Below are 57671 nucleotides of genomic sequence, written 5' to 3' on the forward strand. Positions count from 1 at the left end.
GCAGGGACACAAAAAAATCCGGCCTTCAACAGGTGAAGGCCGGATTCTTGGGACGCCTTGGCTACGATGCAATGCTTAAGTGAACAGCATTACGCTGTTATCCGGGGTTTACGTCGATGCGGGGATACTTGTTCGGCTGCACGTGATGACCAAGAGGCTTGCGGCCGGAGGCCGTGCGTCAGGTGAGCGGACACGACTCGCGCTGGACGGCGCCGGCTGCAAGCCTCTTGGCCAATGCGTTCGCGACCTATTTTCCGGCGCCCGGTTTATCCCGCGTCACGAGCCGGTGGAGGCTTTGGCCTCTTTCTCCGACGGTGCCGATGCCATCGTCCGATAGTCGCGCGGAGTCATGCCGACCGTAGCCTTGAATTGCCGGGCGAACGCGCTCTGGTCGACGAAGCCGCAGGAAAGCCCGATGGAGGCGACGGTGTCGCTCCCCTGCAGCGCGCGCATCGCGGCTTCGATGCGGATTTTGGTGAGCACCTGCTGCGGGGTCAGTTGGAATACACGTCGAAAGTGACGCTCCAGCTGCGCGATCGACAGCGCGGCCAGTCCGGCCAGCGCCTGCACGCGAAGGCTTTCGGCGTAGTGCTCGTTCATGTAATTGAGCACGCGACGCAGGCGATCGTAGGTAGGGTGTCGACCGTCAGGCTGGCCCAGGTCGCGCGAGATGCCGATGACGCCGCGAATTTCATCGCGCACGATCAGCGGTCGCTTGCAGGTAAGGCACCAGCCCGGCGCGCGGTTGTTGAAAATATGCACTTCCAGCTGGTTTTCGATGATTTCGCCGGTGAGCACGCGCCGATCCTGAGCGGCGTAGGAGCCGCCCATGGTGGACGGGAACAGCTCGGTGACGCTTTTGCCGATGACCTGATGGCGCTGTTTCAAACCCAGCCGCCGCACCAGGGTCAGGTTGGCATGCGTATAACGCCCCGCGGTGTCCTTGACGAAGAACACCGCGTCGGGCAGCGCATCGAACAGCGCCTCTATTTCATCGGCAGAAATCTTCATACGAGTCGACGGCTCCACAACCTTGCCAGAACGGATGCGACGAAGGGTTGGCTCTCGGCACACCTAATCATAGACGGCGTTGACACCTGGGCGGCAAGCTTTTCCATCCGGTTCCCGAAAAGAACCGCCCGCGACCACTGTGCCGAATTCCGCACTCAATGCCCGCAAGGCTTTCTAGACGCGCCGGGCCGGCGAAGGCGAGCATGAGTGCATGCAGACTATCGACTTTATCGATTCACATACCGGCGGCGAACCCACGCGTGTGGTGCTGGCCGGCTTTCCCGATCTGGGCAACGGCACGCTGGCCGAGCGGCGCAACCTGTTTCGCAGCCATTACGACCTGTGGCGCCAGGCGATTGCATGTGAACCGCGCGGTTCGGACACCATGGTGGGCGCCCTGCTCCTGCCGCCACAGGACCCCACCGCCTGCGCGGGGGTGATCTTCTTCAACAACGTCGGTTATCTGGGCATGTGCGGTCACGGTACGATCGGCCTGATCACCACGCTGCTGCATCTGGGTCGCATTGCGCCGGGCAAGCATCGGCTGGAAACCCCGGTGGGCATGGTCGGCGTGGAGCTGCATGCCGACGGCCGCGTGGCCGTCGACAACGTCGAAAGCTATCGCCATGCCAAAAATATCGAACTGGACGTGCCGGGCTACGGCAAGATCCATGGCGATGTCGCGTGGGGTGGCAACTGGTTTTTCATCACCAACGATACGCCACTGCCGCTGACGCTGGCGAACCAGCGCGGTTTGACCACGTATACCGAGGCGGTTCGCGCGGCGCTGGCGGCCGCCGGCATCACCGGCGCGCAGGATGCCGAGATCGACCATATCGAGATCAATGCCGGGTCGACCCAGGACGACGCCGACGCGTGCAATTTCGTACTGTGCCCGGGCATGGCCTACGACCGTTCGCCGTGCGGCACCGGCACCAGTGCCAAGGTGGCTTGTCTGGCGGCGGATGGCAAGCTGGAGCCGGGACGCGTCTGGCGCCAGGCCGGTATTCTGGGCAGCGTCTTCGAAGCGCAGTATCGGTCCGGCGCGCACGGCGTTCTGCCGCGCATCACCGGTACCGCCCACGTGACGGCACAAGGCCAGCTGTTGCTCGACGAGCGCGATCCGCTGGTCTGGGGCATCGGCGCCTCGTGAAAAGTTATGACCTGGTCGTAGTGGGCGCAGGCATCGTCGGTGCCGCTTGCGCCGACTATGCCAGCGCCCAGGGTCTGCGCGTGGCCATGGTCGAACCGGGCCCCGTCGGCGGCGTGGCCACCGCGGCGGCGATGGGTCATCTGGTGGCGATGGACGACGATCCGGCCGAACTGGCGCTGGCGCACTACTCGCTGGGCCTATGGGACGAGTTCGTCGATCTGCCGCAGGCCGAATTCAGCCGCTGCGGCACCTTGTGGGTAGCCAGCAACGCCGATGAATATGCCTCGATCCCGGCCAAGCTGGCGCGACTCGCGGCAGTGGGCGTCGTGGCCGAGCAAGTCGACGCCGAGCAGCTCTATCGACTGGAACCCGCGCTCGCCCCCGGTCTGGCGGGAGGCATGCGGGTACCGAACGAGGCCGTCGTGTATCCGCCCGGCGTGGCGCGCTATCTGGTGGATCGTGCGATCGCGCGCGGCGCCGCCTGGTATCCACAGCGTGCGCATCAGTTGACCGGCAGCGGCGTGCGCTTGAACGACGGCACCAAGCTCGACGGCAACGTGCTGATCGCCACCGGCTGCGCTCTGCCGCAGCTGCTTCCCGAATTGCCGGTGCGCGGTCGCAAGGGGCATCTGGTCATCACCGATCGTCACCCCGGCCTGGTCCATCACCAGCTGCTTGAGCTGGGTTACGCCGACAGTGCACACGGCGATGCCGACAGCAGCGTCGCCTTCAACGTGCAGCCGCGGCCGACCGGACAGATTCTGATCGGGTCGTCGCGCGAATACGGCAGCCAGACCTCGGATATCTCCATGGCGATGGTGCGCCGGATGCTGGCACGTACGCTGCAGTTTCTTCCTGGCTTGAACGGGCTCGACGCCCTGCGTATCTGGACCGGCTTTCGCCCGGTCAGCGTGGATGGACTGCCGTACCTGGGAAAAGTGCCGCAACGCGCCAATCTGTGGGTCGCCGCCGGTCACGAAGGCCTGGGCGTCACTACGGCGCTGGGCAGCGCGCGGGTGGTGATCGATCAAATGCTCGGAAACGTTCCGGCGATCGATCCGCGTCCCTACGATCCGATGCGGGTGGCGGCATGAAGCCGGCGCTGATCCGCTTGCAGATCAACCATCGCACGGTCGAAGTCGTCGCCGGCAGCAGCGTGGCGGCCGCGATCGCGGCCGCTCAATCACCGGCGGTGTTTCGCCGATCGACCACAGGACAACCGCGCGCGGCTTTCTGCGGTATGGGCGCGTGTTTCGAATGCCGCGTGCGTATCGATGGCACGGGCCAGCAGCGTGCCTGCATGGTGCCGGTGCGCGAAGGCATGCAGGTGATCTGCGATGAATGATCGCTACGACGTGCTGATCGTCGGCGCAGGACCTGCCGGACTGGCAGCCGCTCATGCCGCCGCCAGCCACGGCGCACGCGTGGGCCTGATCGATCAACAGGCGACGGCCGGTGGTCAGGTCTGGCGTCACGATGTGCGGCGTGCCTTGCCTGCACTGGCAAGGCAAAGCATGCGCAATGCGTTGGATCATGCGACGGTCGATTGGCTGGCGCAAACGCGCGTGGTCGCCGGCGAAGACGGCGGCTTGCTGGTGGAAGACCCGAAAAGCGCCCGCCTACTGCACTACCGCGCGCTCGTGCTCGCCACCGGCGCGCGCGAACTGCTGCTGCCGTTTCCCGGCTGGACCTTGCCCGGCGTCACCGGCGCCGGCGGACTGCAGGCGTTGGCCAAGCAGGGCTGGCCGCTGGCCGGGCGTCGGGTCGTCATTGCCGGCAGCGGTCCGCTGTTGCTGGCCGCGGCAGCCACCGCTCGCGCTCACGGTGCCCATGTCGCGGCTATTTACGAGCAATCCTCCCGCGAACAGATGCAGCATTTTGCGACCGGGCTCTGGCGCTGGCCGGGCAAGGCGCTGCAGGCGGCCGCACTGAAGGCGAAGCTGCTCGGCGTGCCGTATCGCTGTGGCAGCGTCGTGCGCCGCGCCACCGGCGAACATCAGCTTCAGTCCATCGAGGTGGACGGACCGGGCGGCCTCGAACGCATCGACTGCGATGTGCTGGCGGTGGGCTACGGCCTGCTCGCCAACGTAGAGCTCGCCCAACTGCTCGGCTGCACGCTGCGATACCAGGGCGCACACGCCGTCGTCGAGACCGATCGTTACCAGCAGACCAGCGTGGCCCACGTCTACGCCGCCGGAGAACTCTGCGGCATCGGCGGACGCGACACTGCACGTGTCGAGGGTGCCATCGCCGGCCACGCCGCTTGCGGCGAAGGCGCCGCGGCCGACCGCCTGCTGCCCGCGCGTCGGCGCGCGCGACATTTTTCCGACGCGCTGGATCGCTGCTTCGCGCTCGATGCGCGCGTGCATGCGCTGGCCCAGCCGGACACCTTGATCTGTCGCTGCGAGGATGTACCGCTTGCCGCTTTGGACAGCCATACCGATGCACGCAGCGCCAAGCTCGCCACGCGTTGCGGCATGGGCGCCTGTCAGGGCCGGATCTGCGGCAGCGCGCTGGCCGAGATCGGTCGTTTTCCTCGCAGCGGTGCACGCCCGCCGCTTTTTCCGACCCGGCTTTCCACCCTCGCCGGCGTCGAGCTTTCTCACCTTCATGAACCCTGAGGATTTACCCATGAGCCATTCCCTCTGGCACGGCGTGCTGCCGGCCATCACCACACCCTTCCACGCCGACGGCAGCGTCGACCATGCGTTTCTTGCCGCCCACGCCAGGCAACTGATCGACGCCGGCTGCAAGGGCATCGTGCCGCTCGGCTCGCTGGGTGAAGCGGCGACGCTGAGCTTCGAAGAAAAGCTGGCCGTCCTGAAAACTCTGGTCAAGGTGCTCGGCGACAGTGCGCCGGTGATTCCGGGTATTGCCTCGCTGTCGACCGATGAAGCGGTCAGGCTCGCCCGCGAAGCCAAGTCGATCGGCTGCCGTGGCCTGATGGTGCTGCCGCCGTACGTGTATTCGACGGACTGGCGCGAGATGGGTGCGCACGTCAAGGCAGTGATCGCCGCCACCGACCTGCCCTGCATGCTTTACAACAACCCGGTCGCGTACAAGACCGACTTCACGCCGTCGCAGATGGCCGAGCTGGCTGCCGAATTTCCGAACCTGCAGGCGGTCAAGGAATCGTCCGGCGACGTTCGCCGTTTTGCCGCGATTCGCGCGCTGCTCGGCGATCGCCTGCAGCTGCTGGTCGGCATGGACGACGCGATCGTCGAAGGCGTGAGCATGGGCGCGGTCGGCTGGGTCGCGGGCCTGGTCAACGCATATCCATTCGAATCGGTGAAGCTGTTCGAACTGGCCAAGAGCGGCGGCGCCAAGGCGGCCGAATCGCTGTACGCGTGGTTCTTGCCGCTGCTGCGTCTGGATACCGTGCCGACCTTCGTACAGCTGATCAAGCTGGTGCAGGAAAAAACCGGCACCGGCAGCGAAACGGTGCGCGCGCCGCGACTGCCCGTGGCCGGCGCCGAACGCGAGGCCGCACTCAAGGTCATCGAGCACGCCATCGCCACCAAGCCGAGCTTTTGAAATGACCGCGTCGGAACCCGTATTGGTCGGCGGCCAGTGGCGTGAACCGGTGAATCGGCTGGGGCGTTTTCAGGCCGAAGATCCCACGCGCGGTGCGCCGATCGGGCCGCTCTTTCCGATCAGCGGCGCGGCGGATATCGAATCGGCCGTTAGCGCTGCCGTGGCGGTCGCCGACGAACTGGCCGCCACGCCGGCGGCTCGCATCGCCGATTTTCTCGATGCCTACGCGGCGGCCATCGAGGCGGACGCCGATACGCTGGTGGCGCTAGCGCACGCCGAAACGGCATTGCCGGTCGAACCGCGGCTGCGCTCGGTCGAACTGCCTCGTGCCAGCGGCCAGCTGCGGCAGGCGGCCAGGGCCGCACGTCAGTATGGATGGACCGATCCGATCATCGATACGCAGACCGGACTGCGCGCGCACCGTGCGCCGCTCGGCAAGCCGGTGCTGGTATTCGGGCCGAACAATTTTCCGTTCGCCTTCAACGCCATCGCCGGCAGCGATTTCGCCTCGGCTATCGCTGCGCGCAATCCGGTCATTGCCAAGGCGCATCCATCGCATCCGGCGACAAGCCAGCGGCTAGCGCAGCTGGCGCATCAGGCGTTGCTCGATACCGGCTTGCCGGCCGCCACCGTACAGATGCTTTATCACTTCGACAACGCGCTCGGCCTGGCGCTGGCCGGCGATGCGCGATTGGGCGCGATCGGCTTTACCGGCAGCCGCGCCGGCGGCCTGGCATTGAAGGCAGCGGCGGACAAAACCGGCGTACCGATCTACGCCGAGCTGTCGAGCATCAATCCGGTGTTCCTGCTGCCCGGCGCGCTGGCCGAACGGGGCGAGGCGTTAGCGCAGGAATTTTTCGCTTCATGCGTGATGGGCAGCGGCCAGTTCTGCACCAACCCCGGCGTGGTGGTGGTACCGGCGCAACACGATGGCGATGCGTTCATCGACGCTGCGGTGGCGCACTTCGCCGGAGCGACGCCCAAGCCGCTGTTCTCGCGCGGCGTCCAGGATTCGTTGCGCAGTGCGATCGCTGTGCTTATGACGGCCGGTGCCGAGTTGCTCGCCGGAGGAAACGCCGGCGAGGGCGAAGGCTACCGCCATCAGCCGACCCTGCTTTGCGTCGACGCCCAAGCCTTTCTCGCGAACGCCGACGCGCTGCAGACGGAAGCCTTCGGACCGGTCAGCCTGCTGGTGCGCGCTGCCGACGCCTGCGCGATGGCGCAGATCGCCGCGGTGCTGGAAGGCAATCTCACCGGCACGATCTACCGTGCGGGCAATGGCCGCGACGACGACGCCTGGTCGGCTATCGCCCCCATCCTGCGCCACAAGGTGGGCCGCCTGATTGCCGACAAGATGCCCACCGGCGTGGCCGTCAGCCCGGCGATGAATCACGGCGGGCCGTATCCGAGCACGGGCCATCCGGGCTTTACGTCGGTAGGCATGCCGGCCGCGATCCATCGCTTCACCGCCCTGCACAGTTACGACAACGTTCCCGATGCACTGCTGCCGATCGAGCTGCGCGACCGTAACGTGGCGGGTATCCAGCGGCGCGTGGACGGGCACTGGACTGAGCGCGATGTCGGTGACGGCGCATGAGCGGCCAGATCGGCGGTCTCTCCTTCGAGCAAGCAGAGGCTGCCCTCACACCGTGGAAAGAGCGGGCAGCGCCGATCGGCACCGAGGAATATCAGCATCGGCTGGAGCAAGCGCGACGGCTGATGCGCGAGCGCGGCGATGAAGCTCTGCTGATCACCGCCGGCGCATCCTTGCGTTATTTCACCGGCATCTCGTGGGGTGCCAGCGAGCGACTGGTTGCGATGCTGCTGACGCTGGAAGGCGATCCGTTCGTGCTCTGCCCCGCTTTCGAAGAGGGCTCGCTGCAGCATGCGCTGAAGATTTCTGCGATAACACGGCTGTGGGAAGAACACGAAGATCCGCAGCAGCAGGTCGCCGATCTCGTGGCGGCCCATCGCGTTCGTCGACTGGCGCTCGACCCGGCGGCCACGTTCCTGATTTACGAGCGCCTGCGCACGGTGCTCGGTGCCTGCGAACTGGCGGACGGCAGTCCGATCGTGGACGGCTGTCGTATGCAGAAATCGGCAGCCGAACTGGCGCTGATGCGTCAGGCCACGGCGATGACCTTGCAGGTGCATCGCCTGGCCGCCGGGTTGATGCATGAAGGGATCGGCACCGGCGAGGTGCGCCGCTTTATCGATCGCGCTCACCGCGCCCTCGGGGCCGACGGCGGCTCGACATTTTGCATCGTGCAATTCGGCCACGCGACGGCCTACCCGCACGGCATTCCCGGCGAACAGCAGCTGCGACCGAACGAGCTGGTGCTGATCGACACAGGGTGCAGCGTCGAAGGCTACCAGTCGGACATCACACGCACGTACGTCTTTGGCGAGCCCAGCGTCGTGCAGGCGCGGATCTGGTCGCTGGAACAGGCGGCGCAGCGCGCGGCGTTCGATACCGTAAGGCCTGGCGTCGCGTGCGCCGAGGTCGACGCCGCCGCGCGTCGGATACTCGAAGCCGCGGGCCTGGGCCCGGACTACCGGCTGCCCGGGCTGCCGCATCGCACTGGCCACGGCTGCGGGCTGAGTATCCACGAAACGCCGTATCTGGTCCGCAGCAACGAGACGGCGCTGGCGCCGGGCATGTGCTGCAGCGATGAGCCGATGATCGTCGTGCCGGGAGAATTCGGTATCCGGCTGGAGGACCACTTCCACGTCACCGAGGACGGCGCGCAATGGTTTACCGAGCCGTCGCCGGCCATCGACATGCCTTTCGCAAGCGCTTGATAACGGCATCGCCACCGCTTTTCAGCTGCGTCGCGACTGTGCCCAATTCCGCACGGTGCAGGCACAATGCTTTCTATACACCGTGTCGGCCAGCGATGAGTATGAGGGTCTTACCCGATGAGGCGAACCCGCTGCCCGTCGCCACGTCATGACTGCCGGGGTGTCCTGATGCCGTTGAAACGGATGTGTTGCAGCCTCGGTCTGCCTTGGCTGATTGCCAGCGGCATACTCATGGCCTCGATGGCGCACGCATCGCCCCTGCCGATGAGTGCGCTCGCCGATACCGCTGGCGCAACCGGCCACGCCGATACCGCGGACAAGCGCTTCCACGACCTGTATACGCGCGAGTGGCACTGGCGTCAGCTGCAGTTTGCCGGTGCCGACGACGAGAATGGCCCGGCGCAGGATGCCGGCCATCTGCCCAAGGTCGATGCCGCCACACAGGCGATGCGCGAGGCCTACTGGGCCGATGTGCTGATGACGCTCGACGCGATTCCACGCGCCCAGCTCTCGGGCGAGGATCAGGTCGACTACGACGTCTACAGGCAGCAGGTTCAGGTGCTGCTGAGCGATCAACGCTTCAAGACCTGGCAGATGCCGTTCAACAGCGACTCGGGCTTCTGGAGCGATCTGGGTTTTACCGCTCGAGCCACTTACGCCGACAGCAAAAGCTATCGCGATTACCTGGGCAAACTGCGCGACATACCGCGCTACTTTGCCGAGCAGACCGCCAATATGCGGCTCGGTCTGGCGCGCGGCTTCAGCCAGCCGAAAATCATTCCGCAAGGCCGCACGCCGTCGATCGGCGAAATCATCGCCGCGACCGGCGAAAAGAATCTTTTCTACACGCCATTCCTGCGGATGCCCACCACCATTCCCGCCACCGAACAGGCCGCGCTGCGCGCCGAGGCGCTGGCGACAATCGACGGTCAGGTAATTCCCGCCTATGCCCAGTTGCTGAGCTTCATGCAGAAGGAGTACATCCCGCAGGCACGCAGCGATATCGCGGCCGAGGATCTGCCGGACGGCAAGGCGTTCTATCGGGCGCAGATTCTCGAATACACCACGCTGGACATGAGCCCCGACGCGATTCACGCACTGGGCCTGCAGCAGATGGCCGTCATCCACCGGCAGATGCTGGACACGATCAAGCAGACCGGCTTCAAGGGCAGTTTCGCGGACTTCCTGCAGTTTCTGCGCATCGACCCGCAGTTCTATGCCAAGACGCCGGACGAACTGCTCAAGGATGCGGCGTGGATCGCCAAGCAGGTCGACGGCAAGGTCGGCGACTATATCGGCCGCCTGCCGCGACGACGCTTCGCGATCGAATCGGTTCCCGCCGACCTCGCGCCGATCTATACCGGCGGCCGCGGTGGCCCGGGTATCTATCTGGTCAACACCTACAACCTGCCCGCCCGCCCGCTGTATTCGCTGCCGGCGCTGACCCTGCACGAGTCGTCGCCGGGTCACGCGCTGCAGATGCCGCTGGCGGCCGAAACCACCGGCCTGCCCGACTTTCGCCGCTACAGCTATATCTCGGCCTACGGCGAAGGATGGGCGCTTTACTGCGAATACCTCGGGCAGGAGATGGGCATCTATCACACGCCCTACGAGCAGTTCGGTTATCTCAGTTATCAGGCCTGGCGGGCGGCGCGGCTGGTCGTCGATACCGGCCTGCATCACCTGCACTGGACGCGCCAGCAGGCGCGCGATTATCTACGCGAGAACACCGCGCTGGCCGAGCACGAGATCGATACCGAAGTGGATCGCTATATTGCGTGGCCGGCGCAGGCGCTGTCCTATTACCTGGGCGAAATGGCCATACGCGACGACCGCGCACGGGCCGAAAAAGCGTTGGGCGAGAAGTTCGACATCCGCGCGTTCCACGACGCCGTGCTGTCGACCGGTTCGGTACCGCTGCCGGTGCTCAACGCACGCATCGATCAGTTCATCGCCAGCGGTGGCCAGTCGCCCTACGCCACGCCTTCGCCGTAAGGGTGGCATCGACCAATCCGGAGGTCCCATGGCGCACCAGGGAAAATTTCAGAAGCAGCTGAGCCTGGTCGACCTGACCATGATCGGCCTGGGCGCCATCTTCGGATCGGGCTGGCTGTTTTCGGCCAGCCACGTCGCGGCCATCGCCGGGCCGGCCGGGATCCTGTCGTGGCTGATCGGCGGTGCGGCGGTGCTGCTGCTGGGCCTGGTCTACTGCGAACTCGGCGCCGCCCTGCCGCGTGCCGGCGGCGTGGTGCGTTATCCCGGCTACTCGCACGGTGCGCTGCTCGGATCGCTGATGGGTTTCATCACGCTGATCGCTTTTTCCAGCCTGATCGCGATCGAAACGGTGGCCTGCCGCCAGTACGCCGCCGCGTGGTTTCCGTCGCTCAGCAAAAGCGGCAGCGGCGATCCGACGGCGCTGGGCTGGATCGTCCAGCTGCTGCTGTTGACGGTGTTTTTTCTGCTGAACTATTTCAGCGTGAAGACCTTCGCCAAGGCCAACAACATCATCAGCATCTTCAAATTCGTCGTGCCGCTGCTGGTGATCGTGGTGCTGTTGACGCATTTTCAGCCGCACAATATGCAGGTGCAAGGCTTTGCGCCGTTCGGCTTTGCCGGTGTGGAAGGCGCGGTGTCGGCCGGCGGCATCATCTTCGCCTACCTCGGGCTGACGCCGATCATCTCGGTGGCCAGCGAAGTGCGCGATCCGCAGCGCACAATTCCCATCGCGCTGATTCTATCGGTGCTGCTCTCCACGGTGATCTATCTGCTGCTGCAGATCGCGTTCCTCGGCAGCATCCCGGCCGCCATGCTCAGCCACGGCTGGACGGCCATCGGCACAGAGTTTTCGCTGCCGTATCACGATATCGCGCTGGCCCTGGGCGTCGGCTGGCTGGCGGTGCTGGTAGTGTCGGACGCGATGATCTCGCCCAGCGGCACCGGCAATATCTACATGAATGCCACGCCGCGCATCGTCTACGGCTGGGCGCGCAGCGGTGCGTTTTTCAAGGTGTTTACTCGCATCGACGATAAGTCCGGCATACCCAGACCGGCGCTGTGGCTGACCTTTGCGCTATCGGTTTTCTGGACGCTGCCGTTCCCCTCGTGGGAGGCCATGATCGGCGTGGTATCCGCCGCACTGGTGCTCAGCTATGCGGTCGCACCGATCACGGTCGCGGCATTGCGCCGAAGCGCGCCGCAGCTGGCGCGGCCTTTTTACGTGCATGGCTTCGCCGTGCTCGGGCCGCTGTCTTTTATCGTCGCCGCACTGATCGTCTACTGGTCGGGATGGACGACCGTGTCGTGGCTGCTCGGCCTGCAGATCGCGATGTTCGTTATCTACGTAGCCTACAAACTCGGCACACGTGCGAACCGTGCGGTACTACGGACAGAAGTGTTTTCGTCGACGTGGCTCATCGGCTTTTACGCGCTGATGATGGCCGCCTCCTATCTGGGGACCTTCGGCGGAAAGCGCCTTATCCCGCACCCGTGGGATTCGGTGACCGTCTGCCTCATCGCCCTGCTGATCTACTACTTGGGCAGCTACACCGGCCTGCCGGCGTCGCAGCTCGATATGGGCAGTGAAGACGACGATTGATCTGTGCATGAATCCGCATGCGCGATGAACGAATTCGACAAGATGTCGTACCTCGCGCATCGCATGATGAATACTAGGCCTGCGTATTTTCGCGCCTGCGCCCTTCCCTCCGCGAGGCGCGACTCCCCGATACGCGGGCCTCTTTCTGCCACCACCGAATGATCCCGCCCGTTTCGGGGGAGTATGGAATCCATGCATCGTCGACGCTTTCTTCAAGGCCTGGCAACGACTGGCGCCGCCGTCGGACTTTACGCGGCGGGAAGCGATCCGGTCGCCGCGGCGTCGACGTCATTCACGGCAACGCCAAAGACCACAGCGCCACCGGTGCGAGTAGCGCTTTCAAAAATATCCACTCAGGGCCATCAACTGCTCGGCTCGTTCAAACAGGCCACGCTTGACTGGCAGGTGTTCGAAGATCTCACCCAGCCCGACGGCGAACTGATCCTGGTCAGCGGCGGTGTCGCCTGCGTACTGAGCAAGCGCACCGAGCCCTCGTTCGCCGCCGACGGCGCGCCCTACTTCGGCATGCAGCTGGCCGACATCGCTCTTGCCGAAGCGGACCTGCTGGCCGATTACCTGCTTGCGCACGGCGAACCCGACGAGGCGCAGGTGCGCCTGGCCGCACCGCCCGTCGCGTCGCAGCTCAATCCCGAAAACTACTACGGCCGGCTGCCGTGGACGACCTTCGTCGGCACGCGCCAGTGCGCCGATACCATGCCGGTATATACCTCGGGCAGCACCCGCACCTATCACTCCGATCAGATCTTCGCCGAGCTGCACGATCCAAAGCGCGTGGCGCGTCGGCGCGAGGGCCTGCTGGGCGGATGGATGCCGGCCGTGCACAAGGTCGTACCGATCGACGACGACCGCTGGTACGACGTGCTGGTGTTTGCCGACGTCGATGCCACCGATCGATTCGTGGTGCAGACCTGGCATCGCACCGCGCTGATCGAGCATGGCAGCATCAGCAAGGTGGCGTATGGCCACAGCTATCCCAGCTATCCGCCGCGACGGCTGCCGCCGGAACCGGCCGCGTTCTATGCCGCCCTGCTGCGCTTTCATGATGACTGGCAGGCCGAACTGAGCGGCATCAGCGTGGCGTCGATTCCCGCACCGGGCTGGAGCGACATGGCGCGCTATGCGTTCGCCCGCGAACTGGTGGTGCGTCCCGACGGCACCTATCCGAAATACGGCGCGGTGGATCGCGATTACTACGGCAACGAATACGACGGCTTCCAGGACACCTTCACCAGCTCGCTGTACGCCAACCTCGAATGGGGCCGCTTCGCTCAGGCGGCCGCGGTACTGGACGAATACTTCACTGATTTCGTGCAGGACAACGGCCTGATCAACATGCGCGGCGCCGAAACTGCGCAGTTCGGTCTGACGCTCTCGCTGCTGGCGCGCTATGCCGTCTATGCCGGCGATCTTGCTCTGCTGCGCAAACATCGGCCCAAGATCGAAGCCACCGCGCAGGTGCTGCTGGAACTGCACGACGAGAGCCTGAAGCTGGCCAGCTCCGATCCCGGCTACGGTCTGATCCACGGCTGGAACGAATCGGACGCCTGCCTGTTTCCCGATCCCACGCTGTGGTGGAAACCGTATTACGCCAATAGCGCCATGGCGGCTCGTGGGCTCTATGACCTCGCCGCTGTCTGGCCGAACATCGCGCCGGGTGACACCGCGCGCTCACACGACTGGCGTAGGCGCGCCGACATGCTGCGCGAGCAAACCGTGCGCACGCTGCGCGCCAATATCCGACATGATCTAAAGCCGCCCTATATCGGCCCGCTGCCGGGCGCGAAGCTCACCTTCCGCGAGTCGCTGGCCAAAGAGACACCCAGCGAGCAACAGTGGCCGCACCGCGCCTACGCCGAGCTGTTGCAGGCCGACATACTGCCCGACGAACTGGCCCATCTGGTGATCGACTGCATGCGCGGGCACGGCGCGACCAGCATCGGCGTGGTTGCCAATATCGGTCCGGTCAGCAAGGACGGCCGCGATATCCTCGGTTTCATTTCCTACGGCTACGCGCAGCAGCTGCTGCGCCTGGGACGCATCGACGAGTACCTGCTGTTTCTCTACGCCCACCGCCATCACGCGCACACGCCGGGCAGTTGGACCGCCGGTGAAGTGTCCGATATCAGCGGCGGCATGCCGCTGTTCTGCATCCCGGCACAGATGACGATACCGCTGCTGCTGCGCTGGGCGCTGGTATTCGACGACAGCGCGGGCGAAACGCTTTACATGGGACGCGCGATTCCCCGCGCATGGATGGCCAGCGGTCAACCGGTAGGCATCGAACGCGCGCCGACGCGTTGGGGATACGTGAGCTTCCGCTTGCAAACAAGCAGCAACGGCGATGTCGAAGGCGAGCTGACCTTGCCCGATCGCGGCAGCCCCAAGGACACGTGGCTGAGCCTACGCGCGCCGACCGGCAAACGTTTGGCCGAGGCGCGGCTGGATGGCGTGGCGATCGATGCCGCCGATCGGCGCGACGACGCCGTTCGCGTTCGGGGCAAGTCGGGGCAGCGTATTGAGGTTGCCGCACGATTCATTTGAAAACCCGCCATTGAGGTCATCGCATGCGTCTGATCACTGCCGTTATTTTCAGCGCCGCGCTGTTATTCGGCGCACGGGCATTCGCCGCAACGCCGGTCGCCGCCACCCCGCCGATGGGCTGGAACAGCTGGAATTTTTTCGCCGACAAGGTCAGCGATGCGGACGTGCGCGCCGCGGCCGACGCGCTGGTATCCAGCGGCATGCGCGATGCCGGCTACGTCTACGTCAATATCGACGATGGCTGGCAGGGCGTGCGCGATGCGAACGGAGTGATCCAGCCCAACGCACATTTTCCGGACATGAAGGCGCTGGCCGACTACATCCATGCGCGCGGTCTCAAGCTCGGGCTTTATTCTTCGCCCGGCAGCAAGACCTGCGGTGGTTATACCGGCTCGCTTGGCCACGAGACACAGGACGCACACCGCTATGCCGATTGGGGCGTCGACTATCTCAAATACGATTTGTGCAGCTATATCCAGGACGTGATGCAGGCGCAGGCGCCGCGCGATCCCGATCGGCAGATGCAGCTGATGATCGGTGCCTATCGGCGCATGCATGCAGCGCTGAAGGCGACCGACCGACCCATCGTTTTTTCGCTGTGCCAGTATGGCTGGGACGCGCCTTGGGAGTGGGCTACCGGCACGGATATCGGCGGCAACCTGTGGCGCACGACCGGCGACATCACGCCGGAATGGGATCGCATTTATGCCATCGCCACGCAGCAGGCCGGACTCGCCGCTTATGCCGGCCCCGGCCACTGGAACGATCCGGACATGCTGGAAGTGGGCAACGGCAAGCTGACGCCTGCGGAAAATCGTGCCCACTTCAGCTGGTGGGCGATGCTTGCCGCGCCGCTGCTGGCGGGCAACGATCTGGCGCATATGACGCCGGCGACCAGGGCCATCCTCACGCAGCGCGTGGTGATCGCCATCGATCAGGATCCGCTCGGTCAACAGGCCACGCGTGCGTATGCCGATGGAGAAATCGAAGTGTGGACTAGACCGTTGCAGGGCGGCGCGCTGGCGCTGGCGATATTCAACGTAGGCAGCGATCGTCACGCCGGAAGCCATCCGATGCATCTGTCGCTGTCGCGCCTGGGGTTGAAAAGTGGACAACCCGCGCATGATCTGTGGAGCAACCAAGTTGTCACTCTCGTGGAAGGAATGCCCATCGCCATGCAGCGGCATGACGTGATGCTGCTGCGTATCGATGCACCCGTCGCTGCATTGCCACCTCGGTAATTTGCCCGCCAACGTATCAACGACGCGGTCCTGCACACGATCACCACGTGCGACGTATCTCGCACGCACGGGACGTTACATACGGCCTTGCAGCGATACACGCAGCGGATCGCTAGGCGCGCTGCGTCTGCGCGAAAAGAACAACGCGACGCATAAAACTATGCCGTATTCCGCATGCAATAGCCGCAAATGACACAAGACGACAGGTCTATGTGACGGCACGATGAAAGCGAAGGTGGAACTATCAGCGCATCTCGCCAAAGGCGCGATGCATATACGGGGATCGGGATGCACAGCGGCGACGTCCATCGCAGACGGTTCATCAAAGGCGCAGCCGCTCTGCTCGCCTCCGCTGCCGTGACGCCCGCCGTGCGCGCATTCGCTCCCGACGTTGCCGATCCGAAGGCCGCGGTTTCCGACGCCACGCTGATCGATGCGGCATCGCGCGAAAAGCCGGTGCAAAGCATGCATGCGTTCGCGCTGAATCAGGTCCGCTTGCTGGACAGCGATTTTGCGACCGGCGCAGCGATCAACCGTCGCTATCTGCAGAGCATTCCGGTCGATCGGCTGGCACGAAGTTTTCGCGTGCAGGCTGGCCTCGCATCGAGTGCAGCCCCCCTGGGAGGCTGGGAAAAGCCCGATTGCGAATTGCGCGGCCATTTCAGCGGAGGGCACTATCTGTCGGCGGCGGCGTTCGCGTATGCCAGCCAGGGCGATGAAATACTCAAGGCGCGTGCCGACGAACTGGTGACGCAGCTGGCAGCGTGCCAGCAGCCCAACGGTTATCTGAGCGCCTTTCCGGAAAGCTTCTTCGATCGCCTGAGCAGCGGCCAGAAAGTGTGGGCGCCGTTCTACACGATCCACAAGATTCAGGCCGGCATGCTCGATATGTACCGGTATGCCGGCAATCGACAGGCTCTGACGGTTGCCACCGGCATCGGCAACTGGACGGTGCGCTGGCTCAACGGTTTCTCCGATGCCCAACTCGCGCACATTCTGAAGACCGAATACGGCGGCATGAACGAGTCGATGTACGAGCTGTATGCCACCACCGGCAACGGTCGCTACATGGACGCCGCACACCGCTTCGATCAGGTGTCCCTGTTCGATCCGCTCGCTGCGCATCGCGACGAGTTGCAGGGCTTGCACAGCAATACCCAGATTCCCAAGATCATCGGTGCGGCGCGACGCTACGAACTGACCGGCGATCCGCGCTATCGGCGCATTGCCGAGTTTTTCTGGGAAACCGTGACCACCGAGCGCACCTACGCGACCGGCGGCTCCAGCAACGGCGAGTTCTGGAACACCGGGCCTGGCGATCTGAAAGGCCAACTGGGTCTTTACGCCGCCGAGTGCTGCGTGGCCTACAACCTGCTCAAACTCACCAGACACATTTACGCCTGGAACGGCGATCCCCGCGCATTCGACTACTACGAGCGCACGCTCTACAACGCGCGGCTGGGTACGCAAGATGCCAACGGCCTGAAGCTCTACTACTACCCGCTGCAGCCGGGCGGCAACAAGTTCTACAACTCGCCCACCGATTCCTTCTGGTGCTGCACCGGCTCCGGCGCCGAAGAGTTTGCCCGCTTCAACGACAGCATCTATTTCCGCGAAGGCAAAGACCTCTACGTCAACCTGTTTATTCCCTCCGAATTGAGCTGGCCGGAAGAGCAGCTGACGCTGCGTCAGGAGACGGCGTTCCCGCGCGAGCCGCTGACGCGTCTGGTGCTCGGTCTCAAGGCACCGGAACATCGCGCCATCCATTTGCGTATTCCGCAGTGGATAGGTCCGGATGCCGCCGTACGCGTGAACGGTGAAACGCTGGACGTATTTGCCTCGCCCGGCAGCTATCTGACTCTGCGCCGCGAGTGGCGTGACGGCGACCGCATCGAGCTGGATTTGCCGATGCAGCTGTATACCGAAGCCCTGCCCGGCGATGACGAGCAGCGTGCCGTGCTTTACGGACCGCTGGTGCTTGCGGCGCGACTGGGCAGTGCGGGACTGACGCAGTCCATGCAGTACTGCGGTTACGACGCCGCGCCCAACCCCGAACCCAAGCCGCAGCCATCGCCGACGATTCTCGCCAACGCCGCGCAGGACGTCAGCAGCTGGATGCGCGTCCACCTGGCATCCGAACTGAGTTTCGAAGCGACAACTCGACAAGGCAAGATCGCCGTTGCGCCGCTGAATCAAATTCATGCCGAGCGCTATGCGGTTTACTGGAAATCCGACGTCACGTCGGAAAATAGCTAGAACGTTTTCGCCGTAAAGACGTCTAAATAAAAATTTGTCGGATCGCTCACAAGCGCTTCGCATCGCACCACACATATCGCTTCGCAGCGCTGGCGTAGGGTCGCCGCGTCTGACGAAAAATTTAGAGAGCGTTTGCCCCGCCGTTCCGGAGCTTCCGGAGCGCAACGGCGAGGCGCGCATGGATGCCAGACCGTTAGTGCCAATCCACCACCCAGGCATGCGTCCCCAAGCCGCATCCACCGTCAGCCTATTCAAGCGAGGACATCATGCTCAATCTATCTCAGGTTCTATCCGACCATCCGCCCTGTCGACGTCATCCGCTTCTCACGCATGCGGTGAGGGTTGCCCTCGCCGTCGGTTTGCTGGGTAGCGTCGTTGTGCATGCCCAGGACGCGAATACCGGCACGGACACCAACACGCCGGCGAAAGGCACCAAGAATCTCGACGCCGTGACGGTGACCGGTTCGCTGATACGCCGCGTCGATACCGAAACGTCCAACCCGGTGGTCACCATCGACAGCGCGCAAATCGCCGCCAGCGGCAAGCCGACCGTCGGCGATCTGATCCAGCAGCTGCCGGCGATCGCCGGCAATGCCACCAATCCCGGCATCGACAACGGCGGCGGCACGGGCGCGTCGACGGTATCGTTGCGCGGTCTCGGCTCCAACCGTACGCTGATCCTGGTCAACGGCCACCGCCTGGCCTACGACGATGTCAACATCATTCCCTCGTACATGATCGAGCGCATCGAGGTGCTCAGCGATGGCGCTTCGTCCGTGTACGGCTCCGACGCCATCGGCGGCGTCGTCAATTTTATTCTGAAGGACCGCTACACGGGCGTGCAGCTGACCAGCGACTACGGCATCAGCTCGCACGGCGACGGCAACCGGCGCAACTTCAGCGCGATGGGCGGCATCTCCGGCGATCGGTGGAACCTGCTTGTCGGCGCCAGCCAGCAGAGTCAGAACGCTATTTCATCCAGCCAGCGCAGCTTTGCGGAGTATGCGCTGGCCTTGAAAAACGGCAGCGTGGTTCGTCTGGGTTCGTCGGCCACGCCGACCGGCTTGGTCGAGAACGCCGACGGTACCTATGTCACGCTCAACAAGGGCGTCGCCGGTACGACGACACTCGCGGATTACCACACATATACCTCGGCCGATTCATACAACTACCAACCCTACAACCTGGTGGAGACTCCGCAGGAGCGCACCAACCTGTCGCTGGTCGGCGATTTCAAGATCACGCCCAACGTCGACGCCTACGCCAACCTGTTCTACAACAAGACCTCGTCGTCCTCGATCATCGCGCCGGTGCCGATCTTCGCCAACTCCGACGACTTCTTCATTTCCAAGAACAGCTACTACAACCCGTTCGGCGTCAATTTCGGCACCGACCGCAGCACCGGCCAAAGCTACAACGACTTCAATACCCGCCTGACCTCGCTGGGCAACCGCGACTTTGCCAGCCAGACCTACAACCTGCAGTTCACGCCTGGAATCAAAGGGAATTTCGGCGACAGCAGCTGGCAGTGGAATGCGGACATCAACTACGCCAAGGTCAAGCAGAAAACCGAGAACGAGGGCTTCATCAACTATTCGGGTCTCGAGGAAGCGCTGGGTGCGTCGTTCAAGGACACCGACGGTGTGGTCAAGTGCGGCTCGGCCGGCAACGTCATCGCCGGCTGCACGCCGATCAACATTTTCAATGTCAATGATCCCACCACGATCGCCGCGCTGAAAAAGCTGATCGTCAATCCGGTAACCGAATACACCTACACCATGAAGCAGGCCGAGGTCAGCGCCAACGGTGAGTTGTTCGATCTGCCCGCCGGTCCGGTCAGCCTGGCGGCCGGCCTGTCGTACCGCAAGGAATCGCAATCCGACACCACCGACACGCCGATCGCCACCGCCATCAGCGACGGTGACTACGCCGGCCTGTGCGGCGTGGTGGAAGATTGCGGCACCGTGCTCAGCGGCAGCTACAACGTGAAAGAGGCCTATGTCGAAACGCTGATTCCACTGCTGTCGCAGAAGCCGTTGTTCTATTCCCTGAACCTGGATATCGGTTCGCGCTACTCCGACTACAGCGCATCCGGCTCGACCACCAACAGCAAGGTCGCGCTCGAGTGGCGTCCGATTGCCGACCTGCTGCTGCGCGGCACGGTTTCGCAGGTGTTCCGCGCGCCGAACATCAGCGAGCTGTACGCCGGCACATCGGGCGGTGCGTATGCCGCCACCGACATTTGCGATGGCTACACGGGCGGTCACGCGGCGGCATGCGTCAACGTGCCTACCGACGGCAGCTTTCAGCAGAACAACGCGCAGCTCGGGGTCAAGAGCTCCGGCTCGGTCGCCGCCGGCTACGATCTGCGGCCCGAGTACGGCAAGTCCTTCGACTTCGGCCTGGTCTACGATCCGCATTGGCTCCCCGGGCTGTCGTTCAGCGCGGACGTGTGGCGCATCAATCTCAACGACACCATCGTCGACGGCCTCGATCCCAGCACGATCCTCAACGAGTGCTACTACAGCGAAAAACTGTGCAGCCTGATTCATCGTTCGGGCAACGGACAGATCAGCTATATCAGCCTGCCGACGGTGAATCTGGGGCAGACCGCCGCCAAGGGCGTGGACTCCACCGTTCAATACACGTTCGCCACCGACACTTACGGCAAGTTTGCGGTCAGCCTCAACGGCACCTATACCGCGCGCTACGAAGTCGATACCGCCCCGGGCGATGCCAGCGTGCCGGTCACGCACTGCGCCGGCTCGTACTGCTCGGTCTACGGCGAGTTTCCGCGCTGGCGCGGCCTGGGCACGCTGAACTGGAAACTCGGCAACTGGGGCGCCAGCTGGACGATGCGCTATATCGGCCGCACCCGCGTAGGCAGCGACGTGCTTTCCGAAGGCTATTCGGCCGATGAAAGCATTCCCGGTGTCGAGCACAAGATCGGCGCGTATACCTACAACAACGTGTCGGCGAGCTACGACTTCGCCAAATATCACACCACCGTGTCGCTCGGCATCGACAATATCGCCGACAAGACACCGCCGCTGTTCTACCAGTGGGGCAGCAATTCCAATACGGATGCCTATACGTACGACCAGATCGGACGTTACTACTGGGTGCGAGCCACCGTCACGTTCTGACTTTGCAAAAGATGGCCGGCGCTCGCGCCGGCCATCGAGGACTGTCCATGTTTTCTCTTGCGCGTTTTCGCTACCGGTTATGGGCAGGATGCCTGTGCGCCTTGTTTGCATCGCCATCGTTCGCTGCCGAGCTGCCCAGGCTGGTGCAACAACACGGGCGCTTTGCGCTGTTCGTGGATGGCGCACCCTATACGGTGATGGCCGCACAGCTGCACAACTCCAGCGCATGGCCCGACACCCTACCCGACACCTGGCGCAGCGTGGAAGCACTGCACGCCAACACCGTGGAAGCGCCGGTCTACTGGGAGCAGTTCGAGCCCGAGCCCGGTCACTTGGACACCACCAATATCGATGCGTTGATCGATCAGTCGCGCCAGCACGGCGTGCACCTGATCCTGCTCTGGTTCGGCAGCTGGAAAAACGGCCAGATGCATTACGCCCCCGGCTGGATCAAGAGCGATCCCGCGCATTACCCGCGCGCACTCGACGCACACGGCGAGCCGGTCGAGGATCTGTCCCCGTATGCCGCCAGCAACCTGCAGGCCGACGAAAAAGCCTTTGCCGCCCTGATGCGTTACCTCAAGCAGAAAGACGGCGAGCAGCACACCGTGATCATGGTTCAGGTGGAAAACGAGCCCGGCATGATCGGCGGCATCCGCGATCACAGCACTGCCGCCAACGCGGCTTTCCATAGCAGGCTGCCATCGTCGCTCGCCGCCGCCCTGCATCGACCCGACGGCAGCTGGAGCGACGTCTTCGGCAACGATGCCGACGAGATGTTCAACGCCTATGGCATATCCCGCTATATCGATCAGGTAGCGGCCGCCGGCAAGGCGGTGTACCCGCTGCCGATGTACGTCAACACCTGGCTGCGCTACAAGGGCAAACACCTGCCCGGCGACGATTACCCCAGCGGCGGCGCCACCTGGAACGTGCTGGATCTGTGGAAAGCCAGCGCGCCGCACATCGACCTGATCGGCACGGATCTGTACACCACCGACTACGGCGAATTTACCAAGGTGGTCGACCAGTATGCGCGCCCGGACAATCCCGCGTGGATTTCCGAGACGGGCGACGAAGCGGGCAATGCGCCGTATTTTTTCTACGTGCTGGCGAAGGGCGGCATCGGCTTCTCGATCTTCGGTGTCGACAACGCAGACGACACGCCGGCGCTGCAGGCTGCTACCGCCGCGCATGCGCGCAACTTCCAGCTGGTCGGTGCCATGCAACGTCAGGTGGCGAAGGCCGCCTTCGATGGCCGGCTGCTGGCGGCGATAGAGCTGCGCGGCCAGCCGAAGAAGACGCTCGATCTTGGCCGCTGGCAGGCCAAGGTGTCCTTCGGTGCGCCGATGTGGGGCGACGCGCCAGCCGAGCTTCCGGGCAATCCCTCGGCCGACGGCCACCTGCTGATCGTCCGGCAAAACGACACCGAGTTTCTGGTGTCCGGCGTCGATGCGCGGGTGGAATTCGAGAGACACAACGACGATCACCGTCATGGCCAGCTGCTGCGTGTCGAACAAGGCAGCTTCATCGACGGCCAATGGCACATGCAGCGCCTGTGGAACGGCGACGAAACCGATTACGGGCTCAATTTCGGCAGCAGGCCGACGCTGCTTCGCGTCACCGTCGGCAGTTATTGACCGACCCGATTGGCCGGGACGGTAACGATAACCCCGGCCCTCATGCGGGCATCGCATGCGTATCTCTTGGTGCTCGGAACATTCGCGATCCGGTTATTCGTATCGCTCGCTTGGCATCGATACGTCGGAGTGAATTTCACATGCGCTTGGGGTTCTGCACAGTCGGCCAAGCTCACGATCGTAGCGCCCCTCTGACTTGTCACCTGAATACATATAAACGATAATTGTTCTCATTAAAGGTAGCCAGCCCACGCCAGCAGCCTCATCGCCTTGCTTGTGTGGCCGTCCCGTCGGTCCGACGAGCAACTTCGCTGACCTGACTGGGACTTCCTTTCGTGAAAAACGCTTTGCCTAAGCGGCGCGTTGCGCCGTTCGTTTGCTCCAGCCCTTCCCGCCTAATCTTCCCCGTGCCGCTTCATGGACTGCGCAAGCGTACGTGGGCGACAGCCTTGGCCGTGGCCATCGCGGCATCGTCCAGCTATGCCGGCGATGCGACGTCACAGACGGGTGGCGATGCAGTGCCCATGGAAACAAAAACCAGCCCGAGTACGCACGCAAAGACGCTTTCCAAAGTCACGGTGACCGCGCAAGGCGCCACGGGGTACGTCGCCAGCGATGGCAGCGCGGCGACAAAAACCGATACGCCGATCACCGAAACACCCCAGTCCATCTCGATCGTCACCCGGCAGCAGATCGACGATCAGCAGCCGCAAAGTCTCAATGAAGCGCTGCGCTATTCCCCCGGCGTCGTGCCTGAAACGGAAGGCACCGCGTCCAATTTCTGGGGTGCCAACAGCCTGCAGCTGCGCGGCTTTACGCCGGGCGTGTTTCTGGACGGTCTGCAGGACGACAGCTCGGCCAACGACATGGTCGATCCGTATTTTTATCAGCGCATCGAAGTGCTCAGCGGACCGCCGTCGGTGTTGTATGGGCAAGCAAGTCCCGGCGGTATCGTCGATGTCGTCAGCAAACAGCCCACCGCCACGCCCCTGCACGAAATCACCTTTGGCCTGGGCAACTATGATCGTTATCAGGCCGGCTTCGACTTCAGCGGTCCGCTCGACCAGGACGGTCATTGGCTGTACCGATTGACCGGCGTCGGGCTGACGCAGAGCACCCAAACGTCGTGGATCAAGCACAAGCGTTACGGCATTGCGCCGGCGCTCACGTGGCACCCCGACGAAAACACCTCGCTGACCGTGCTGTCGAACTTCACCTACAGCCCCGACATGGGCGATTACTCCAACGTTCCCGCCGTCGGATCGGTACTGCCCAGCCCGCTGGGCAAAGTCTCCGCCGACTTCAACCCGGGCGATCCGAGTTTCAACAAGGCCGAACAGCGCCTGGCCATGATCGGCTATCAGTTCGAACATCACTTCAACGACATCTGGACGTTTCAGCAGAACGCGCGTTTCACCGACAACCGCAATGAAGCGAACATGATCTGGCCTTCCGGTTTGGAAGCCGATGGCGAAACACTGGATCGCTACGCGTTCGTGCGCCATATGAGTGCCAGGTCCTTCCTGATCGATAACCGTCTGACGGCGCAGTTCGATCTGGGCGCCATCAAAAATACGATGCTCCTTGGCGCATCGTATTCGCGCCTCCATGAAAACTGGAATTACGGCTCCAACTTCGACGTACCGCCGATCAATATTTTCGCCCCGGTCTACGGCGTATCGGTACACGGCCCCGATCCGGCTTCGCTCAGTGCCTACGTCGACCACAGCCGTCAGACCGGTGTGTATTGGCAAGATCAGCTGAGCCTGGATCATTGGCGCTTGCTGCTCGGCGTTCGCCAGGATTGGATCAAGACGGATCAGACCAGCAACGATGCCAGTCTGGCCATCCCCAACCAGTCGGACAACAAGTTCACCTGGCGGACGGGTCTGGTTTATGTGTTCGACAACGGACTGGCGCCGTACGTGAGCTACGCCACGTCGTTTCAACCGCAGTTCGGATCCATCACGACGAGCGGTAAACCGGCATTGCCGACCACCGGCCAGCAATACGAAGCGGGACTGAAGTTTCAGCCGGCCGGAAGCAACAGCCTGCTGACGGCGGCCATCTACAACCTGACCGAGCAGAACGTGCCCGAGGCCGCCCCCCTCGATCCCGGCTTCGTGACCCAGGTGGGAGAGATTCGCTCGCGCGGAGTGGAACTGTCCGATCGTACCGCGCTCGGCAACGACCTGAACCTGATTGCAAGCTACGCGTATACCGATTCGCGCTACACCCGAACACCGACGATCGACACCGGCTACGACGGTGTTGCCGCGCCAGTGCAGGGACATTACCAATACGCGGTGCCCAGGCAGACCGCCTCGCTATGGCTCGATTACACCGCGCACGGGTCGCTGCTGCAGGGCCTGGGCATGTCCGCAGGCCTGCGCTATGTGGGATCGTCCTACGGCGACGATGTGAATTCGTTCAAGGTGCCCGCTTTCACGTTGCTCGATGCGGCCCTTCGCTACGACATGGGCACCGTCGACCCAGCGCTGCAGGGACTCAAGCTGCAGCTCAACCTCTCCAATCTGCTCGACAAAACGTATGTCTCGGCCTGCACAAGCAGCGCTACCTGCAACTTTGGCGTACGTCGCACCATCTACGCCAGCGCCACCTACGACTGGTAAGCCGCCATGCTCGCCAAGCATTCGCTCAAACGCTGGTATCTCATCCACAAGTGGAGCAGCCTGATTTGCACGGCGTTCCTGTTGCTGATCTGCCTCACCGGCCTGCCCTTGATCTTTCGCGACGAGATCGATGGCTGGCTGCAGCCCCATCACTATGTCCGCCTGCCTGCCGACACCCCGGCAGTCAGCCTGGATAGCCTGGCGACAGCGAGTCACCGGCTATATCCCGACGAGGTCATCGCCTCGATGTTCGCCGACGATGACGAACCGCAGATCTATGTCTGGATGGCGCCTTCGTTCACGCAGATGCGCGCGCAACCCAAGAGCATGCATTTTATTCGTTTCGACGCACGCACCGGCGAGGTTCTGGAGACATCGAAGTCCGCTGCTGAGCAGCCCAGGACCTTCATCGACATCATGCTGGCGCTGCACACCGATCTGTTCGCCGGCTTGCCGGGTGAACTTTTTCTCGGCGCGATGGCGCTGATGTTTGTCCTGGCGATCGTGTCCGGCATCGTGCTGTATGCCCCTTTCATGAAGAAGCTGGCATTCGGTACGGTACGAGCAGACCGTTCGTCGCGTCTAAAGTGGCTGGATCTGCACAACATGCTTGGCATCACCGTCATGGCATGGACACTGGTCGTTGGCGCGACGGGTGCGATGAACGAACTCTCCACGCCGTTGTTCGCTCTATGGCAGCAGACCGATGTGAAAAATTTGCTCGGGTCGTATCAAGGTACGGCCGTACCGCCGCAGCTCGCCTTGCCATCCGTACAGACGGCAAAGGAAACCGCCAGTCGCGCTGTGCCGGGCATGACGGTAACCGCCATGGTTTATCCGGGCAACCCTTATGGCAGCCCCTATCACTATCTGTTTTGGGCCAAGGGGAGCAGCACGCTCACGTCGCGTCTGCTTACTCCGATCCTGGTGGATGCCCGCTCGGGCAAACTCAGTGCGGTTGTTGGGATGCCTTGGTATCTGCGCGCCCTGGAGGTGTCGCGGCCACTGCATTTCGGCGACTACGGCGGGCTACCGCTGAAGATTATCTGGGCTTTGCTCGATCTGATCGCCATCGGCATCCTTATCAGCGGGCTGTATCTATGGATCACTCGACGCAACACGCGATCGACCCGACTGGACCGCATCGTCGCCAAACATCTCGGCGACGCGACCGGGTCTGCGCAGCATTTGCCATGAGCCGCGCATCGTCCAGCCCACGCCACGGGCGCACCTGGTCCGCTCCTGTCCTGCTTGCGCTGACCACGGCGGCAGGACTGCTCTGCGCTTTGCTGGGCGAGCAAAGCGGCTGGAAGGCGCTCGCGTGGTTCGCCTTGTCGGCGCCCGTGATCACGGCGATCCGGTTTACTTGGTTTCCAAAATCGTAAGGAGAGGCCGGCAGGGTTCGCCTCGCGATCGACTCGGAGCATGCTTCGACGTGGAGGAAAGGATAGCCACCGCTAGCGGACCGTCACGCTTGACCCACAACACGTTCGGGCAATGCCGCAACAACCGTCGACCCGCTGCCGTTACCGGTGAGGCGCTGCATGAGCGGCACGGAGTCCAGCAGCATGATGGTGGTCTGGTCGGGCAAGTCGACGATCTCGCGCAGATCCTGGCGCAACTCGGTGTCGAGCTGGTTCGCGACCATAGCGGGAACGCGCAGCTTTTCGGCGCGTTCGATATTCACAATGTTCTGCACGGCATCCACCACAAGGCCGTACTTGTACCCGCCATGTTCGACAATGAGGATCTTGCTCGCAGCAAGGTCCTCTGCCTCTTTCATACTGTAAAGACTGCGCAGGTCGATAACCGTGATCAGCGTCTGCCGCAAGTTGAGCACGCCGCGCACATGGGACGGTGCGCCAGGCGGTCGAACCAGCGTGGGGTCGTAGTCGATCACTTCGCATAGCTGTTCGATTCGCAGGCCCATCAGTCGATCGAGATGGAACGTCACCCATGTCTCGCGTGCTCGCTGGCGAGTGGTTTCCACGTCGCGTAGCTCATCATCGGCCACCAAATACAGATCGTGATGGCCTTTCGCCAGCTCTGCCATATAGGGTTCGGCCAGCAGTGCGGGCGCGCTGACCAAGATCAGGTCGTGGGCACCGGTGTCACAGCGGCTGATGCAGCCAGCGAACAAGCCTGCCTGGCCGCGGATAGCCGGCATCGGAAGCAACTGCGCACCGAGGTAGGCGACTATGCTGTCGACCTCGTCCACCAGCAGCCCGAGGTAGGAGTCGTCCCGCCGCAGCACCATCACGCGGCGCAGGTCTTCGCTGTCCGAGCCATCGGCTGCTTCCGTACTGCAGCTCTCCAGTCCAAGGAAACTGGCGAAATCGACTACCGGTACGGGGCGACCGCGCAACTGCAGCCAACCGCGGCAGCTAGAGTCGGCGAGCACCGAATGCTCCAGTACGGGGAACCGGACGATTTCATGTATGGCTTCCATCGGCAGTGCCATGGGTCGTCCCCCCACCTGGAACGATATCGCCTGATGGCGGCTCCCCTGGGCCATGCGACGCTGGCTCGCCTGCTGTGCAAGGTCCGGATTGAGTATATGAGGCAGGCCCGGCAGGCGCGACAGTACGTCGGCCGAGAGCACCTGCAGAATACGCTGACCGAGATGGAATGCGCTTTCGATCAAACCGAGCGATTCGCTGCCGTGACGCAATGGCACGATCTGGCCAGTCGACACTCGCAGGATCTCACCGGTGCGATCAAACAAAACGCCCAGGCGCATGTCGCCGGAGGCGATCACCGCGATCCGGGCTTCGCTGTGATCAGTGCCATTGGGCAGGCCGAGGAAGCTGCCCAGGTGCACGATCGGAATCAGCAGGCCGCGCAGAATGAACATTCCCAGCAGGTGCGCCGGTGCCAGCGGCATCTTGGCGATCGCATCGGGGAAGGTCACCACCTCCTGCAGCGCATCGATCGGCAGTGCCAGCTCGAATTCGCCCAGATGGAATGAACCGTATAGCTGCACGGGGTTCTGAGCGGCAGGTGCAGCAGGGGAAGACGGACGATCCATAGGGCGGTCCTTTAGTTGATGCGTTCGAAGGTACGCACGACATACTGTCGTGTTTCGCAATGGATGCTCAGCTGGCGGCCACTCGTGCCGCCGATATCCGTGTGCACCACGCGAATACCCGCCTCGGCCAGCAGTCGTTGAGCCATTCGAGTGTTCAGTTCGCCGATCATCCCGTAGAGGGCCGGTCGGAGGTGATGCATCATGTAAGCGCCTCCCGCGATGACCGCCTCGAGCTGGTGATAATGCGAAGGCTCCGCACCGATCAATCGCAGTAGCGAAGGAATAGCGTCGGTGACGTACTTGGCCGATAGTTGTTCGGCACGCACGGCCGATTCCGGCAATAGGCAGTGTGCCAAAGCGCACAGGTCACGCTCACGCCATAAAAGGCCAATACCGACGCACGAGCCAAGCGTGCTGCGCAAGACTTGCGGTGCGCTGCCGGATCTCACCTCGCACATCTTCACGTGGACATCTTCCCCGATCATGCCGCTGCGTCCGCATTTCGGTAAATGAGCGGCTGCTGATAGGTGAAACCGGTGCGGATGCGGTTGAGCGACTCGGATTCGCCGACTAGCAGTACGGCCTTCGATGCCATCGATTGCCGGACATTTTCCAGTACCGTTTCCTGTCCGGCCTCGTCGAAGTAGATGAGCACGTTGCGCAGCATCACCAGGTCGAAGCGAGTGGGATCCTTGAGGCGCTGATACAGGTTGTGTGTGCGGAAGGTGACATGGGCGCGCAACGACGGTGCAACGGCGTGCGTTACCCCATCGGGTTGGAAGTACTTTTCCAACATCGCCGGTCGTGCCTTTTGCAAGCCCTCGACGTTGCGGCCGAAGTATGTTCCGACGCCGCCGACGTCGAGCACGCGCTGTGCGATGTCGGTGCCGAGGATGCGGTAGTTAAAATCCGTATGCTTCTGGTGGAACTCTTCGAACAGCATCGCTGCCGAGTAGGCCTCCTCGCCGGTAGATGCGGCGGCCGACCACATCTGCAGCGTGCTGCCCGCGTTGCCCGCATACCACGCGGGTAGAAAATCGTTCCAGAGGTAATCCCAGATCCGCGGCGTACGGAAGAACGAGGTCTCATTCGTGGTGACCATGTCGATGAAATGCCCCACCTCCACCGTCGAACTGTCCAGCACGGCGAGGTAATCGCCGTAGCTGGACAGGGACAAGGCCTGCAATCGTCGCCGCAAGCGCCCATGCAGCAGGGTCCACTTGCGATCCGCCATATCGATGCCAGTGTGCCGGCGTACTCGAGCAAACAACGCCTTCCGGGTGGCTTGGTCCACGATAGCTTCGGCATCGAACATGGATGACTCCGTCAGACCGCGAAGTTTTTGACGGTAGCACTCAGTTCACCGGCACCCTCCATCAGATCGCCACAGGCGCGAGCGATGTTGTCGCAGGTAGCGGCCGTCTTCTCCGTTTCCTCGGCAATGTGCTGCACGGCCGTGGCCACTTCGCGCGCCGCCACCGCCTGCTCTTCGGCGCCGCATGAGATTTCCGACATCGCCTGGGTGGTACGAGCCACGCCGAAGACGATCTTGTCGAAAGCCTCCGACGCCTCCTTGGAGATATCGCTGCCCTGCGCGATGCGCTTGGTCGACTCATTGATCAGCTTGGAGATCTCCTTGGCGGCCTGCGACGAGCGCTCCGCCAGCTTGCGCACTTCATCGGCGACCACCGAGAAGCCCAAGCCATGCTCACCGGCGCGAGCCGCCTCGATAGCGGCGTTGAAGGCAAGCAGGTTGGTCTGGCTGGCGATCTCGCCGATCACCTTGCTGATCTCGCCGATATCCTCCGAGGACTTGTTGATCAGGTCCATCGCTTCGATCGATTTGTCGAGCGCCTTGGCGCCGCGCTCAGCCTCCTGTTGCGTGTCCTTGGCCAGCTTGTCTGCACCTTGCGCATTGCTGGCTATGGAGTTGATCGAGGCAGTGAGCTCTTCGATAGTGGCGTTCATCTCCTCCACCGTGGCCCCCAACAGCTGCGCGCCGCTGGCCATGGAATTGGACTGCTCGGCAATCTGCGTGGAGGCGAGAGAGAAGTGCTCGGCACGACGTTTGACCAGTTCCTCGAGCTCTCCCTGCGACGTGATGTCGGAGGCGAACTTGACGATCTTCTGCAGACGTCCATTGCCGTCGTAAATCGGGTTGTAGCTGGCTTGCAGCCAAATCGTACGGCCGCCTTTAGCGACGCGGCGATAGCGGCCGGAGTCGAACTCGCCTCTGCGCAACCTTTCCCAGAACGCTGCGTACTCCGGGCTCGCCGTATATGCTTCCTCGCACAGCACGCGATGATGCTTGCCGGCAATTTCGTCCAGGCTGTAACCGACGACCGCAAGGAAGTTGGCGTTGGCTGTCAGCACACAGCCATCGAGGTCGAATTCGATCACCGCCTGCGATTTTTCCAGTGCCGTCATCTTGCCTTGCAACTCGGCTCCTTGGTTACGCGAGGAGGTGATGTCGGTGGCAAACTTGATGATCTTGTAGGGCTTGCCCTCGCTATCGAGGACCGGGTTGTAGGAAGCGTTGAGCCACACCTCGCGTTTGTCTGCACCGATACGCTTGAATTCGCCCGTCTCGAACTTGCCGCTGGCCAGCCGCTCCCAGAATTTCTCGTAGTCGGGACTGGCTACATGGGCGGGGTCGCAGAATATACGGTGATGCTGCCCGATCACCTGCTCGAGCTTGTAGCCGAGCAAGCCGAGAAAATTCTCGTTAGCACCGAGAACCTTTCCCTTCAGGTCGAATTCGATGATGGCTTGAACGCGGTTCAGTGCGCTGCTCATCCCCTGCAGTTCTTGGAGGTTGGTTATTTGCAGGTTGGTTGCTTCGTTACCCATGGTTTTGCCCCTTGGTCAGTATGCGAGGGAACGGCCAAACCTGGCAGAGAGCTTGCCGATGAGAGACTCTTGGGAAAGGGTCTTTCGCACAGTCAAGGGAACCAATACCTGTTCGTCCGCTTTCAATAAACGGGGCCAAGCGGACAGGCTATAGCCAGTCAGCTTTTTTGCTGCTTTGGCATCTCCGCTAGCATCCTGCCGCGCATTGCCCGCGCGCTGAGCCTAGGGATTTATCGACGCGGCCCGAAAAAACTTTAGCTGCCATGTGGAATTGTGATGTATGCCTGTGCGCGGCTTTCAACTTTGCGGTATGCACATGCGAACCCCCGAGGAATTCACAGCGAACTGCTGCAAGGGTCGGATCAACCAGCTCCGATTTGATTGAATGGATTTGCCGCCGCAGCGAGTGGCCTTCCGTGCCGGCGACACGAGAGCCAGCCAAACCGGCGACACCGGTTCGGTCTATCCTGGAATACCGTACGGCAGCCCGTGTATGGCTTCCAAGATCGCAAGAAGATGCCGGTGACGTTCAAGCCTCGGCCGACTCGGAGCATGCTCCGATGTGGAAGACGCGTCATCCATCTGCCGCTCGCCGAGCATTCAAGCTGGATCGGCGACAGGTGCTGGCAGAATCCCCACCACCTGCAAACCACCGCCTGGCAGATTGTCGGCCTGCAGCGATATCGTATCCGCATCAATAGTCGGCAGGCGTCAACTTGAGCATCGAGTGCGCCGCCCAGGTCTTCGGCAACCACTGCAGAGTGCGAGTCATCCAGGCGGTCTGCCATGGGAAAGGAGCGTCCAGCGTCTCCCGCTCCATGGCTTTGACGATATGACGTGCGCAGACCTGCGCCGATATTTCGAACGGTGCGGGAATGCCGTCGTTGGCGGTGCGCTCGGTCGCGATGAAACCGGGATAGATCGAGGTAAATCGCACGTTGTGACTTTTCAGCTCCGCTCGGCAGGTATCGAGCAGGAGCCGGCATGCGGATTTCGCGGCCGAATACGGCCCCTGCATCGGCACGCCCAAAAACCCCGCCAGAGAATTGGTGTGGGCGATCAAGCCGCCTCCCGAGTTCTTCATGTGGGCGATCAGAGGAACAAGATAATTGACGGTGACATCGTAGTTGATGCGCATGCAGCTCTTGATGGCCGCGGCAGAAGCGGTGGCCATGTTGCAGGCTGGCCCTTCACCGATGTTCAGCAGAGCGGCGTCGATCTTGCCGAACTCGGCGATGGCGCGCCTGACGGCTTCCTGTGCCGCCTTTTCGTCGAGTGCATCGGCAGCGACGACCAGGCAGCGGCTGCCCAGCGACCTGACCTCGTCAGCCACCTGCTCCAGCTCAACGAGTCGCCGCGCGGTAATGACAAGTTTCGTGTCGGCCGTAGCCAGCAGTTCCGCCACGCAGCGCCCGATACCCGCGGATGCGCCAGTGATGAAAATGGTCTTGCCTCGCAGCTTCATGGCGATGGCCTTGCTAGCGAACCAGCGCCTTGACGACGAAGTCGGCCAATTTCCCGTAAGGCGGCTTGATGCGGTCGCTGATCGGCCACGCGGCCTGTGTAAGAACCGGCATGGCCTTGCTGAAGGTTTTGAATCCTTCCAACCCGTGATAATGCCCTATGCCGCTTGCACCCACGCCACCGAAGGGAAGATCGCTAACCACGTTGTGCAACAGCGTTTCATTGACGCTTACCCCACCGGCCACGATATTTTCCAGCACGCGCTCTATTTCCGCTTTGTCGCGGCTGAAGATATACAGCGCCAGAGGACGATCGTGCCGGTTGATGTAGTCGATCGCCTGCTCGATGTCTCGATAGGTTTTGATGGCGAGAATCGGACCGAAGATTTCCTCTCGCATGATCAGCGCATCGTCGTCGGGGTCGAGTACCAGCGTCGGCGGCAACACGCGATCGCGGGCCGCCCGATCAGAATCACACGGTTCGACCAGCGTCCGAACCGTCAAACCCCTTTGCCTTGCATCGGCCAGATAGCCGCACAAACGCTCGAACTGGCCGGCATTGATCACCCGCGTGTAGTCGACATTGTCATCGATGACGCGATAGCGCTTTGCGACTTCGTCCGCGATCGCTTCCAGCAAATCATCGCGCCTGCTCTCATGCACCAGCACGTAATCTGGCGCGACGCAGGTCTGTCCGGCGTTGTAGAACTTGCCGGTCACCAGCCGGCTGGCGGCCCTGGACACATCCACGTCGCGGCCGACGATGACCGGAGATTTTCCACCGAGTTCGAGGGTCACCGGGGTAAGATTCGCCGCCGCAGCCAGCATCACCTTGCGTCCCACCGCCGTCGACCCGGTAAACAGCAGATGGTCGAAGGGCAGCTTGGCAAAGGCGTTTCCGACCTCCGCCCCGCCCAACGCCAGCGCCACGCGATCGGCAGGAAAAACGGCAGTGAGCAGTTCGCGAAGAAAATCGCTGGCGTGCGGCGTATGTTCGGACGGCTTGAGAAAGACATGGTTGCCCGCGGCGATGGCAGTGGCCAGCGGAATCAGCGCAAGACTGATCGGATAGTTCCACGGTGCGATAACGCCGACCACGCCGAGCGCCACGTAGCGCACCTGCGCTCTGGCCGGCCACAGCCGCCAGCCCACCGATCGACGCTGCGGGCGCATCCAGCGACCAAGGTGCGCCAGCATGTGATCGATCTCGGCCAGCACGGTCATGCCTTCGCCAAGCAAGGTCTCGTGACGCGAGCGATGGCCGAAGTCCGCCGACACCGCCTGGGCCATCGATTCGAGTCGTGCCTTGAGAGCCGATCGCAGTCGGTTCAAATCGACTCTTCGTTGCTCATGCGAAGGACGATGAGCCATCCATGCGCGACGCAACGACTGAAAGGTCTGGTCCAGCGCCAGGGCGTCCGTATCTGCTCGAAGGTTCATTGACGTTCCATGAAAAACGACGAGGCGGCCACGTTCAAAAGCTGTAGCTCGCCTCGACACCGAACATGCGTGGCGGCGTGATCGAAGCGAACGGCGTTCCCAGCGTGGTTGCCGTGAGGTTGTTGATCTGGCTCACGTAGCGCTTGTCGAAAATATTCGTCGCGAAAGCGGCAAAAGCCCACGGCTGCTTCGGCGCCGACCAGGCCACCCGCACGTCGGTGCGGTTCTGCGCGGTACCTAACTTGAACGCCGGCGTGACCAGACACTGCGCCTGCGCCACCGAGTCGCTGTTGCAGCGGGTTTTTCCGCGATAGGCATCCTGCACGGTAGCCACGACATTGCCGCCGTAGATGTCGTGCCAGGTGTAGTCGAAGCCACCGGCCACCGTCCACAGCGGTTCGCCCGTGGGCTGGTTGGAAATATTGGTGCCATCGGGTGCGATGTAGTGCTGGTAAGTCGAGTCGATATACGCCGACGTGAAATTGAGCTGCAGCGCGTCCGTGGCCTGCCAGTGCACCTCGGCATCCAGGCCGGTCGCCACCTGATTGCTCGTGGTCACCACATAGAGCGGCAGCGCGCCGTTGCCGTTCGCCTCCAGTGTCAACGACTGCAGGTTGTCGTAGCGGTAGTGGTACACCGACGCATCCAACAGCAGGCGCGACGCCGGGAAATACGCTTTGATGCCGGTCTCGTAGTTCCACACTGTTTCCGGCTCATAGTGGGATGCGGGCAGCTGACCGTTGTAACCACCGGCCTCGTAACCCTTGGAGACGGACCCGTAGACCATGATGTCGGGGCTGATCTTGTAATCGAGCAGCACACGCGGGCTGGTATCGGTCCAGCTGTTGCTCACTCTCAGCGGCGCCTGCGTCGCGGCGGGACTGTTGAATTCGAGGTTCTGCTGGAAGGTCGACAAGGGCACGCCCACCGCGTTGAGAAATGCGGCAACAGCCGGCTCGTTGAGCGTGGCATCGAGCGCGGTCGCCGTGCGCGTGGGGTTGTACCAGCTGAAGTCTTTCTGGTCCCGCGTGAAGCGCACGCCGGTGGTGAGGTTGAGCGTATCGGTGAGGTGCCAGATGACGTCGCCGTAGGCCGCTCGAGCGGTCGACGTGCCCTTGTTGTACATGGTCTCCTGCCACGGGTCGCCGAGAAAGTTGGCGGGTATGCCGAAGGCCGGAAGCACCTGGCTCAGAAAACCGTACAGCGATCCGTCCGGCGAACCCTGCACCGGCGATACGTGCTTGATCAGCGTGTCGATGCTGGTGGTGGTGAAGTCCAGTGGCGTCGCCTGGCTGGCGTTGTCGTGGTAGTAGCTGATCCCCGCCACCCAGTCGGCCACACTGGTTTGACCGGAGAGTTTCAGCTCCTGCTCCCAGCTGGTGTTCTTCTCGATATTGACGTCGTCGACGTAGAGCTCCGGCTGATTGGTGCCGTCACCATCCTCGCGGTTGAACGTGGAGAAATGCCGATAAGCCGTGATGGCACTGAGCGAACCGAACGCAAAATCGTGATTCACGAAAAGGCTGGTGCCGTCGAAGCTGCGCTTCTCCAGCGCGCCGCCGACGACGTCGTTGTACAAGGGTGTCTTGCGCGGATCGAGGTAGGTATTCGGGTCCGGCGGAAACGTCGGCAGCCCGGGCGATGCGGGTATCGGCACAATGCCGATGGCCGGTCGCGCCGGCTGATTCAATTTTTCGTGCTCGTAGACCAGCCGCACTTCGGTGCCGTCGGGCACGTTCCAGCGCAGCTGCCCGCGTATGCCCCAGTCGTCGTTCTTTTCATAGTGCTGACCGGTCGCCGCGTCGCGCAGCCAGCCGTTGCTCTGGTTATCGACGAAGGTGATTCGACCGGCCACATCCTTGGAGATCGGCAGGTTCAAAAAGCCGTCGGTGTAGTGCAGCCCGTCACTGCCCAAGCGCTCGCGTATCTGGCCGCCGAAGGTATCGGTGGGTTCGTTGGTCACCACGGAAATGGCGCCAGCGGCGCTGTTGCGACCTAGCAGTGTGCCTTGTGGCCCCTTCAGCACTTCGACGCGTTGCACATCGTTGAAGACCAGCAGAGCGCCACCGGTTTTACCGGTGTAGACGCCGTCCTCGTAAATGCCGATGGGTGAATCCGTGCCGATGCCGACGTCGGTCACGGCGATGCCGCGCAGCGAATATTCCGGCTGTGTGGGCTGCTCGGCATTGATGTACAGCCCGGGAATATAGCCGTTCATCTTGCTCAGATCGGTCGCCTCGATCGCGTTGATCTGCTTGCTGGTGACGATCTGCATCGCGATCGGCACGTCCTGTACTTCCTGCGTACGGCTTTGCGCCGTGACAGTGACGTTGCCCAGCGATTTCGCGTCCGCGACCTTGGGCACCGGCGATGCCTTGGCATTTGGCGGGCTATCCGACGCGGTTTCAACGGGCGTCGTCTGCGCCAATGCGCATGTGCCGATGGCGCCGTAAAGAACGACGCCACCACTCAGTGCAAAACGAAGGCATGCAGCAAGACGATTATTAGACTCTGACATTAGTTCGATCCCCATCGAATGAAGCGCCAACGCCGATGGCACAACTCCCCAATCCTTCGTTGTACATTCGGCCCATCCACATCCACCGCCATAGACTGACGCGAAGCGCTGTTCTATGGTGGGGACTAATTCGGCCAATACGGATTCGAAGATGCCGCGCAGAAAGCTGGAAGTTCGGCAGCTTGTCCCTGAAATATCGCCTTACACGCTGGTTGCACTGATGGGCCTCGTGGCCACGCTGGGCGTCGAGCCCGAGCGACTGTGCGAAGGCATGCCCTTCAACAGCCACGACCTCACGATGGGCATGCTGGCCTCCAATCGGCAGGCATGGCGAATGATACGCCGCGCCATACGCCTCACCGGGCGGCCGGACCTTGGACTGGAACTGGGACAGTCGCAAAAGCTCAGCGACTTCGGTCTGACCGGGGTGGCCATACCCGTCCAGCGTACCTTTGGCGAGGCGGCTGCGCTGGCCATGCTCGATCAAAACCAGAACGGCAGTCTGGTCACGCAGCATCTGGTCTTGAACAACAAGGACGGTTTCGCCGTGCTGATCGGCGAGCCGCGCATTCTGGATGCCAGTCTGCAGCCGTTTCTGGTGGAAGAAATGTTTGCCAGCGCCCTGATGGTGGCGCGTGCACTGCTGGGCGCGGATTTTTCCGTGGCCCGCATCGAGTTCGCCTACCCGCCTCCCGCTTACGTCGAGCGCTATCAGGCGCTGTTCGCCTGCCCGATGTCCTTCAACTGCCGACAGAACCGCGTATTCATCGACCGACGGTGGCTCGATGCGACGCTTCCAGGCGCCTCCTCGGTGATGGCCGCCGAACTGGCGGATTTGATCAAGCGACGTGCCGACGCCGACGCCGTCCCTGCCGACATTGCCAAAACCGTGGAGGCGCTGCTGATCCGGGAGGATCGTGTCGCCTTCAGCATCACCAAGACAGCCCAGGTGCTGGACCTGAGCGTGCGGACTCTGCGACGTCGCCTGGAAGAAGCAGGCACATCGTTTCGCGAGCTGAGCGATCGCGCGCGCGCGCGCGTGGCGCTGGAATTGTTGAACTCGCAAACCTTGTCCGTGGCGGCCATCAGCCAGCGGCTGGGCTTCAGCGACGCGCGCGCCTTTCGCCGCGCATTCAAGCGCTGGCAGGGTCAGGTTCCAGGCATGCTGCGCCACCGCGCCGGCACTACGCGTTAGAGCCTGTTCACGCTCTCTCCGCGCCCCGCGCCGGGAGCTGTTTGCGCGCAGGCCAGGGAAGAACGAGTGAGTTGACGTCGGTCCACGACCGAGTGATGACGCAGGAATGCGGGCAAACAGACCCGGCCCGCAGGGTTGCGAGGTACGGGGAGAGCGTGAACAGGCTCTTAGATTTGGCCTCGCCGGACCCTATGCCTGATCCGCGCCGACGGTGAGACTAAAGCCAACGTCGAGGCTCGGGAATAAGGCTCTTGTTGACTACCATCAAAACATCGGCGCGGGACACGCGAAGCCTCGGGACGCCGTGGAAAAACTGGTCGGGCTCGCAGGTCGCGCATCCATCGCTGCGCGCGATGCCGTCGTCGGAAGCCGAACTCTCGCTGCTCGTGCAGCAGCAGGCTCGTGTCCGTGTGGTCGGTGCGGGCCACTCCTTTACACCGCTGGCCGCCACCGACGACTGCATGATCTCGCTGGACCGGTTGTCCGGACTGGTGGCGCACGACACGGTATCGCACCAGGCCAAACTGTGGGCCGGCACGCGGCTGTTCGACTGTGGTCCGCTGCTGCAGTCCGTCGGTCAGGCGTTGCCCAACATGGGCGATATCGATCGACAAAGCCTTGGTGGCGTGATCTCCACGGCGACGCACGGAACGGGAATGGGCCTGCCCTGCATTGCCGCGGGTGTCACCGAACTGCGTCTTGTGACTGCCGATGGAAGCGTGCTCAGCACGAGTCCGCAGCGCGACGCCGACGTGTTTCATGCGGCAGCCGTATCGCTCGGCGCGCTGGGCGTGATCTCGCAAGTTACCCTGCAGAACGTCGCGCCCTTTCGTCTGCGCGAGCGCGTGGACGTGGTGCCGCTCGATACCGTTCTTGGCGATCTGCAACGCTGGAAGCATGAACATCGCAGCTTTGAACTCTGGGCTTTTCCGTATAGCCGTCAAGCCATCGTCAAGACGCTCGACATCACCGACGAGCCGCCGCAGATGCAAAAAAAAGGCGGCGATGCTGCCGATGGACTGCTGCGCCTGTGCAGCGAGCTGACGCGCATGTGGCCATCGCTGACGGCACCGCTGCAGAAGCTGGTCGGCCGATTCGTCAGTCCGACCTTGCGCATCGGGGATTCCTGGCGCATCTACCCCAGCGAACGGCATGTGCCGTTCAACGAAATGGAATATCACGTGCCGGCAGACGTCAGTGCCGAGGCACTGGATGAAGCCTGCCATGTGTCCGTGAACAGCCGAACCGCAGGCTTTTTCCCGATCGAATTTCGTTTCGTGGCGGGCGACTCGCACTGGCTCAGTCCCTTTCAGGGAGGCGGCCGCGCCTCGATCGCCGTACATCAGTATTACAAACAGGATTACCGCCCGCTGTTCGCCGCCGTGGAACCGATTCTCAGGCGTTACGGCGGACGGCCGCACTGGGGCAAGCTGCATACGGCGACGCATCGGGACCTGCTCCATATGTATCCGGATTTCGGCCGGTTTCTAAAGCTGCGCGCCGAACTGGATCCGACGGCCAAATTTCTGAACCCGTACCTGCAAAAGATTTTCGGGCTGGTGCACGCGTGACGACGGCGCACGACGTCTACTTTTCCGGCTTGCAGCGCGCGTTGAAGGACGCGGGCATCGCATGGCCGGTGATCGTGCTGGACCGCGCACGCATGATGCGAAACGCTGCGCGTCTCAAGGCATGGATCGCGCCGGATAAAACGCTGCGACTGGTGGAAAAATCCTTGCCGGTACCGAGCATGCTGGATCGGCTGATGCAGGCCACGCAGACGTCTGCGTTGATGGTTTTTCACGAGCCGCAGCTGCGCCAGACCGCGGTACGATTCCCGCACAGCGACCTGCTCCTCGGCAAGCCCATGCCGGTTGCCGCCGCCGCGCACTTCTATGCGCATCTCGGTGCGACGACGTTCGACCCGGCGCGGCAGCTGCAGTGGCTGATCGACACGCCGCAGCGGCTGGCGCAGTATCTCGACTTGGCGCGCGGACTTGGCGTGCGCCTGCGCATCAATGTAGAAATCGACGTGGGCCTGCATCGCGGTGGCTGCGCCACGCCGAGCGAACTGGCAAGCATGCTCACGACGATCCACGAGCATCCCGATCAGGTCGAGTTTGCCGGGCTGATGGGTTACGACGCCTTCGTCGGCAAACTGCCCGCCGTGGTGGAGTCCAGCGCGACCAGCTTCGAACACGCCAACAGCACCTATCGCGCGTTTCAGGAAGCGGCCCGTTCGGTGTATCGCGAGCTGCCGCCGAGTGTCTGCTGGAACGGTGCCGGCAGCCCCACGGTGGCTTTGCATCGACAAAACCGATCGCCGCTCAACGATATCAGCGCGGGGTCGTGCCTTCTCAAAGGCACAATGTTCGACCTTCCGCTGCTACGCGATTTCGAGCCGGCGGTGTTCATCGCCTCGCCCATACTGAAAGCCATCGAAGGCTCGCGGTTGGCAGGCCCGCCCTGGCTCTCCACCCTGCTGTTTGCCGGACGCAAGCAGCGTCAGCAAACGTATTTCACCTACGGCGGCGACTGGCGCGCCAGGATCGAGTCTCCGCCTCACGTCGCGGAAAACAAATACTTCGGCGTCAGTTACAACCAGGCGATGTTTTCCGGTCCGAGTGACGAGCGGCTGGCCGTCGACGATTTTCTGTTTTTGCGCCCGCACCAGTCGGAAGGCACCCTGCTGCAGATGGGGCCGCTGCAGGTATTCGAAGACAGCCGCATCGTCGACGCGTGGTCGCCGTTCACCGAGTGATCGCCATCACCGAAGCATCTCGCTTGCCGAATCGTCGCCCGTCACATCACGAGCGACTGACGGCGTAGGCGCCACGTCAGCGGAATCGTCGCGGCGGAGAACGCGATCATCAGCATCAGCGCATATGCTGGACGGTCGATCAATGCCTGCACGCCCATCGCGATGATCAGGCTGCCGGCATTGCCCGCCATCCACACCAGGGCGGTGGCGGTGCCCACGCGAGGACCGGCGCGGCGCTCGGTCAGATCCAGAATCACCGGCATTCCCGCCAGCAGAAACAGGCCGTAGGTCGGCATCGCGACGAGCCCGACCAAAGTGCCTGGCGCCACGACCAGCGCCAGCATGGCGATCACCCCGACCGCACCGGACAAGAGCAGCAGCTGAAACTCGCGCTTTTTCCGGGACGCCAGTGCCGGTAAAAACGACACGCCGACGATGCCCGCCACGATCAGTCCGATGAGCATGGCTCCGGCAGCGGCAGGGCTCACGCCCGCCGGTTCGAGAATGGCCTCAAGCCAGGTCAGCAGCGCGGTGAAAACGCCGATGCCGATAAACGACAGCAGGGTGATCGTGCGTATGAAACCGTCGGCCCACAGCGATGTGAGCGAAGCCCACGCCGGCAGCGACTGCTCGGTCGAACGGAACGCGCCGGGCTTGCGCAGGCTTGCCGCCAGCGCCACCGCGGCAATCACCGCATACAGCGTGCTGTAGCGAACCAGCAGCGATGTTTGCGTCGGCTCGGAAAGCATCGCGCCCATCATGATCGCCGCCAGCTGGCCGACGTAGACACTGGCCATCGCCACAGCCAGCCCGAGCTGGCGGCGACGCTCTTCCAGATAGTCGCTGGCCACCAGGGTGACGCCGTTGAGAATCAGCGGCTGCCCGATCGCGCAGATCAGCTGGCCGGCCAGTGCCCAGGCGTACGTGTCGTCGACCATCCGCAGCGCGGCTCCGCCCGCGATCAGCGCGGCGCCCAGCAGCAGCCCCGATCGAAAGCGGCGATCCAGCAGAAATCCGGCCGGTATCGCGAACAGCACATACATCAGCGGAAACACTTCACTGAGCCAGCCGATGGCTTCCACCGAGGTGCCGTAATGCGCGGCCGCGGTCGTCGTGACCGGCGCAAAGACAAGTTGCAGACTCATCGCCGCCGACGCCGCCAGCGCGTAGGCGCCGATCACCGACCAGGCGTTGTGCGAACCCACCGCGGCGGGAACCTTCGTCGCTATCGACATCGGATCAATCCTCGGCAAAGACATCGTGCAACGGCATGCGTGCCAGCGCGTCCTCGTCGACCGAGCCACAGATCAGCCATTCGCCTACCTCGCACGCGCTGGTGATTTTCCAGAAGGCACTCTGGCCGCGATGCTGCACGTTGGCCACCAGCTTGCCCTCCAGGCCGAACGCCAGCACGATCCCGTGGCGCGCGGGTTTGGGCTGAATCGCGGCCGGCAAGTTGGCGATGATTCTACGAATCAACGGTCGCTGCGATAGCGAATCCAGCAGCGCATTGCGCGGCGCGGCGATGGCCAGCCAGAAACGATCGCGACCGTTGAAGCTGATGTTGTCCGGAAACCCGGGCAGATTGTCGACAAACACGTCGGCCGTTCCGGCCTTGGGGCCTTTCAGCAAGTAGCGCTGCACGCGGTACTGCCCGCTCTCTGCCACGAGCACATACGCATCGTCCGGGCCGAGTGCCACGCCGTTGGCGAACTGCAGCCCCTTCATCAGCACGCTGGTTGTGCCTGTGGCGCAGTTGTAGTGAAGCAGGCGGCCATGACCGCCGTGTTCGATGATGTCGACCGTATCGTATCCGACACCCCACTTGCTGGAGGAGTCGGTGAAATACACATGCGCGCCGGCGGCGTCCACAGCGAGGTCGTTGGTAAAGCGGTACGGCAAGCCCTCGGCCTGCGTGCTGAGTACGTCTATCGAACCGTCGGGGTCGATACGCAGCAGCCCGCGCAGCGCGTCGGCCACGAAGACCGTGCCGTCGTCCCGCGGTGCCATGCCGAGCGGACGGCCGCGCGTATTGGCCAGCGTTTCAAATGTATCGTCGCGCAGACGCGAGCGAACCACCCGACCGTCCCCATAACCGACCACGATCCGCCCGACGCCATCTACCGCCACGCCCTCCGGGCCGCTGCCCTCGATCGGATAAAAGCGCTGCAGCCGCTGCAGCCGCCGGTTGATCGCATACGGTCCCCGGTCGAGCGATGGCGCTGGCGGACAATGCCACGCGACCGGCCTCACCGGCTGTCCCTTAGCCATGACGCTTTTTCCTCAGCGCGGCCTGCACGCGTCGCCCCTTCGCTTCGGCGTGGTCGACCATCAGCCGCATGATGCCGGTGGTGGCACCGAACAGGCGCAGAAACTGCCCGAAGCCGGCGGGCATCACGACTTCGCTCGGTTGATCGTGTACGGCCTGCGTGATCTTCGACGCGACGAAATCCGCGCTCACCGATTTTTCGGAAAAAGCCAGTGCGGTGGAGTCGTCGCTCAATTCCTGCTCGAGCATGCCCGTCTCGGTCGAGGGCGGATGAACGATGGAAAACTTCAGCGGCCCCTTGCGCTCCTCCAGCGCCAGCGTGTGATGGAACGCGCGCAGCGCATGCTTGGTACCGGCGTAGCTGGCCATCCCCGGCATCGGCAGAAAGGCGGTCATGCTGCACACCGTGACAAAGTGCCCGCTGCCCTGAGCCTGAAAGCGCGGCAACGTCTGCTTCATGCCGATCAATGGGCCCAGATAGTTCACCTCCAGCGTACGGCGATGCTCGTCGATGGAAACGTCGCGGACATACCCGGTATGGATGATGCCGGCATTGTTGATCAGCACATCCAGACGGCCAAAGCGGGACCACACCAGGTCGAGCGTGGTGTTCCATTGCTCGACCGAGCGAATATCCAGTGGGACGGCCAGCGCCTCATGACCGACGTCCGCCGCTACGTTTCGCACGCGCTCAGCGTCGATGTCGGCAAGAACGATCTGGTGCCCCTCATCGGCGAGCCTGCGTGCGGTGGCCGCGCCGATGCCGCTGCCGGCACCCGTAATGAGCACCACCTTTCGAACCCTGGACTGCATGCATTCCCCTTCCGCTTTTTCGCCATGCCGAGCATAGGCCTTTGCGAAGGAACCGTTTCGGCCAAAACGCGGCAAGCCCGCCGCAGGCGATTACCGCGGGTCTAGTATGCGAACGGTCGAAATCGAATAGGGAAACGTCATGTCTGCATTGCCGCCACAAAACACATCCAGTGCGAAGATCGACGTATCGGCACAGGAGTGGCGGCTGCGTGTCGACTTGGCCGCCGCCTACCGGCTCGTCGCCCTGCACGGATGGGACGACCTGATTTTTACGCACCTGACCGTGCGCCTGCCCGGGCCGGAGCACCACTTTCTGATCAATCCCTACGGCATGTTGTTCGACGAGATCACCGCGTCGTCGCTGGTGAAGATCGACCTGGCCGGCAACAAGGTTTCCGAATCGCCGTATGAGATCAACCCGGCCGGCTTCACGATCCACAGCGCCGTTCATGCTGCGCGCGAGGATGCGCAGTGCGTCATGCATATCCATTCGCTCAACGGCATTGCCGTGTCGGCACAGAAAGACGGTCTGCTGCCGATCTCCCAGCAGTCGCTGTTCGTCCTTGCATCGCTGGGCTACCACGGCTACGAAGGCGTGGCGCTGAACGCCGAAGAAAAGCCGCGTCTGGTCGCCGATCTGGGCAACCGCGTTTTTCTGATGCTGCGAAACCACGGCCTGCTTACCGCGAGCGCCACTGTGGCCGACGCTTTTCTGGCGATGTACATCTTTGAAACGGCGTGCGCCATCCAGGTGAAGGCCTTGAGTGGCCATCGCGAGCTGATTTCCATCGCGGCGCCGATTCTCGCCGGCATCCAGGCGCAGGCGGCACAGGTGACCCGTGGCCTTGGTGGCGCCCTGGTCTGGCCGGGCCTGCTGCGCAAGCTGGATCGGTGCAACCCGGGCTACGACCAGTGACGCGGACGCAGAACAGCAGCTGGACGCGATCACGGCGCCGCGACGATCGCCGCCGCGAATGACCGCCGAACCCGGCAACTATCTCACGCTGTGAGACGACGTATCCGTTCAATGAGGCACGCCGCCAGGACTTGCCCATGAACGCCCAGCTCGATCGTTACCATGCCGCCGACTCACTTGTGCTCCGAGGTCCCAGCGACGGGCGCACGCTGGCGCAGCGGCTGACCAAACGCTATGCGGCGAGAATCACCGGCGCGTTTGTCGTGCCCGGTTGCGAGGGCTCCTACGCGCCGCTGCCGGACGATCTGCCCGTGGCGCTGGCCGAGGCACTTCGATCGCGCGGCATCGATCGGCTCTACAGCCACCAGGCGCAGGCGTGGGCGGCGACACAGGCGGGCGATCACGTGGCGGTGGTGACGCCGACCGCTTCGGGCAAATCCCTGTGCTACACCCTGCCCGTCATCACCGCCGCCATGACCCAGCACGCCAAGGCGCTGTACCTGTTTCCGACCAAGGCGCTGGCGCAGGACCAGGTCGCCGAGCTGCTGGAGCTGAACCAGGCCGGCGAGCTTGGCGTCAAGGCATTCACCTTCGATGGCGATACGCCGGGCGACGCGCGCCAGGCGATCCGGCTGCACGGCGATATCGTGGTCAGCAATCCGGACATGCTGCACCAGGCGATTCTGCCGCACCACACGAAGTGGGCCCAGTTCTTCGAGAACCTGCGCTATGTGGTGATCGACGAAGTGCATACGTACCGCGGCGTGTTCGGCTCGCACGTGGCCAACGTGATCCGCCGGCTGAAGCGCGTGTGCGCGTTCTACGGCGTGCGTCCGCAGTTCGTTCTCTGCTCCGCCACCATCGGCAATCCGAAGGAGCATGCCGAGGCGCTGATCGAAGATGTCGTCACTGCGATCACCGACAGCGGCGCGCCGACCGGCGACAAGCACGTGCTGCTGTGGAATCCGCCGGTGGTGAACCCCGACCTGGGCCTGCGCGCCTCGGCGCGCTCGCAGACCAACCGCATTGCGCGGCTGGCGATCAAGTCCGGCATGAAGACGCTGGTGTTCGCGCAGTCGCGCACGATGGTCGAAGTGCTGACCAAGTACCTGAAAGACGTGTTCGACAACGATCCGCGCAAGCCGGCGCGCATCCGCGCCTATCGCGGCGGCTATCTGCCAAAGGAGCGCCGCGCCGCCGAACGCGAGATGCGCGCAGGCTCGATAGACGGCATCGTCAGCACGTCGGCGCTGGAGCTGGGCGTGGATATCGGCAGCCTGGATGTGGTGGTGCTCAACGGCTATCCGGGATCGGTGGCGTCGACCTGGCAGCGCTTTGGCCGCGCCGGCCGACGGCAGCAGTCGGCGCTGGGCGTGCTGGTGGCCAGCAGTGATCCGCTCGATCAATACCTGGTGCGGCACCCGGAATTTTTTCAGGGCGCGTCGCCGGAGCACGCGCGCATCCAGTCGGATCAACCGCTGATCCTGCTCGACCACATCCGCTGCGCGGCCTTCGAACTGCCCTTCATCGGCGAGGAGATGTTCGGCACCGAAGTGGCCGCACCGTGGCTGGACGTGCTGGCCGAGGAAGGCGTGCTGCATCGCGAAGGCGATCGCTGGGAATGGATTGCCGACAGCTATCCGGCGATTGCGGTATCGCTGCGCTCCGTCGCCGACGGCAATTTCGTCGTGGTCGACCGCACCAACGGCCGCCAGACGATTATTGCCGAGGTGGATTTCAGCGCCGTGCCGGTGACCTTGTACGAAGGCGCCATCCACATGATCCAGTCGGTGCCGTATCAGGTCGAGCGGCTGGACTGGGATGGCCGCAAGGCCTATGTCACGCGCACGCACGTCGACTACTACACCGACGCGATCGACTACACCAAGCTCAAGGTACTCGATTGTTTCGACACCTCGCACGCGGGCTGCGGGCAGGCGCACCATGGCGAGGTGCACGTGGTGCGCCGCGTGCCGGGCTACAAGAAGATCCGCTTCTACTCGCACGAAAACATCGGCTACGGCTCGGTCAACCTGCCCGACCAGGAGCTGCACACCACGGCAGTGTGGTGGCAGCTGGCGCAGGACGTGCTGGGTGCAGCGTTCGAGGATCGCCAGCAGGCGCTGGATGGCTTTCTCGGCGCCGCGTACGCCCTGCATATCGTGGCCACCGTCGCGGTGATGGCCGAAGCGCGCGATCTGCAGAAGTCCGTTGGCAGCGGCGACGGTGCGTGGTTCGTCAGCGCCGATATCAACGGTCGTGGCCAGCTGCGCGGCGTCGACGGCCAGCCCACGACGCTGGCGGCCGATGCGCCGTTTACGCCGACGGTGTATCTCTACGACGCGTTCCCGGGCGGCATCGGCCAGAGCGAGCCGCTGTTCGATCGACGCGAGGATCTGATCGCGCAGTCGGTCACGCTGATCGAACGCTGCGACTGCCGCGCGGGTTGCCCGGGCTGCGTCGGGCCGGTGCTGGCCGCGGATGAAGAGACCGCGACCACGCCGAAAGCGCTGGCGCTGCGCGTGCTGGCGCTGCTGGTCGCGCTATGAGCGCACTCGCAGGCAAACTGCGCCAGCTGCGCGCGCAGAGTGGCCAGGTAACGGCGTCACCCGTGGCGGCAAGGCCGGCCATGCCCGCCAACGTGCGCAACCTGCTGCTTCGCCATGCGCAGATAAAACAGCAGGGGCCAGCACGACTGGCCTCGCGCGATCGCGACGTGGCCGGCGACGAGATCGCGCCGGGCCTGCGCTACACCGAGGCGCGGATGGACTGGCTGCAGCCGCCGACGCTTATCGATGCCGCGTTCGCACGGATGGAGCCGATGCATCACGACAGGCTGCTGCATTTCGACACCGAAACCACCGGGCTCGCCGGCGGCACCGGCACACGCGCCTTCATGATCGGCGCAGCCGACTGGATCGACGGTCGCTTTCGCATCCGCCAGCTCACCATCACCAGCATGGCGGCGGAGACGGCCATGCTGCGTACCTTCGCCGGCTGGCTCAGCGACGACACCGTGCTCGTGAGCTACAACGGCAAATGCTACGACGCCCCGCTGCTGGCGACGCGCTATCGGCTGGCGCGGCTGCCCAATCCCTTGCACGGGCTCGCCCATCTCGACCTGCTGCATCCGGTACGACGACGCTGGAAAGGCGTGTGGGAAAACTGCCGGCTGGCCACCGCCGAACGGCAGCTGATCGGCGTGGTGCGCGAAGACGATCTGCCTGGCGCCGAAGCCCCCGCCGCTTGGCTCACCTACCTGAAAGGCGGCTCGGCCGCCAACCTGCGCCGCGTTGCGCATCACAACGCACAGGATTTGAAGAGCCTGGCCGGCGTGTTGATCCAGCTGTCGAATCTCGGCGAGATTCCGCCGCCGCGGCGCGTGCGGAAAGTCGCCTGAGAGGTAACGACGTCGTTAAAGCTCCACCGGTTGATGCGTCTGCATCGACTGCCGCAGCGCAATGGCAATGCGCGTCGCCTCGGCCGCGTCCTCCAGGGTGAGATCGAATGGCGTGTCGTCCAACACGGCATCGACGAAATGCACGCACTGCGCATGAAACGCATCGCCAAAGCGTTCGAAGAAGCTCGGTGCGGAGAGCGCGCGAACGCCGTAGGCGTCGGAAATTTCCACGCGGTCCATGCGCGGATTGCGGCCCACGCTGAGCTTGCCGCCGGTGCCGATAATGTCGGTGTGGGTGTCGTGGCCGTGGGCCTGCGTGCGCGAGGCGTGGAACATCGCCACGCAGCCGTTTTCGAATTCGCAGATGGCCACGCCGTTGTCGATATCGCCTAGCGCCTTCAACTCGTCATAGACCGCGACCGTGCCGGCGGCATATGCACGAACCGCCTTGGGACGACCCAACAGCCAGCGCGCCAGATCGACGTCGTGCACGCTGCAGTCGAGGAACAGGCCGCCGCTGGTGGGCGCGAACTTGACGAAGGCGCCGCTGGGATCGAGCAGGTCGGCGGTCTGCGAATACACCATGAAAGGCTTGCCGATGGCGCCCTCCTCGATCTGCGCCTTGGCATCGCGGTAGCTGGCATCGAAGTGGCGCACGAAGCCGACCATCGCACGCAGCTGCGGATAGCGCGCCGCGTGCGCCACCGTGCGCTGGCAGGCCTCCAGCTCCAGCGACAGCGGCTTTTCGCAGAACACGTGCTTGCCGGCATCGAGCGCCAGCTCGATCTGGTTGGCGTGCAGCGAGGTCGGCGTGACCAGGAACACGGCGTCGAGCGCGGGATCGGCCAGCATCTGCGCGTAGTCGCTGTAACTTTTTTCGATACCGAGCGCGTCGCGCGCCCAATCGATTTCTTCCTGCACCGGACTGCAGACGGCTGCCAGACGCGCACGCGGCACGTTACGCGCCAGGTTTTCCGCATAGCGACGGCCCAAGCGACCCAGTCCTGCCAGGCCGATGTTGAGAGTTTTCTGATTCATGCATGCACTCGATAAATTCATTCGGTGAAGTGGCGCGCGAGCCGCGCCACCGAGCTAGCAACACGCGGCAAGCGGACAGTTCACGGGAAACCAGACATCTCCGTTTCCCGTTCCCTGTTCCAGAGCTCTTAGATAGAGCACTCCAGCGCCTTGCCCTCCTTGAACGAGCGCGTGGCCAGCTCGGCCAATTCCAGCGATTTGATGCCGTCGGCGATCGTGGTGCGTACGGGCGTACCGTCATTCAAGGCATCGAAGAAATGCGCGATTTCCAACGCGTAGGCATCGCGGTAGCGCTCGAGGAAAAAATGCTCAGGCTTGTCGGTGCTGATGGACTGCTCGCCCCAAGCCACCACTTGGGTCGGACGCACATTGCCGGCCTGCAGCAGACCCTTGCTTCCCAGCACTTCGAAACGCTGGTCGTAGCCGTAGGCGGCGCGGCGCGAGGTATTGATCTGGCACAGCCCGCCGCTCTTGGTGCGAATGGTGACTACGGCCTGGGTGATATCGCCCGCGGCGGCCACTTCCGGAAAGCCGAGGCTGCCGCCGGTGGCGTACACGCTCACCGCCTCACCGCCGAGAATCCAGCGAAAGATGTCGAAGTCGTGGATCAGCATGTCCTTGAACACGCCGCCGGAGCGCTCGATGTACGACACCGGCGGCGGCGACGGATCACGGCTGGTGATGACCAGCATCTCGGCCTCGCCGATCTCGCCAGCCTCGAGCCGCGCCTTCAACGCAGCAAAGGTCGGATCGAAGCGGCGCTGAAAGCCGACCATGCAGACCACGCCGGCTTTTTGCACTGCCGCCTCGCACTCGCGCGCGCGCTGCACATCCAGATCGACCGGCTTCTCGCAGAAGATCGCCTTGCCGGCAGCGGCCGAACGCAGAATCAGATCGGCATGCGTGTCGGTACTGGAGCCGATCACCACGGCGCCAATGGCCGGATCGTTCAAGGCCTCTTCCACCGACACGACCGTGCCGCCGAGCTCGGCGGCCAGCGCTTCGGCCGATGGCGCATGCGTGTCGACCACGTATTTCAGCTTGGCCTGCGGGTGACGCGCCACGTTGGCGGCGTGGATCTTGCCGATACGGCCGGCGCCAAAAACGGCTACTTCAATCATCGTATTCTCCAGGGGGGGTGGTTTCTTCAACGGTCAGTTCGAGCTTGTAGGCCAGCGCAACGAACAGCGCCTGGCACAGGCAGATGGTGCTGGTCAGCGCACGAAAGGCGAACGCGCTGCCCTCGCGCACTTTCAGCAGGACACTCGCATGGCGGGCCAGCGGGCCCATGCCGCTTTCGGTAATCGCCAGCACCTTGGCCTTGTGCTGGCTGGCGATGCGCGCGCAGTAGAGAGTTTCTTTTCCGTACGGGGGAAAGCTGATCGCGATCAGCACGTCGTTCTTGCCGATGCTGCGCATCTGCTCGCGGTACATGCCGCCGAGACCGTTCACCAGCAGCACGCGCTTGTGCGTGTGCTGCAGGGCGTAGGCGATATAGCTGGCAATGGAAAACGCGCGACGCACGGCGACCACGTAAATCGTGTCGGCCTTGACCAGCAGATCGACCGCATCCTCGAAGCTTTTCGCATCGAATTCGTTGGCCAGCTCATCGAGCCCTGCCCGGCTGGCGTCAATGAAACGCAGCGCCATCTGCGCGGGCTGCATTTGTTCGGGCCCATCTTCGATTACCCGGCGAATGCGCTGCTGGTAACTGCGCGCGGGTGTTACGTGTGCGGTGTGTTCGCTGCGGAACACCGCCTGCATCTCGCTGTAGCCGGAAAAATCGAAGCGTTGCGCAAAGCGCACCACTGCAGAGGCATGCACGCCGGCGCCCTCAGCCACCTCGTTGACGCGCTGGAGCATGATGTTGGCACGCTGCTCCTCGACATAGCGCGCCACGTTCTGCTGCTGCCGCGGCAGCGCATCGAACTGCTCGGCAATGCGCTGCATCAGTTGTTCCACACCGCTGGTTTTTGTCATGTGTCCTTACCCAAGAGCCACCGCGTCGCGTCGCGGCAAGGTGCCTGTTATGCATCGAATGGAATATTTATTCCACTTTTTTTTATTGTGCAATGCAAATTGCAAATTGAAAAAAGGGGGTCCATCCTCGCCCCAGCTTCGCACCGCCTCGCCTGTCAACAGGCATGGCCCGATCTGAACCGAGCCGGCTAACCCGGCCCACGCGACTGGAGAGTGGTATGCAACTTCGGAAAATTTCCCTCTGCTTGGCAACCCTGCTGGCCGGCATCACTCTGGCGCCGGCGCTGATGGCAGCGGACGGCCCGCACGCCAACGAGCGCTACGTGATGGTCAGCCACGGCGCCGATTCCGATTCCTGGTGGAACACGATCAAGAATTCCGTGAAACAGGCCGGCGACGATTTCGGCGTGCAGGTCGACTACCGCAACCCGCCGAACGGCGACCTGGCCGATATGGCCCGCCTGCTGGAACAGGCCGCCGCGCGCAACTACGACGGCGTCGCCTACGACATCGCCGACTACGACGTGCTGGCCAAGCCCGCGGCGCGAATCACCGCCAAAGGCATTCCGACCGTTACGTTCAACTCCGGCACCATCGAGGAGAGCAAGAAGCTCGGCGCCATCATGCATATCGGCCAGCCCGAGTATGCCGCGGGCAAGGCCGCAGGCGAGCGCGCCAAGGCGCTAGGCATCAAGTCCTTCGTCTGCGTGAACCACTACGCGACCAACCAGGCCTCGTTCCAGCGTTGCAAGGGTTTCGCCGATGCGATCGGTGCGGACTTCAAAAGCTCGATGATCGACAGCGGCATGGACCCGACCGTGGTCAACAGCAAGGTCACCGCCTACCTGCGCAATCATCCGAAGACCCAGGCCATTCTCGCACTCGGTCCCAACGCCGCCGAGCCGACCGTGCAGGCCCTCAAGGCGATGCATTTGAACGGCAAGATCTACTTCGGCACCTTCGATCTGTCGCCGGGCATCATCAATGCGATCAAGGACGGCACGATCAATTTCGCCATCGATCAGCAGCCGTACCTGCAGGGTTATATGTCGATCGCCGCCGTGGTCATCGCGCACGAAGACAAGACTACCGACAAGGACAAGATCATCGCCACGCTGAAGGCTAATCCGAAGTTTCAGATGCGCCTGAAGATGTATGGCCTGTCGCCGGTCTATAACGCCGACGGCGTCAGCTCAGGCCCGGCTTTCGTGACCAAGGACAACGTGGCCACCGTCGAGAAATACGCCGGCCAGTACCGCTAAAGCGCTTCGACCGGCCGATCGTCTTGCGGCGATCGGTCGGTCAATAGCCGCACACATCATCCCTCGCGCAAGCGCCGGAGACTTCATGAGCACCACGACTTCCGATATGGCCATGACCCTCGCCAAACCCATTCCCTCGAACGCCAGCATGAAGCCGCCTGGCGCCGATCAGTCCGCGCCCAGCGATGAGCGCGTGCGCCGCATCTCGCCCTGGCGAGCCTTGTTGAATCGACCCGAGCTGGGCTCCATCGCCGCCACCGTTCTGGTGTTCATATTTTTCGGCGTTTTCGCCGGCGACTCGGGCATGTTCAATCTCGACGGCATCATGAACTGGTCGCAGGTTGCCGCGTATCTGGGCATCATCGCCGTCGGCGCCTGCCTGCTGATGATTGCCGGCGAATTCGACCTTTCGCTGGGCTCCATGATTGGCTTCGCCGGCATGATGATGGCGGTGCCCTCGATGTTTTTCGGCTGGCCGATGTGGCTGGCCGTGCTCTTCGCGTTCGGCGGCTGCATGGCGCTGGGCTGGTTGAACGGCTATCTGGTGATGCGCACCAAGCTGCCCAGCTTTATCGTCACGCTGGCTTTCATGTTCATCCTGCGCGGTCTCACCATCGTGCTGTCGACGCAGTTCGCGGGCAGCACCATCGTCAGCGGCGTGGGCGACAAGATTGCGCAGGATCCGATCACGCACGCCTTGTTCCAAGGCACCGCGCTGCAGGGTCTGTTCACCTGGATGGCGCACGCCGGCATCATCGACAAACTGCCTAGCGGCGAGCCGGTGGTTGCCGGCCTGCCGAAGGTGCTGCTGTGGTGGGCGCTGGTGGCCTGCGGCGCCGGCTTCGTGCTGTCCAAAACGCGTTTCGGCAATTGGATCTTCACCGTCGGCGGCGACGCCAACGCGGCGAAGAACGTCGGCGTGCCGGTGCGCCGGGTCAAGATCAGCCTGTTCGTGCTCACCGCGTTCTGTGCCTGCCTGTTCGCGGTGCTGCAGGTATCCGATGTGGGCTCGGCGGCTTCCGATCGCGGCCTGCAGAAAGAGTTCGAGGCGATCATCGCTGCGGTCATCGGTGGCGCCCTGCTCACCGGCGGTTATGGCTCGGTGCTCGGCGCCTGCTTCGGCGCACTGATCTTCGGCGTGGTGCAAATCGGCATTTCCTACACCAACGTCAATTCCGATTGGTACCGCGTGGTGCTGGGCGCGATGCTGCTGCTCGCGGTGCTGTTCAACCATTACATCCGCTCGCGCGCAACGACCGGCAAGTGAGGATCGACTGATGGATACCCCAATCAAAAACCCTAGCGGCAGCGACGATTACATCCTGCAGCTCGAAGGCGTCAGCAAATTCTTCGGCACCGTAATTTCGCTGAAGGACGTCACGCTGCGCCTGCGCCGTGGCGAGGTGCACTGCCTGCTCGGCGACAACGGTGCCGGCAAGTCCACGTTGATCAAGACGCTCGCCGGCGTGCACAAGCCCAGCGAAGGCCGTTATCTGATCGAAGGCGAAGAGGTCAGCTTCAAGTCGCCGCGCGAGGCGCTCGATTGCGGCATCGCCACCGTCTATCAGGATCTGGCCCTGGTGCCGCTGATGAGTGTGGCGCGCAATTTCTTTGCCGGGCGCGAGCCGACCAAAAAATTGTTCGGCATGATTCCCGTACTCGACATGCAGCTGGCGGCCAGCACGGCGGTGGACAAGCTGGCCGAGATGGGCATCCACGTGCGCTCGCCGCATCAGCCGGTCGGCACGATGTCCGGCGGCGAACGCCAGTGCCTGGCGATTGCGCGCGCGATCCATTTCGGCGCGAAGGTGCTGATTCTCGATGAGCCGACCGCCGCGCTCGGCGTCAAGCAGAGCTGCAACGTGCTCAAGCTAGTGCACAAGGCGCGCGAGCGCGGCATCTCGGTGATCTTCATCACCCATAACGTGCATCACGCCTATCCCATCGCCGACAGCTTCACCGTGCTCAATCGCGGTCAGTCGATGGGCACCTTCGCCAAGAGCGACATCAGCAAGGAGGAAGTGCTCGACATGATGGCCGGCGGCACCGAGATCCAGAGTCTCGTCGACGAGCTCGAAGGCCGTCAGGCCGCCTGAGCCAGCGTCGTACTGCCCTCCCCTATCGCCACCCCGAGTTTTTGCACCATGACCGAACATCGCTACGATCTGATTTGCCTGGGCCGACTCGCTGTCGACCTCTATGCCCAGCAGCACGGCGCACGGCTGGAAGATGCGTCCAGCTTCGCCAAATACCTCGGCGGCTCCTCCGGCAATGCCGCGTTTGGCGCGGCGCGACTGGGCCTGCGTTCGGCCATGCTGACGCGCGTGGGCAACGACCATATGGGCCGGTTCCTCACCGAAACCCTGAGCAAGGAAGGCTGCGATGTCAGCCACATCGTCGTCGACCCGGCGCGTCTCACCGGCATGGTGCTGCTCGGCATCAAGGATCGCGAAACCTTTCCGCTGATTTTCTATCGCGAAAACTGCGCCGACATGGCGCTGTGCGAAGACGATATCGATGAGACTTTCATCGCCTCGAGCAAGGCCCTGGCGATTACCGGCACGCATCTGTCCACACCCGGCACGCTGGCCGCCAGCCGCAAAGCGCTGGCGTTCGCGCGGCAGCATGGCGTACGCACCGTGCTCGATATCGACTACCGCCCCGTGCTGTGGGGACTGACGAATCGCGGCGACGGCGAAACGCGCTTCATCGCCGACGACAGCGTCACGGCCCACCTCCAGCGCGAGCTGGGCCAGTTCGACCTGATCGTCGGTACCGAGGAAGAATTCCATATCGCCGGCGGCAGCAAGGATTTGATCGCGGCAATGAAGGCCGTTCGCGCGGTGAGCAACGCCACGCTGGTGGTGAAGCGCGGCGCGCAGGGCTGCAGCGTGATCGAGGCCGCCATTCCCACGGCGATCGACGACGCACCGACCTTTCTGGGCACGCGGGTCGAGGTGCTCAACGTGCTGGGCGCCGGTGATGCGTTTATCGCGGGCTTTCTCTCCGGCTGGCTGCGCGACGAGCCGATCGAGCGCTGCTGCGCCTATGCCAACGCCTGCGGTGCCATCGTGGTGTCCCGCCACGGCTGTGCGCCAGCGATGCCGAGTCGCGCCGAACTCGACTATTTTCTCGCCCACGCCGAGCGGCTGCAGCGCCCGGATCGCGACGAGCAGCTGGCCCATCTGCATCGCGTCAGCGTGGCGCGCACGCACTGGGACGATTTGCATATCTTCGCGTTCGACCATCGCAGCCAGCTGTTCGAGCTGGCGCGCGAGGCCGGCGCCGACGAGTCGCGCATTCCGCGCTTGAAGCAGCTGCTGGTGCAGGCGGTGGCGCGTACCGAAAAAAATCTCGGGCTGACGCAGCGCATCGGCATGCTGTGCGACGGCCGATACGGCCAGGATGCGCTCAACGATGCCACCGGCCGCGGCTGGTGGGTGGGACGTCCGGTCGAACTGCCCGGCTCGCTGCCGCTGGAATTCGAAGCCGGCCGCGCCCTGGGCAGCGAGCTGATCCAGTGGCCGCTCGAACAGGTAGTCAAATGCCTGGTGCCGTTCGATCCCGACGGCACGCCGGAGCAGCGGCTGGAGCAGGAAACCCAGCTGCATGCCCTGTATACCGCGACCCGCGCCAGCGGACACGAGCTGCTGCTGGAGGTGATTCCGCCGGCCAACCCGTCGGTGCAGGCGAGCCAGGGCGAGCGCGTGCTGCGTTCGCTCAAGCGTATCTACAACCTCGGCATCCGACCCGAGTGGTGGAAGCTTGCGCCGCTGCCGGCGCAGGACTGGACCGCACTCGACGCGCTGATCGCCGAACGTGATCCGCATTGCCGCGGCGTGCTGCTGCTCGGCCTCAACGCGCCGTTTGCCGAACTGGCCGCGGGCTTCGCCGCCGCCGCGCACAGCCACAGCTGCCGCGGCTTCGCCGTCGGCCGCAGCATTTTTGTCGAGCCGGCGCGCGCGTGGCTTCGCGGCGACATCGACGATGCGACTCTGGTCGAACGAGCCAGCCACCACTTCGCCGAACTGGCCGCGCTGTGGCGACAGGCTCGCGGTGAGCGCGTCACGAGTCCACCTGCCGTCGAAAAAACGCATGGGGTGGAGGCCACCGCATGAGCAACACCGTTCGACTGACGATGGCGCAGGCGCTGGTGCGCTATCTCGCGGCACAGCAGGTTCTCGATGACGATGGCCGAACCGTTCCGCTGTTCGGCGGCGTGTTCGCGATTTTCGGTCACGGCAACGTCGCTGGCCTGGGCGAAGCGCTGTACGCGCAACGCGACAGCCTGCCGACCTATCGCGCGCACAGCGAACAGGGCATGGCCAATGCGGCGGTCGCCTATGCCAAGGCGCATATGCGTCGGCGCATGATGGCCGTGACCAGCTCGATCGGACCGGGTGCGACCAACCTGGTGACCTCCGCCGCGCTGGCCCACGTGAATCGGCTTCCGGTACTTTTGCTGCCTGGCGATATCTTCGTCTCGCGCGCGCCCGATCCGGTGCTGCAGCAGCTGGAGGATTTTTCCGACGGCACGGCCAGCGTCAACGATTGCCTGCGTCCGGTATCGCGCTATTTCGATCGCATCGTGAAACCCGAGCAGTTGCTGAGTGCCCTGCCGCGGGCGCTGCGCGTGCTGACCGATCCCGCCCTGTGCGGCCCAGTGACGCTGGCGCTTCCGCAGGATGTACAAACCGAGGCCTACGACTGGCCGGAACGTTTTTTTGCGCCGCGCACCCACAGCTTCCGCGCGCTGCCCGCTGCGGAGGACGACATTGCTGCGGCAGCCACCGCACTGCGTGCAGCAAAGCGTCCCGTCGTCATTGCCGGCGGCGGCGTGCTTTACAGCAAGGCCAGCGCGGCGCTGCGGCGCTTCGCGGAAGCCCACGGCATACCCGTGGCCGAGACGCAGGCCGGCAAGGGCGCGCTGGCCTGGGATCATCCGCTGCAGCTGGGACCGGCTGGCGTCTGCGGCTCCACCGCGGCCAATGCGCTGCTGGCCGAGGCCGATGTCGTACTTGCCGTCGGCACGCGCCTGCAGGATTTCACCACCGGCTCCAATGCGCTGTTCAACGATGCCCAGATGATCGCCCTGAACGTCAACGGCTACGACACGCTGAAAGGCGGCGGCCTCGACATTCTTGCTGACGCCAGCCTTGGGCTGG

Annotated in this window: 42 protein-coding genes (1 of these 42 running past the window's edge); 28 read left to right on the plus strand and 14 right to left on the minus strand. The window is 63.4% G+C overall.

What is annotated here, in order from left to right; translation table 11 throughout:
- Positions 1-276: 276 nt before the first annotated feature.
- Complete coding sequence (locus HDE78_RS18290) at positions 277-1011, minus strand: AraC family transcriptional regulator (protein WP_179482162.1); 735 nt, start codon at positions 1009-1011, stop codon at positions 277-279.
- A 211-nt stretch (positions 1012-1222) separates the two neighbouring features.
- Here HDE78_RS18290 and HDE78_RS18295 point away from each other — a divergent pair, with 211 nt between their 5' ends.
- The 17 genes from HDE78_RS18295 (at position 1223) to HDE78_RS18375 (ending at position 26958) form a co-directional block, all read left to right on the plus strand.
- On the plus strand, positions 1223-2164 hold the full coding sequence (locus HDE78_RS18295) for a 4-hydroxyproline epimerase (protein ID WP_179482164.1): 942 nt from the start codon (positions 1223-1225) through the stop codon (positions 2162-2164).
- Positions 2143-3258: an FAD-dependent oxidoreductase gene (locus tag HDE78_RS18300; RefSeq protein ID WP_218862546.1), complete on the plus strand. Its 1116-nt coding sequence runs from the start codon at positions 2143-2145 to the stop codon at positions 3256-3258. The genes HDE78_RS18295 and HDE78_RS18300 overlap by 22 nt, the downstream gene beginning before the upstream one ends.
- Positions 3255-3509: a 2Fe-2S iron-sulfur cluster-binding protein gene (locus HDE78_RS18305; protein ID WP_179482168.1), complete on the plus strand. Its 255-nt coding sequence runs from the start codon at positions 3255-3257 to the stop codon at positions 3507-3509. Before HDE78_RS18300 ends, HDE78_RS18305 begins: the two co-directional genes overlap by 4 nt.
- Positions 3502-4785, plus strand: coding sequence for an FAD/NAD(P)-binding oxidoreductase (locus HDE78_RS18310; RefSeq protein WP_179482170.1), 1284 nt, complete (start codon positions 3502-3504; stop codon positions 4783-4785). The genes HDE78_RS18305 and HDE78_RS18310 overlap by 8 nt, the downstream gene beginning before the upstream one ends.
- Positions 4786-4795: 10 nt before the next feature.
- Complete coding sequence (locus HDE78_RS18315) at positions 4796-5698, plus strand: dihydrodipicolinate synthase family protein (protein ID WP_179482172.1); 903 nt, start codon at positions 4796-4798, stop codon at positions 5696-5698.
- Between the two features lies 1 nt (position 5699).
- On the plus strand, positions 5700-7295 hold the full coding sequence (locus HDE78_RS18320) for an aldehyde dehydrogenase family protein (RefSeq protein WP_179482174.1): 1596 nt from the start codon (positions 5700-5702) through the stop codon (positions 7293-7295).
- Entirely contained in the window at positions 7292-8500 is a 1209-nt protein-coding gene (locus tag HDE78_RS18325; protein ID WP_179482176.1) for a Xaa-Pro peptidase family protein, read from the plus strand. The genes HDE78_RS18320 and HDE78_RS18325 overlap by 4 nt, the downstream gene beginning before the upstream one ends.
- A gap of 264 nt (positions 8501-8764) precedes the next feature.
- Positions 8765-10495, plus strand: a complete 1731-nt coding sequence (locus tag HDE78_RS18330; RefSeq protein WP_255457901.1) for a DUF885 family protein — start codon at positions 8765-8767, stop codon at positions 10493-10495.
- A 28-nt stretch (positions 10496-10523) separates the two neighbouring features.
- Complete coding sequence (locus tag HDE78_RS18335) at positions 10524-12095, plus strand: APC family permease (RefSeq protein ID WP_179482178.1); 1572 nt, start codon at positions 10524-10526, stop codon at positions 12093-12095.
- A gap of 192 nt (positions 12096-12287) precedes the next feature.
- Positions 12288-14657: a Tat pathway signal protein gene (locus HDE78_RS18340; RefSeq protein ID WP_179482180.1), complete on the plus strand. Its 2370-nt coding sequence runs from the start codon at positions 12288-12290 to the stop codon at positions 14655-14657.
- 23 nt (positions 14658-14680) lie between these two features.
- Positions 14681-15898 (plus strand): glycoside hydrolase family 27 protein, encoded by a 1218-nt coding sequence (locus tag HDE78_RS18345; protein ID WP_179482182.1) that lies wholly within the window; start codon positions 14681-14683, stop codon positions 15896-15898.
- A 369-nt stretch (positions 15899-16267) separates the two neighbouring features.
- Positions 16268-18154: a glycoside hydrolase family 127 protein gene (locus HDE78_RS18350; RefSeq protein ID WP_179482184.1), complete on the plus strand. Its 1887-nt coding sequence runs from the start codon at positions 16268-16270 to the stop codon at positions 18152-18154.
- A gap of 266 nt (positions 18155-18420) precedes the next feature.
- Positions 18421-21300: a TonB-dependent receptor gene (locus tag HDE78_RS18355; RefSeq protein WP_179482186.1), complete on the plus strand. Its 2880-nt coding sequence runs from the start codon at positions 18421-18423 to the stop codon at positions 21298-21300.
- Between the two features lie 47 nt (positions 21301-21347).
- A complete protein-coding gene (locus HDE78_RS18360; RefSeq protein WP_179482188.1) occupies positions 21348-22940 on the plus strand; it encodes a DUF5597 domain-containing protein in 1593 nt (530 codons plus the stop codon).
- Between the two features lie 524 nt (positions 22941-23464).
- Complete coding sequence (locus HDE78_RS18365) at positions 23465-25573, plus strand: TonB-dependent siderophore receptor (RefSeq protein ID WP_179482190.1); 2109 nt, start codon at positions 23465-23467, stop codon at positions 25571-25573.
- 6 nt (positions 25574-25579) lie between these two features.
- Positions 25580-26770 carry a PepSY-associated TM helix domain-containing protein gene (locus HDE78_RS18370; RefSeq protein WP_179482192.1) on the plus strand — a complete coding sequence of 397 codons (1191 nt, stop codon included), beginning with the start codon at positions 25580-25582 and terminating at the stop codon, positions 26768-26770.
- A complete protein-coding gene (locus tag HDE78_RS18375; RefSeq protein ID WP_179482194.1) occupies positions 26767-26958 on the plus strand; it encodes a hypothetical protein in 192 nt (63 codons plus the stop codon). The genes HDE78_RS18370 and HDE78_RS18375 overlap by 4 nt, the downstream gene beginning before the upstream one ends.
- 83 nt (positions 26959-27041) lie before the next feature.
- Here HDE78_RS18375 and HDE78_RS18380 read toward each other — a convergent pair whose 3' ends face one another.
- From HDE78_RS18380 to HDE78_RS18410, 7 genes are all read right to left on the minus strand, one after another.
- Positions 27042-28601, minus strand: coding sequence for a chemotaxis protein CheW (locus HDE78_RS18380; RefSeq protein WP_179482196.1), 1560 nt, complete (start codon positions 28599-28601; stop codon positions 27042-27044).
- An 11-nt stretch (positions 28602-28612) separates the two neighbouring features.
- Complete coding sequence (locus HDE78_RS18385; protein WP_179482198.1) at positions 28613-29086, minus strand: chemotaxis protein CheD; 474 nt, start codon at positions 29084-29086, stop codon at positions 28613-28615.
- Complete coding sequence (locus HDE78_RS18390; RefSeq protein WP_179482200.1) at positions 29083-29916, minus strand: CheR family methyltransferase; 834 nt, start codon at positions 29914-29916, stop codon at positions 29083-29085. The genes HDE78_RS18385 and HDE78_RS18390 overlap by 4 nt, the downstream gene beginning before the upstream one ends.
- 11 nt (positions 29917-29927) lie before the next feature.
- A complete protein-coding gene (locus tag HDE78_RS18395) occupies positions 29928-31451 on the minus strand; it encodes a PAS domain-containing methyl-accepting chemotaxis protein (protein ID WP_179482202.1) in 1524 nt (507 codons plus the stop codon).
- Between the two features lie 694 nt (positions 31452-32145).
- Positions 32146-32916, minus strand: coding sequence for an SDR family NAD(P)-dependent oxidoreductase (locus HDE78_RS18400; RefSeq protein ID WP_179482204.1), 771 nt, complete (start codon positions 32914-32916; stop codon positions 32146-32148).
- Between the two features lie 13 nt (positions 32917-32929).
- On the minus strand, positions 32930-34354 hold the full coding sequence (locus HDE78_RS18405; protein ID WP_179482205.1) for a coniferyl aldehyde dehydrogenase: 1425 nt from the start codon (positions 34352-34354) through the stop codon (positions 32930-32932).
- 34 nt (positions 34355-34388) lie between these two features.
- Positions 34389-36719 carry a TonB-dependent receptor gene (locus HDE78_RS18410; RefSeq protein WP_345776083.1) on the minus strand — a complete coding sequence of 777 codons (2331 nt, stop codon included), beginning with the start codon at positions 36717-36719 and terminating at the stop codon, positions 34389-34391.
- A gap of 304 nt (positions 36720-37023) precedes the next feature.
- Between HDE78_RS18410 and HDE78_RS18415 the strand changes: the two genes are divergently transcribed.
- From HDE78_RS18415 to HDE78_RS18425, 3 genes are all read left to right on the plus strand, one after another.
- Positions 37024-38067, plus strand: a complete 1044-nt coding sequence (locus tag HDE78_RS18415) for an AraC family transcriptional regulator (RefSeq protein WP_179482209.1) — start codon at positions 37024-37026, stop codon at positions 38065-38067.
- A 254-nt stretch (positions 38068-38321) separates the two neighbouring features.
- Entirely contained in the window at positions 38322-39638 is a 1317-nt protein-coding gene (locus HDE78_RS18420) for a D-arabinono-1,4-lactone oxidase (protein WP_184504732.1), read from the plus strand.
- Complete coding sequence (locus tag HDE78_RS18425; protein ID WP_179482213.1) at positions 39635-40828, plus strand: alanine racemase; 1194 nt, start codon at positions 39635-39637, stop codon at positions 40826-40828. Before HDE78_RS18420 ends, HDE78_RS18425 begins: the two co-directional genes overlap by 4 nt.
- 41 nt (positions 40829-40869) lie before the next feature.
- Here HDE78_RS18425 and HDE78_RS18430 read toward each other — a convergent pair whose 3' ends face one another.
- From HDE78_RS18430 to HDE78_RS18440, 3 genes are read right to left on the minus strand one after another with little or no spacing between them, the layout of a single operon-like run.
- Complete coding sequence (locus HDE78_RS18430) at positions 40870-42063, minus strand: MFS transporter (protein ID WP_179482215.1); 1194 nt, start codon at positions 42061-42063, stop codon at positions 40870-40872.
- Positions 42064-42067: 4 nt separating this feature from the next.
- The gene (locus tag HDE78_RS18435; RefSeq protein WP_179482217.1) at positions 42068-43099 is read right to left on the minus strand and encodes an SMP-30/gluconolactonase/LRE family protein; all 1032 of its coding nucleotides are present in this window, start codon (positions 43097-43099) and stop codon (positions 42068-42070) included.
- Entirely contained in the window at positions 43092-43910 is an 819-nt protein-coding gene (locus HDE78_RS18440) for an SDR family oxidoreductase (RefSeq protein ID WP_218862537.1), read from the minus strand. Before HDE78_RS18440 ends, HDE78_RS18435 begins: the two co-directional genes overlap by 8 nt.
- Before the next feature lie 139 nt (positions 43911-44049).
- On the opposite strand from HDE78_RS18440, the gene HDE78_RS18445 reads away from it, so the two are divergent.
- The 3 genes from HDE78_RS18445 to HDE78_RS18455 all read left to right on the plus strand — a co-directional run bounded on the left by HDE78_RS18445 (position 44050) and on the right by HDE78_RS18455 (position 48226).
- A complete protein-coding gene (locus HDE78_RS18445) occupies positions 44050-44826 on the plus strand; it encodes a class II aldolase/adducin family protein (RefSeq protein WP_179482219.1) in 777 nt (258 codons plus the stop codon).
- Positions 44827-44963: 137 nt separating this feature from the next.
- Entirely contained in the window at positions 44964-47375 is a 2412-nt protein-coding gene (locus HDE78_RS18450; protein WP_179482221.1) for a DEAD/DEAH box helicase, read from the plus strand.
- A complete protein-coding gene (locus HDE78_RS18455; protein WP_179482223.1) occupies positions 47372-48226 on the plus strand; it encodes a ribonuclease H-like domain-containing protein in 855 nt (284 codons plus the stop codon). Before HDE78_RS18450 ends, HDE78_RS18455 begins: the two co-directional genes overlap by 4 nt.
- A gap of 15 nt (positions 48227-48241) precedes the next feature.
- Here HDE78_RS18455 and HDE78_RS18460 read toward each other — a convergent pair whose 3' ends face one another.
- The 3 genes from HDE78_RS18460 to HDE78_RS18470 form a co-directional block, all read right to left on the minus strand.
- Complete coding sequence (locus tag HDE78_RS18460; RefSeq protein ID WP_179482225.1) at positions 48242-49264, minus strand: Gfo/Idh/MocA family oxidoreductase; 1023 nt, start codon at positions 49262-49264, stop codon at positions 48242-48244.
- A gap of 128 nt (positions 49265-49392) precedes the next feature.
- Complete coding sequence (iolG, locus tag HDE78_RS18465; protein WP_179482227.1) at positions 49393-50385, minus strand: inositol 2-dehydrogenase; 993 nt, start codon at positions 50383-50385, stop codon at positions 49393-49395.
- Positions 50378-51244, minus strand: coding sequence for a MurR/RpiR family transcriptional regulator (locus HDE78_RS18470; RefSeq protein WP_218862539.1), 867 nt, complete (start codon positions 51242-51244; stop codon positions 50378-50380). The genes iolG and HDE78_RS18470 overlap by 8 nt, the downstream gene beginning before the upstream one ends.
- A gap of 218 nt (positions 51245-51462) precedes the next feature.
- Between HDE78_RS18470 and HDE78_RS18475 the strand changes: the two genes are divergently transcribed.
- The 5 genes from HDE78_RS18475 to iolD all read left to right on the plus strand — a co-directional run.
- A complete protein-coding gene (locus tag HDE78_RS18475; RefSeq protein WP_179482229.1) occupies positions 51463-52506 on the plus strand; it encodes a sugar ABC transporter substrate-binding protein in 1044 nt (347 codons plus the stop codon).
- A gap of 85 nt (positions 52507-52591) precedes the next feature.
- Positions 52592-53773 (plus strand): ABC transporter permease, encoded by a 1182-nt coding sequence (locus HDE78_RS18480; RefSeq protein ID WP_218862541.1) that lies wholly within the window; start codon positions 52592-52594, stop codon positions 53771-53773.
- Positions 53774-53783: 10 nt separating this feature from the next.
- Entirely contained in the window at positions 53784-54602 is an 819-nt protein-coding gene (locus tag HDE78_RS18485) for an ATP-binding cassette domain-containing protein (RefSeq protein WP_179482231.1), read from the plus strand.
- A gap of 48 nt (positions 54603-54650) precedes the next feature.
- On the plus strand, positions 54651-56624 hold the full coding sequence (iolC, locus tag HDE78_RS18490) for a 5-dehydro-2-deoxygluconokinase (RefSeq protein WP_179482233.1): 1974 nt from the start codon (positions 54651-54653) through the stop codon (positions 56622-56624).
- On the plus strand, positions 56621-57671 hold the 5' portion of the coding sequence (gene iolD, locus HDE78_RS18495; RefSeq protein ID WP_179482236.1) for a 3D-(3,5/4)-trihydroxycyclohexane-1,2-dione acylhydrolase (decyclizing). 857 nt of this gene lie beyond the right edge of the window; the window shows 1051 of its 1908 coding nt (coding positions 1-1051); the start codon lies at positions 56621-56623; the stop codon falls past the right edge of the window. Before iolC ends, iolD begins: the two co-directional genes overlap by 4 nt.

Origin of the sequence: Rhodanobacter sp. K2T2 (genome assembly GCF_013408815.1) — a bacterium.
Classification (GTDB): Bacteria; Pseudomonadota; Gammaproteobacteria; order Xanthomonadales; family Rhodanobacteraceae; genus Rhodanobacter.

Coding starts and splice junctions, on each gene's coding strand:
- HDE78_RS18290 (WP_179482162.1), bottom strand. CDS start 1,011: ATGAAGATTTCTGCCGATGAAATAGAGGCGCTGTTCGATGCGCTGCCC.
- HDE78_RS18295 (WP_179482164.1), top strand. CDS start 1,223: ATGCAGACTATCGACTTTATCGATTCACATACCGGCGGCGAACCCACG.
- HDE78_RS18305 (WP_179482168.1), top strand. CDS start 3,255: ATGAAGCCGGCGCTGATCCGCTTGCAGATCAACCATCGCACGGTCGAA.
- HDE78_RS18310 (WP_179482170.1), top strand. CDS start 3,502: ATGAATGATCGCTACGACGTGCTGATCGTCGGCGCAGGACCTGCCGGA.
- HDE78_RS18315 (WP_179482172.1), top strand. CDS start 4,796: ATGAGCCATTCCCTCTGGCACGGCGTGCTGCCGGCCATCACCACACCC.
- HDE78_RS18320 (WP_179482174.1), top strand. CDS start 5,700: ATGACCGCGTCGGAACCCGTATTGGTCGGCGGCCAGTGGCGTGAACCG.
- HDE78_RS18325 (WP_179482176.1), top strand. CDS start 7,292: ATGAGCGGCCAGATCGGCGGTCTCTCCTTCGAGCAAGCAGAGGCTGCC.
- HDE78_RS18330 (WP_255457901.1), top strand. CDS start 8,765: ATGAGTGCGCTCGCCGATACCGCTGGCGCAACCGGCCACGCCGATACC.
- HDE78_RS18335 (WP_179482178.1), top strand. CDS start 10,524: ATGGCGCACCAGGGAAAATTTCAGAAGCAGCTGAGCCTGGTCGACCTG.
- HDE78_RS18340 (WP_179482180.1), top strand. CDS start 12,288: ATGCATCGTCGACGCTTTCTTCAAGGCCTGGCAACGACTGGCGCCGCC.
- HDE78_RS18345 (WP_179482182.1), top strand. CDS start 14,681: ATGCGTCTGATCACTGCCGTTATTTTCAGCGCCGCGCTGTTATTCGGC.
- HDE78_RS18355 (WP_179482186.1), top strand. CDS start 18,421: ATGCTCAATCTATCTCAGGTTCTATCCGACCATCCGCCCTGTCGACGT.
- HDE78_RS18360 (WP_179482188.1), top strand. CDS start 21,348: ATGTTTTCTCTTGCGCGTTTTCGCTACCGGTTATGGGCAGGATGCCTG.
- HDE78_RS18365 (WP_179482190.1), top strand. CDS start 23,465: ATGGAAACAAAAACCAGCCCGAGTACGCACGCAAAGACGCTTTCCAAA.
- HDE78_RS18370 (WP_179482192.1), top strand. CDS start 25,580: ATGCTCGCCAAGCATTCGCTCAAACGCTGGTATCTCATCCACAAGTGG.
- HDE78_RS18375 (WP_179482194.1), top strand. CDS start 26,767: ATGAGCCGCGCATCGTCCAGCCCACGCCACGGGCGCACCTGGTCCGCT.
- HDE78_RS18380 (WP_179482196.1), bottom strand. CDS start 28,601: ATGGATCGTCCGTCTTCCCCTGCTGCACCTGCCGCTCAGAACCCCGTG.
- HDE78_RS18385 (WP_179482198.1), bottom strand. CDS start 29,086: ATGATCGGGGAAGATGTCCACGTGAAGATGTGCGAGGTGAGATCCGGC.
- HDE78_RS18390 (WP_179482200.1), bottom strand. CDS start 29,916: ATGTTCGATGCCGAAGCTATCGTGGACCAAGCCACCCGGAAGGCGTTG.
- HDE78_RS18395 (WP_179482202.1), bottom strand. CDS start 31,451: ATGGGTAACGAAGCAACCAACCTGCAAATAACCAACCTCCAAGAACTG.
- HDE78_RS18400 (WP_179482204.1), bottom strand. CDS start 32,916: ATGAAGCTGCGAGGCAAGACCATTTTCATCACTGGCGCATCCGCGGGT.
- HDE78_RS18405 (WP_179482205.1), bottom strand. CDS start 34,354: ATGAACCTTCGAGCAGATACGGACGCCCTGGCGCTGGACCAGACCTTT.
- HDE78_RS18415 (WP_179482209.1), top strand. CDS start 37,024: ATGCCGCGCAGAAAGCTGGAAGTTCGGCAGCTTGTCCCTGAAATATCG.
- HDE78_RS18430 (WP_179482215.1), bottom strand. CDS start 42,063: ATGTCGATAGCGACGAAGGTTCCCGCCGCGGTGGGTTCGCACAACGCC.
- HDE78_RS18435 (WP_179482217.1), bottom strand. CDS start 43,099: ATGGCTAAGGGACAGCCGGTGAGGCCGGTCGCGTGGCATTGTCCGCCA.
- HDE78_RS18440 (WP_218862537.1), bottom strand. CDS start 43,910: ATGCAGTCCAGGGTTCGAAAGGTGGTGCTCATTACGGGTGCCGGCAGC.
- HDE78_RS18445 (WP_179482219.1), top strand. CDS start 44,050: ATGTCTGCATTGCCGCCACAAAACACATCCAGTGCGAAGATCGACGTA.
- HDE78_RS18450 (WP_179482221.1), top strand. CDS start 44,964: ATGAACGCCCAGCTCGATCGTTACCATGCCGCCGACTCACTTGTGCTC.
- HDE78_RS18455 (WP_179482223.1), top strand. CDS start 47,372: ATGAGCGCACTCGCAGGCAAACTGCGCCAGCTGCGCGCGCAGAGTGGC.
- HDE78_RS18460 (WP_179482225.1), bottom strand. CDS start 49,264: ATGAATCAGAAAACTCTCAACATCGGCCTGGCAGGACTGGGTCGCTTG.
- iolG (WP_179482227.1), bottom strand. CDS start 50,385: ATGATTGAAGTAGCCGTTTTTGGCGCCGGCCGTATCGGCAAGATCCAC.
- HDE78_RS18470 (WP_218862539.1), bottom strand. CDS start 51,244: ATGACAAAAACCAGCGGTGTGGAACAACTGATGCAGCGCATTGCCGAG.
- HDE78_RS18475 (WP_179482229.1), top strand. CDS start 51,463: ATGCAACTTCGGAAAATTTCCCTCTGCTTGGCAACCCTGCTGGCCGGC.
- HDE78_RS18480 (WP_218862541.1), top strand. CDS start 52,592: ATGAGCACCACGACTTCCGATATGGCCATGACCCTCGCCAAACCCATT.
- HDE78_RS18485 (WP_179482231.1), top strand. CDS start 53,784: ATGGATACCCCAATCAAAAACCCTAGCGGCAGCGACGATTACATCCTG.
- iolC (WP_179482233.1), top strand. CDS start 54,651: ATGACCGAACATCGCTACGATCTGATTTGCCTGGGCCGACTCGCTGTC.